At 58.6% G+C, this 45,685-nt stretch carries 27 protein-coding genes and 1 tRNA gene (1 of these 28 running past the window's edge); 12 read left to right on the top strand and 16 right to left on the bottom strand.

Going from position 1 to position 45,685, the window contains the following annotated elements; translation table 11 throughout:
• Positions 1-170 precede the first annotated feature (170 nt).
• Together VG146_17010 and VG146_17005 are read right to left on the bottom strand one after the other, a co-directional pair.
• Positions 171-1,388, bottom strand: coding sequence for an efflux RND transporter periplasmic adaptor subunit (locus VG146_17010; protein ID HEV2394054.1), 1,218 nt, complete (start codon positions 1,386-1,388; stop codon positions 171-173).
• A 24-nt stretch (positions 1,389-1,412) separates the two neighbouring features.
• Positions 1,413-4,676: an efflux RND transporter permease subunit gene (locus VG146_17005; GenBank protein HEV2394053.1), complete on the bottom strand. Its 3,264-nt coding sequence runs from the start codon at positions 4,674-4,676 to the stop codon at positions 1,413-1,415.
• A 116-nt stretch (positions 4,677-4,792) separates the two neighbouring features.
• Between VG146_17005 and VG146_17000 the strand changes: the two genes are divergently transcribed.
• The 5 genes from VG146_17000 (at position 4,793) to VG146_16980 (ending at position 9,999) form a co-directional block, all read left to right on the top strand.
• The gene (locus tag VG146_17000) at positions 4,793-5,689 is read left to right on the top strand and encodes a LysR substrate-binding domain-containing protein (GenBank protein HEV2394052.1); all 897 of its coding nucleotides are present in this window, start codon (positions 4,793-4,795) and stop codon (positions 5,687-5,689) included.
• Between the two features lie 178 nt (positions 5,690-5,867).
• Positions 5,868-6,206, top strand: coding sequence for a hypothetical protein (locus VG146_16995; GenBank protein HEV2394051.1), 339 nt, complete (start codon positions 5,868-5,870; stop codon positions 6,204-6,206).
• A gap of 102 nt (positions 6,207-6,308) precedes the next feature.
• Positions 6,309-6,773, top strand: coding sequence for an aminotransferase class III-fold pyridoxal phosphate-dependent enzyme (locus tag VG146_16990; protein HEV2394050.1), 465 nt, complete (start codon positions 6,309-6,311; stop codon positions 6,771-6,773).
• A 288-nt stretch (positions 6,774-7,061) separates the two neighbouring features.
• The gene (locus tag VG146_16985) at positions 7,062-7,283 is read left to right on the top strand and encodes a hypothetical protein (GenBank protein HEV2394049.1); all 222 of its coding nucleotides are present in this window, start codon (positions 7,062-7,064) and stop codon (positions 7,281-7,283) included.
• Positions 7,237-9,999: a bifunctional YncE family protein/alkaline phosphatase family protein gene (locus VG146_16980; protein ID HEV2394048.1), complete on the top strand. Its 2,763-nt coding sequence runs from the start codon at positions 7,237-7,239 to the stop codon at positions 9,997-9,999. Before VG146_16985 ends, VG146_16980 begins: the two co-directional genes overlap by 47 nt.
• Positions 10,000-10,045: 46 nt before the next feature.
• Here the strand turns inward: VG146_16980 and VG146_16975 are convergent, their stop codons facing one another.
• The 5 genes from VG146_16975 to VG146_16955 form a co-directional block, all read right to left on the bottom strand.
• Positions 10,046-10,699 (bottom strand): hypothetical protein, encoded by a 654-nt coding sequence (locus tag VG146_16975; GenBank protein ID HEV2394047.1) that lies wholly within the window; start codon positions 10,697-10,699, stop codon positions 10,046-10,048.
• A gap of 145 nt (positions 10,700-10,844) precedes the next feature.
• Complete coding sequence (gene pdxA / locus VG146_16970; protein ID HEV2394046.1) at positions 10,845-11,864, bottom strand: 4-hydroxythreonine-4-phosphate dehydrogenase PdxA; 1,020 nt, start codon at positions 11,862-11,864, stop codon at positions 10,845-10,847.
• On the bottom strand, positions 11,861-12,823 hold the full coding sequence (locus tag VG146_16965; GenBank protein HEV2394045.1) for a peptidylprolyl isomerase: 963 nt from the start codon (positions 12,821-12,823) through the stop codon (positions 11,861-11,863). Before VG146_16965 ends, pdxA begins: the two co-directional genes overlap by 4 nt.
• A gap of 214 nt (positions 12,824-13,037) precedes the next feature.
• The gene (gene mnmG / locus VG146_16960; GenBank protein HEV2394044.1) at positions 13,038-14,954 is read right to left on the bottom strand and encodes a tRNA uridine-5-carboxymethylaminomethyl(34) synthesis enzyme MnmG; all 1,917 of its coding nucleotides are present in this window, start codon (positions 14,952-14,954) and stop codon (positions 13,038-13,040) included.
• A gap of 584 nt (positions 14,955-15,538) precedes the next feature.
• On the bottom strand, positions 15,539-17,257 hold the full coding sequence (locus tag VG146_16955; protein HEV2394043.1) for a LamG domain-containing protein: 1,719 nt from the start codon (positions 17,255-17,257) through the stop codon (positions 15,539-15,541).
• A gap of 340 nt (positions 17,258-17,597) precedes the next feature.
• Here VG146_16955 and VG146_16950 point away from each other — a divergent pair, with 340 nt between their 5' ends.
• Positions 17,598-18,770, top strand: coding sequence for an anhydro-N-acetylmuramic acid kinase (locus tag VG146_16950; protein HEV2394042.1), 1,173 nt, complete (start codon positions 17,598-17,600; stop codon positions 18,768-18,770).
• Between the two features lie 154 nt (positions 18,771-18,924).
• Here VG146_16950 and VG146_16945 read toward each other — a convergent pair whose 3' ends face one another.
• Positions 18,925-20,079, bottom strand: a complete 1,155-nt coding sequence (locus tag VG146_16945) for a VCBS repeat-containing protein (GenBank protein HEV2394041.1) — start codon at positions 20,077-20,079, stop codon at positions 18,925-18,927.
• Positions 20,080-20,129: 50 nt separating this feature from the next.
• Positions 20,130-21,656 carry an aminotransferase class III-fold pyridoxal phosphate-dependent enzyme gene (locus tag VG146_16940; protein ID HEV2394040.1) on the bottom strand — a complete coding sequence of 509 codons (1,527 nt, stop codon included), beginning with the start codon at positions 21,654-21,656 and terminating at the stop codon, positions 20,130-20,132.
• 30 nt (positions 21,657-21,686) lie between these two features.
• On the opposite strand from VG146_16940, the gene VG146_16935 reads away from it, so the two are divergent.
• Together VG146_16935 and VG146_16930 are read left to right on the top strand one after the other, a co-directional pair.
• Positions 21,687-21,774 (top strand) — tRNA-Leu (locus tag VG146_16935).
• Positions 21,775-22,093: 319 nt separating this feature from the next.
• Positions 22,094-25,315: a glycoside hydrolase gene (locus VG146_16930; GenBank protein ID HEV2394039.1), complete on the top strand. Its 3,222-nt coding sequence runs from the start codon at positions 22,094-22,096 to the stop codon at positions 25,313-25,315.
• 344 nt (positions 25,316-25,659) lie between these two features.
• Here the strand turns inward: VG146_16930 and VG146_16925 are convergent, their stop codons facing one another.
• The 3 genes from VG146_16925 to VG146_16915 form a co-directional block, all read right to left on the bottom strand.
• Positions 25,660-30,504 (bottom strand): protein kinase, encoded by a 4,845-nt coding sequence (locus VG146_16925; GenBank protein HEV2394038.1) that lies wholly within the window; start codon positions 30,502-30,504, stop codon positions 25,660-25,662.
• Positions 30,505-30,612: 108 nt separating this feature from the next.
• A complete protein-coding gene (locus VG146_16920; protein ID HEV2394037.1) occupies positions 30,613-31,170 on the bottom strand; it encodes an ECF-type sigma factor in 558 nt (185 codons plus the stop codon).
• Between the two features lie 169 nt (positions 31,171-31,339).
• Positions 31,340-34,231 (bottom strand): DUF3472 domain-containing protein, encoded by a 2,892-nt coding sequence (locus VG146_16915; GenBank protein ID HEV2394036.1) that lies wholly within the window; start codon positions 34,229-34,231, stop codon positions 31,340-31,342.
• A gap of 363 nt (positions 34,232-34,594) precedes the next feature.
• Between VG146_16915 and VG146_16910 the strand changes: the two genes are divergently transcribed.
• The 3 genes from VG146_16910 to VG146_16900 all read left to right on the top strand — a co-directional run bounded on the left by VG146_16910 (position 34,595) and on the right by VG146_16900 (position 37,763).
• Positions 34,595-36,067: a transglutaminase-like domain-containing protein gene (locus VG146_16910; GenBank protein ID HEV2394035.1), complete on the top strand. Its 1,473-nt coding sequence runs from the start codon at positions 34,595-34,597 to the stop codon at positions 36,065-36,067.
• Positions 36,068-36,069: 2 nt separating this feature from the next.
• On the top strand, positions 36,070-36,867 hold the full coding sequence (locus tag VG146_16905) for an inositol monophosphatase family protein (protein ID HEV2394034.1): 798 nt from the start codon (positions 36,070-36,072) through the stop codon (positions 36,865-36,867).
• Positions 36,868-36,953: 86 nt separating this feature from the next.
• Positions 36,954-37,763, top strand: coding sequence for a peptidylprolyl isomerase (locus VG146_16900; GenBank protein ID HEV2394033.1), 810 nt, complete (start codon positions 36,954-36,956; stop codon positions 37,761-37,763).
• Between the two features lie 187 nt (positions 37,764-37,950).
• Here the strand turns inward: VG146_16900 and VG146_16895 are convergent, their stop codons facing one another.
• Positions 37,951-38,646, bottom strand: coding sequence for a non-canonical purine NTP pyrophosphatase (locus VG146_16895; GenBank protein ID HEV2394032.1), 696 nt, complete (start codon positions 38,644-38,646; stop codon positions 37,951-37,953).
• A gap of 182 nt (positions 38,647-38,828) precedes the next feature.
• Between VG146_16895 and leuS the strand changes: the two genes are divergently transcribed.
• Complete coding sequence (gene leuS / locus VG146_16890) at positions 38,829-41,612, top strand: leucine--tRNA ligase (protein HEV2394031.1); 2,784 nt, start codon at positions 38,829-38,831, stop codon at positions 41,610-41,612.
• A gap of 172 nt (positions 41,613-41,784) precedes the next feature.
• On the opposite strand, the gene VG146_16885 is transcribed toward leuS, so the two are convergent.
• From VG146_16885 to rpiB, 3 genes are all read right to left on the bottom strand, one after another.
• Positions 41,785-42,117 carry a glycogen-binding domain-containing protein gene (locus tag VG146_16885; GenBank protein ID HEV2394030.1) on the bottom strand — a complete coding sequence of 111 codons (333 nt, stop codon included), beginning with the start codon at positions 42,115-42,117 and terminating at the stop codon, positions 41,785-41,787.
• Between the two features lie 176 nt (positions 42,118-42,293).
• Positions 42,294-43,880, bottom strand: a complete 1,587-nt coding sequence (rho, locus tag VG146_16880) for a transcription termination factor Rho (protein HEV2394029.1) — start codon at positions 43,878-43,880, stop codon at positions 42,294-42,296.
• 166 nt (positions 43,881-44,046) lie between these two features.
• Positions 44,047-45,685, bottom strand: the 3' portion of a protein-coding gene (gene rpiB, locus VG146_16875; GenBank protein ID HEV2394028.1) for a ribose 5-phosphate isomerase B. 527 nt of this gene lie beyond the right edge of the window; 1,639 of the gene's 2,166 nt are visible here — the last part of the coding sequence; its start codon lies off the right edge, out of view; the stop codon is at positions 44,047-44,049.

Here is a 45,685-nt window from a genome sequence, read left to right as displayed (position 1 = left end):
AGCGGCGCCAAACCCCGTAGGGGTGACCTGACACGTCATCAATCGACAGAGACGCGGCAGCTTTCGTGTTGTAGCGCATGTTGCGGACTCCTCTGTAAGCCGGCGGCTCGGATTATTGCTCTTCGGATTCAGTCGGGATTTGGGGTTTCGGCGTTCAGATTTCCCCTGGCTTACTTTTCTGTCAGTGAGTTAGTCGGGGGCTTGGCCACCCGGACTTCAATACCGCTGACGAGAGAATCGGCAGGGTTAAGGATGACACGGTCGGTGGGACCCACCCCGGCGATGATCTCGACGGTAGGGCCGAAATCGCGTCCGAGGGTGACCTTGCGCAACTCGACCTTGCCATCGGGCTGCACGACGCCCACCTGCATGCCCTCTTTGCGGAAGAGCAATGTATTGGAGGGCAGCGTCAGCGTCGCCTCCGGCTTGGCCTCGGTAAAGCGGACCTGGGCGTAACTGCCGACCAGGATTTCTCCGCGGGAATTATCGACCTGCAGTTCGGTCAGCATGGTGCGAGACGCGGCACTCATGGCGCGCGAGGCGCGCACGATTTTGGCCCGAAAGACACGCCCGGGCAGTTCAGGAACACTCAACTCGGCCATCTGCCCGGGAACGACATCGCCGGTCACAACATCGGGCACGCGCACGTACACGCGAAGAATGCCGGTTTGGGCCAGCCTGAACAGTTCCTTGCCGCTGGCGGCCGAGATGAGCTGGCCGACATCAGTTCCGCGCGCGGTAATCGTGCCATCAAAGGGTGCGGTCACCTGCTCGAAATGCTGCAGTTCTTCCAGGCGCACCACGTTGGCTTGCGCAGCCTGCACGGTGGCTTTTTTGAGCTCGAAGTCGGCTTGCTTCTCAATGGCTTCCTGTTCGCTCACGCTGGCCGTTTTCACCAGGTCCGCCCAGCGTGCGGCAGTGACTTTAGCCAGAGTCAGGGAAGCCTGGGCCTGGGCGAGTTGTGCCCTGGCCTGGGCCAATTCCTGGTTCAATTCGGGGGTGTCAATCTCGGCCAGCAAATCACCTGCGCGCACTTGCGAGCCGATATCGACCAGATAGCGTTTGAGATAGCCGCTGGCTCGGGCATAAATCGGGGCTTCGAGGTACGGGGTGACTTCGGCGGGCAAGGCCAATCCAGCGGCGGCTTGGCCAGGGGCAGGCGAAACGACTTTGACGGTTTGGACGGACAGCTCGTGAGCTTCTGCGCGCAAGGCGGCCCGATGTTGCCACCGCGGCAGAAGGCCGGCCAGGGCGCCAATGATGATCAGCGCCGCCGCAACCATGGCCGCATGGCGCAATTTTGTCCCAGCGCGGGCGGCGGCATCCGCTGTCGAGGGCGCCGGTGGTGCTGGTGCTGGCGCAAAGGTTTTGCTGGTCGAGTGATTCATATCTTACAAAAGTTCATTCCTTCCCTATGCGCCCGCTATGGCCGGACCCGCACTGCCCGGAGTCTGCAAAACCGGGGCTTCGCTGGAAACAATCGCGCGCCGATGCAGCAGGCTGAAAACGACGGGCACAAAAAACAAGGTGGCAACCGTAGCGATGACAAGCCCGCCTATCACTGCCCGGCCCAGCGGGGCATTTTGCTCGCCGCCTTCACCCAGGGCAAGCGCCATGGGCACCATGCCAATGACCATGGCCGCTGCGGTCATCAGCACCGGACGCAACCGGCTCACCCCGGCCTCCCAGGCGGCGCTCACCGGGTCCTGGCCTTGCTGGAATGCATTGCGGGCAAAGGTCACGACCAGCACGGAATTGGCGGTGGCAACGCCCAGGCTCATAATGGCGCCCATCAGGGCCGGCACACTCAGTGTCGTGAAGGTGAGGTGCAAGGCCCAAACCACCCCTGCCAGAGCCCCCGGCAGCGCTGTGATAATGATGAACGGGTCCAGCCAACTCTGAAAATTGATCACCAACAGCAAATAAATCAGCACAACCGCCATCGCCAGGCCCATCCCCAGGCCGGCAAAGCTCGAGTGCATCGTTTCGGCCTGCCCGCGCAACATAATGAAACTCCCGCGCGGCAGTTCCCGCTCCGCTTGGGCTATCAGCGGCCTGAGGTCGTGCAGCACCCCGCCCAGGTCCCGCCCGCTGACCCCGCCATAAACGTCAATCACTGGCACGACGTTGTAATGCGAAATGACCGGCGGACCGCTGGTGCGGGTGACTTTGGCCACATTGGCCAGCAACTCAACGTCGCCCTGGCCTGGTTGGCTGGCGTTAATCGGTATCGAATTCAAAGCGGCTAACGAGTCCATACTGCGCTCCGGGACGCGCACGTTAACCAGGTATTGGATGCCCGAATGGGGGTCCAGCCAGTAAACCGGCGAGACCTGCCCGCTGCCGCTCAAGCTCAGCAGCACCGAATTGACAACATCCTTTTCGGCCAGGCCCATTTCCGAGGCCTTGGTGCGGTCAACGGTGAACTCGAATTTGGCCAGGTCGGCCGGCTGTTGCACACGCACATCCACCGCCCCGGGGACCTGGCGAATCCGCTCGGCCAGCCGCCCCGCCACCTCCCGGTTGCGCTCCTGGTCCCGTCCGACGATTTGAACGTCATAGGGGGCCGGCAGACCGAAATTAATCGATTGGCTGACGATGTCCGCCGGCAGGAAATAAAACGTCAAGCCGGGGAACTGGCGGCCCAAATTCCGGCGCAACTGGTCCACGTACTTTTGGGTGGGGGCATGCTCGGCCGCCAGCGAAACGAGGATATCGGCGTCGCCGGTGCCCAGCAGGCCGCTGTCGTTATAGGTCAGGTTAATGCTCGAAGCAGGAATGCCGATGTTGTCGAGCATGCCTCTGAATTGCTCGGCAGGAATCTCCTTGCGCACGGCGCTTTCGACTTCATCGACCAACTTGGCCATCTCTTCGATCCGCGTGCCGCTCCGGGTCCGCACATGCAGCCGGAATTGACCCGCATCAACGGTTGGGAAAAAATCCTGCCCCAGCTCAGGTACCAGCAACATGCTGGCCACACAGAAGCCGATGAAAATTAAGGCGAAGGCGCCGCGATGATGCAGCAGGGCGCCTAGTAAAAGCCGGTAACTCTCGCGAAAGCGATTAAAGAGGTTTTCGAACGCGGTCTGGATTGAGGTCAGGCGCTGCCAGAGGGACAAGCGGGGCAGCGGGACGCGGCCCGAACCCGCAGGCGCGCAGGCCTGCGCTTCGTGCGCCACTCCTTGGGGATAATGCTGGACGTTGCGATAGAACCACATCACCAGCGTTGGCACGAGGGTTCGTGAAAGAACGTAGCTGGCCAGCATGGCGAATACGACCGCCTCGGCCAGCGGCACGAAAAGGTAATGCGCCACGCCTGTCAGGAAGAACATGGGCACAAACACAATACAGATGCACAGCGTCGAGACGAATGCCGGCATCGCTATCTCCTGCGCCCCATCGAGAATCGCATCGTTCAAGGCCTTGCCGGCTGCCATGTGGCGGTGGATGTTTTCAATCGCCACGGTGGCGTCATCGACCAGGATGCCCACCGCCAACGCCAGCCCGCCCAGTGTCATCAGGTTGATGGTTTCACCCAAGGCGCTAAGAATCGCTATGGAAGTCAGCACCGAAAGCGGAATGGACAGCGCAATAATCAACGTGCTGCGCCAGGACCCCAGGAATAGCAGAATCATCAGTGCGGTGAGCGCCGCCGCAATGACGCCTTCTCGTATCACGCCCCCAATGGCCGAACGCACGAAAACAGATTGATCGGCGAATTCCTTGACCTTGAGGTCCGGGGGCAGCCCGCTGAGCACCCGCGGCAGGGCCTTCTTAATGCCCCGGACTACGTCCAAAGTCGAGGCAGCGCCGGTCTTATAGACGGTCAGCAGCGCCCCGCGCACGCCCTCGTTGCGCACGACGTTTTGTTGCGGCAGATAGCCGTCACGCACCTGGGCCACATCGCTGATGTGAATGACGGCCGAGTTGACGGTCTTGATCGGCAGGTCGCCCAACTCCTGCAAGACCTCCGGCGTGGTGTTGAGTTCGACCGGGTATTCGGTGCCGCCGATCTTAGCCGTGCCGCTGGGCATGACCAGGTTCTGCGCATTCAAGGCATTGACGACGTCCACAGGGGCCAGATTGCGCGCCTTGAGCGCCGCCAAATCAAGGTCCACCGACACCAGCCGCGATTTGCCGCCATACGGCCAAGGCATCGACGCCCCGGGAACCGTCGCCAGCCCAACCCGGATTTGATTGGCGCTCACGTCGAAGATTTCCTGCTCGGACATCTTGGGGCTGCTGATGCTGTATTGTAGAATCGGCACCGTCGAGGCGCTGTAGCGGATGATTAAGGGCGGGGTTGTCCCCGGCGGCATCGTCCGAATGACGGTTTGCGCAATGGCGGTGACCTGCGCCACACCGGCATCAACGGAAGTGCCTTCGCGGAAAAAAACCTTGATGATTCCGACGCCGTTATAGGCATTGGATTCGATGTGTTCGATGTCGTTGACGGTCGTAGGCAGCGAGCGCTCGAGCAGGTAATTGAGCCGCTGCTCGATTTCCCGAGGGTCCAGACCCGTGTAGGTCCAGACAATGCTCACCACGGGAATATTGATCGAGGGAAAGATATCCGTCGGCGTGCGCATCAGCACGAACGGGGTAAGCAGTAAAAGCACCAGCGACCCCACCACAAAGGTGTAGGGGCGGCGCAGGGCGAGTCGAACAATCCACATCGCGGCTTACAAATCAGTTTCCAAATTGCACATCAGAACCCCATTAAGCCACAATGGGTCCTGGGGTGCTAATACAAGTTTGACGCACGATTGATACATAATTAGTATCAATTCCTGTGGAATTGCGACATTTAAGGTATTTCATCGCTGTCGCCGAGGAACTCAGCTTCCGCCGGGCCGCCGAGCGGCTGCACATGGCCCAGCCGCCGCTGAGCGCGCAGATAAAAGGGCTCGAAGAGGAGTTGCGGGTGCGCCTGCTGGAACGGACAACACGCTCCGTGCGCTTAACGCCTGCGGGTCGTGTTTTTCTGGATGAAGCCCGCCAGGTGATGGCCGCCTCAGAGCAGGCCGGGAAACGGGCTCGCGAAGCCGAGCACGGCATGGCCGGCGCCTTGCGAGTGGGAATGATTGCGCCTGTAGCGAACCAGGCGATGGCGCGTATTTTGCGCCACTTTCGCCAGCAGTATCCGGGCGTGCAGCTCTCGCTCTTTGTGCTCAGCAGCCCGGAACAGTTGCGCCGCTTGCGGGCGGGCGAGCTGGACGCAGGATTGCTCCGTCCGCCAGTTGGCTATCCCGAGTTGGAGTACAAAGCGGTTGGTGAATCCCGGCAATCACTGGCTGTGCCCGCCGGCCATCGGCTGGCTCGCAAGCGGAAGTTGGAGTGGAAAGATTTTGACGGCGAACAGATGGTCCTCATTGAACCCGGAGGCCAGCATGGTTTCTATGATGCCTTCTTCGCTGAATGCGCCAAGGCGGGCGCAAAGCCTGGCCCGGTTCAATACGCGCACGATATGCAAACCAAGATGTGGCTCATCTCCGCCGGGTTCGGCCTTGCCCCGACCATTGCCAGCCTGGGAGATTTAAAGCCGGCGGGGTTGGTCTTTCGCCCGCTGCCACCCGGGCTGCCGCCGGTCCAAACGGTCCTGGTCTGGCAGCGGGAAGACCACTCCCCTGCTCTCAAGCATTTCTGCCAAAGCTTCCAGCCCTTTACTTTGGGAAAGGGTGAGGGATGAAGGGCACCGGGATGTTGACTTTTCTCGCGAGCAAAACCTAAAAAATTTCTGACACTGCATTGACGGCCTCTGGGGCCCTGGCTACCACCAGCGTCATCCTGGGAACTTTTTACCCAATCGTCACCGAAGCGGCGCCTGCGCGCAGCCGATTTTTGCAAAAAGGTAATTGGGTATTACAATGCAACAGAACACCATGAGCACCGAGTCCAATCCCAGCGGTGTGATCGACCCGCAAGGCCAACCGCCCTCCTTGCCGGCGCCCGCCCTTGGCTACGCCTACCTCGGGCTTTTGGTAGTGTCTTATATCGGCGTTTATCTTTGCCGAAAGAATTTGCCCGTTGCAGTGCCGATCCTCGAGAAGGCCTGGTCCCTGAACAAAGAGCAGGTGGGTATCATTGGCAGCGTCAGCACGGTCGCCTACGCCGCCGGCAAAAACCTGCGCCAGCCTTGTTCGTGGCAGAAAATCCCTTGGACGGTTCCTCCCCCGCCCTCACAGATAATCCATGACCTCTCCTGATATCCAACTGGTCGTTCTGGATGTGGCCGGCACTACCGTCCGCGATGACGACGCCGTCAATACCTCCCTGCGCGAAGCGGGAAAGGCTTGGGTGGCGGTGTGATGCCCTTGGCTGCTTTACTGGCCCGGGAGAATCTGAATGTGGCCGCCGACCGGGCGCTGGGACATTATACCCATGAGAAAAGCCCCATAGCCGCTGCTGCCGCTCTCGCCACGATTGAGTTCATCGAGTCTGAGAATCTCCTGACGCACGTTTGCGCGCTCTCGAAATTCGCGCTCCGTCACCTCCGCGCCATGCAACGGCGCCAGCCCCTTATCGGCGAGGTGCGCGGATTGGGTTTAATCCTGGGGGTCGAACTGGTTAAGGACCGTGCCACGATGGAGCGCGCGACCGATGCTGCCGATCTGGTATTGTATGAAGCCTTGAGCCACGGCCTGGATTTCAAAGTGTCTATGGGAAACATCCTTTTGCTCATGCCTGCATTGACCATCACGAAAGAAGAAATGAAACGCGCTCTCGTCATTCTCGAAGAAGCCATCAACACCGTCTCACGGTTGAAACGATGACGAACCTCGAAGGACCTCTGCTCGAAAACACCTCTACCGTTGGCACCGTTGATATTCAGCCTGCGCGAAGAGGACAGGTGTGTGCCACTTCATGCGCGTTGTCAGTTCGATACTAGAGCAACGGCGCACGGCTCCCAAAAAAAATATTAAAAAACACGAAGCAACTGTGTGTCTTTCTTGCTCCTGGCGCGATGCCTGCTGGCTGTGATGCAAGGTCCTCTTCACTCGGTTGGCAGGTTGGTATTTCTTGGGCTTGCCCGTGCTGCATCCCCGCATTAGGCTGGAATCGTGCAACTTCTGATCCGATTCGCAGGCAAAGAGACCGAACAACGAGCACTGGGCAAACTTATCCCGCGCTTCTCAGGAAAGAGCTGGGCCTCGGGCGAAACGGCGGTGCCCGCTCAAGCCTTGGGTTTCCTGGCCGAGGAGGGAATCAAATTCACCATGATCGGCCCCGCTCCTTATGAGTTCATTACGCCGGTACGAGATCCTGGTGCCATTGCTGTTTAACGATGGCACCATCGTTCCGGAAGCTCTGAACGTGAACTTTAGGCTCCTTTCACTTCTTCTGTTTTTGGCCCAACTGGCCCCCGCGTTTGCCGACGACCCATACGACACCACCCAGCCCGTCGGCCAAATCGGGACGAACAGCTTTACCACGCCGGTGAACCAGTTTCTTACACCCGCAGGCCGGCAAATCGAGTTGCCTGGCCTCCGGCCCCAGGCCATTGCCTCGAGCCCGAACGGACGCTGGCTCGCGATTTCCGGGAAATCCCCCGAGCTGCTCCTGGCCGACGCGCGCACGGGCGAAATCCTGCAACATGTCCGGCTGCCCACCGCTCGGGCCGCCGAACCAACTCCGGGCAACGTGACCGCTCACATCCTCGGTCCCGATAAAGACGCCGAGGTCAGCTATACTGGCCTGGTGTTCTCGCCCGACGGCGCTCACATCTTCCTTTCGAGCGTCAATGGCGCCATCAAGGTTTTCACCATCGATAGCGCCGGCAAAGTCGCCGCCTCGGAAAGTTTTTCACTCCCGCCCGCCACGGCACCCTGGCGCAGTATCGAAATCCCCGCTGGCTTGGCCTTCTCATCCGATGGGAAGCGACTTTATGTGGTTTTCAACCTGTCCAATCGCCTGGCCGAACTCGACCCGCAAACGGGCAAAGTCCTGCGGACCTGGGATGTTGGCGTGGCCCCTTACGACGTAGTGTTGCTGCGGAACAGGGCCTATGTCAGCAATTGGGGCGGAAGGCCACCTGACTCAAACAGCCTTACTGGCCCCGCCGGACGCGGCATGCGTGTTCGAGTCGATTCGGTTCGCTTTATTGCCTCCGAAGGTTCCGTGTCTGTGATCGATCTCGCCCAATCCAAAAACCCTGCACCCGCGACTCCAGCAGTCTCCACTATCCCTGTCGGCCTTCACCCCTCGGCCATGGCCTTGACGCCCAATGGACATTATCTGGTGGTTGCCAATTCCGCCAGCGACACCTTGTCCGTCATCGATACGCGCAAAGATAGAATCATCGAGACCGTCTGCGTCCGCCAAACGCCTGCTGACCTCTTCGGCGCCAGCCCGAACGCCTTGGCCTTTGACCGTTCCGGGCACATGCTCTTTGTGTGTAACGGCACACAGAACGCCGTGGCGGTCGTCGAGTTTCACCCGGGTGAATCCAAATTGCTGGGGCTGATCCCGGTCGGCTGGTTCCCGGGCGCAATCCGATTCGATTCCCCGCGCAACGAGCTGTATGTAGCCAATATCAAAGGAGTCGGCTATAACAGGAGCCTGACCTCGGCTAACGGCGCCTTTAACACTCACCAGTATCATGGAACAATCTCAATTGTCCCTGTCCCATCGAAAAACCGTCTGGCGGCGCAAACCGCCATTGCCTTGGGCAATATGCGCTACCCACTGCTCGAAGCCGCCGCCTTGCCGCCGCGCCCCGGCCAACCTGCCCGTCCGGTTCCCGAGCGAGTTGGCGAGCCAACCGTCTTCAAACATGTTGTTTATATCATTAAGGAAAATCGCACCTACGACCAGGTCCTCGGAGATGTGAAGAGCGGTAATGGCGATCCGTCCCTCTGCACATTCGGCGAGAGAATCACCCCTAACCAGCACCAATTCGTACGCCAATTTGTCCTGCTCGATAACACCTACTGCTCGGGCATCCTCAGCGCCGACGGCCACCAATGGGCTGATACCGCTTTTGCCACCGATTACATGGAAAAATCCTTCTGCGGTTTCCCCAGGAGCTACCCCGACGGTATGGAAGATAGCGACATCGATGCCTTGGCTTACTCGCCGGCGGGTTTTCTGTGGGACAACACCATCGCTCACGGCAAAACGCTGCGCGACTACGGCGAATTCGGCATCACGGTCAAGGCCTGGGCTGATAGCTCTAATCATTCCCCGATCACCTTTCTGGACCACTGGCGCGATTTCACCAACCGCTCCCAGACAATCCAAATCAGCAGCCGGCCGGCAATCGAGTCGTTGCGCTCCTACATCTGCAAAGCGACCGTAGGGTGGGACCTGGACATCCCCGATGTGTTCCGTGCCCGCCAATTCATCGCGGAATTAAAAAACTTCGAGAATTCGGGTGATTTCCCTAACCTGGCAATTATCTGCTTGCCCGATGATCATACCTCCGGGACCCACCCCGGCTCCGCTACTCCCGCCGCTCAAGTCGCGGATAACGACCTGGCCTTCGGCCAAATCGTCGAGGCCATCAGCCATAGCCGTTTTTGGGCCGATACTTGCATCTTTGCCATTGAGGACGACCCCCAGGCCGGTTGGGATCATGTCAGCGGCTATCGCACGACAGCTTATGTCATTAGCCCCTATACCAAACGGCATCAAGTCGTTAGTACCCAATACAACCAAACCAGCCTGGTCCGCACCATCGAACTCATGCTCGGCTTGCCGCCCATGAACCAGTTCGACGCTACTGCAACTCCCCTGAGCGACTGCTTCGTCGATTCTCCGGACCTGACCCCTTTTACAGCCGAAACTAACAACGTACCTCTCGACCAGGTAAACCCCGAGCCGAAGAAAATCACAAATGCCATTTTGAGGCGCGAGGCACAAGTCTCGGCCAGACTTCCGCTCAAATTGCCCGATCAATGCCCGGAGGATGTCCTCAACCGGATTCTCTGGCATGCGATGAAAGGGCCTCTGGCGCCGTACCCGGTTTGGGCTATCACCAAAGTTCAGGATCACGATTGAGGTGGCCGCAGATTCGCAGGGAACAGTTCCCGCGAGTCCCTATTTACTACAGCCACTCTGCCACTCTTTGCACTACCGCAACCGTGCATGCCACCCACCAACTCAAAGCCGTGAATACCTCCACCCGCCGAACAACCAGAGGGATGCCGATTAGTAATACGCTGAGATTCCCTAAGTAAATAACAACGGCCGAGAACAAATAGCCTTGCTCGGTTATATCCGTTTGGCTGCCCTTCAGGATGTGCCATGTCAGCGTCACGTGAAAGGCATACGCCGCCCCGAGCAAAAGATGAAACCAGGATAGGTACGGGTCCCAATGCCATACCAGGCGGCCCGCCGCGAAAAGCCCCACCACCAAAACCGCATACACCGGGAAGAAATACGGCGCCAGCGCAATGAGAAAATTGGTTTTTGTAACGATGACATGCCCCCCTTGCGAAGACGCCCGGAATTTTTTTACCCGCCCGCCAAAAAGCCACGTCCATAAGGCGTGGGTCAGTTCATGTCCGAAGACATAAACCCACATCGGCTTAGGCAGCAGCCAATAAACAACCAGCCAACAGACGCCCCCGGCTAGCGATGCGACCCAGAATGTGTCCGCCCTGCCGCTCTCTCGGAGCACCAGCCAAAATGCCCAACCCCCGCCGGCGCACACCGGCAGCAACAGAATCGCCATGATGCTCTTGCACCATTTGGGCACGGGGAGGAGTATAGCGAATTGAGCCGAACCATACCACCTCAGAGCGTGGTCAATATGGCGCAAATGCCGCGAAGCCTCATGGACTGCGCCAGGCCTCTAAGTCCTTTGGCGCTATTACCTCGGCAAACTCGCCGCCGTCTGTCAGCTATTTGGCCTGCCGCCTGGCGGCCAACCTCTTCGCCAAACGAATCGCCGCCACCATGCTCGATGGATTGGCCTTTCCTTGGCCCGCAATGTCGTAGGCCGTCCCATGGTCGGGTGATGTGCGCACAAAAGGCAGACCCAGCGTCCAGTTCACCCCTTGTTCGAAAGCGACCATTTTCAGCGGCGCCAGACCCTGGTCGTGGTACATCGCCACAACCGCATCGTAATCCCCGCGATAGGCGTAATAAAACAAGGCATCCGCGCTGAGCGGCCCCACGGCGTCTATTCCCTTGGATTGCGCGGCGCGGACCCCCGGGCCGATGATGGTCAACTCTTCCGTTCCTATTGCTCCACCTTCGCCCGCGTGCGGGTTGAGCCCACAAACTCCTATCCGGCTTCGGGCTAAGCCGATGTCTCCACAAGCACGGGCGGCCAACTCGATTACTGATTCAATCTTCTGCGCGGTCAGATGCGCAGAAACATCTTTGAGCGGCAGGTGGGTTGTCGCCAAAGCCACGCGCAGCCACCGGCGCCGCTCGTCCTGGCCAAGCAACATCATCGCCGTCTGCTGGGTCGATGCCAATTGGGACAGCAACTCGGTCTGGCCCACAAATGAAATCCCGGCGCGCACGATGGCTTCCTTGTTCACCGGCGCTGTTACCAATGCATCGAGGTCACCCCGAAGGCAGCGTTGCGCGCCCTCTTTGACCCATTCGAAAGCAGCCCGCGCCGCCACGGGCGAACCAGGGGCCAACTCCGCGGGCAACGGTTGCGCCAGCGGTTGGCAGATGGAGATGTTACCAGCGCTCTGGCGATGAGCAGAGAGGGCGGCTCCCATTTCAACCGGCCGGAGGGGCAGGTTCAGTCCCAGGCGGCGGCTTAGCGCCTGAGCATGCTCAGTGTCGCCAATCAGCAGGTATTGCGCCTCGTCCTTGGGGGCTTCCGTGAGGAGGGCTTTCAGGGTGACTTCCGGTCCTATGCCGGTGACATCACCCAAGGCAATGCCAATGCGCGGCGTCAAAAGTACTGCACAAAAGTCTTCTTCTTAAGATGCCCAATCCACTGCTTCTCGAGCCGGTCGGTTTCCTGGTTGAGCAGGGTGTTCTCAATTTCGTTGCGCACCTCACCCAGAGATTTGAAATGCGCCGCCCGCGTATCCTCGAGAAGAACGAGGTAACAAGCCTCGGGAGTATTCACAATCCCACTGCACTCGCCCGGTTTCAGAGAGGAGATCGCATCCGCCAATTCCTTGCGCAGGCCGGATTTATCTTCCCAAGGCCGCTCGCCTCCAGTGCTGCGATGCTGGCCTTGGGTGTACACGGCCGCCATCTCCCGGAAGGTCGCTCCGCGCTTGATCTGGGCCAGAATCTCTTCCGCCATCTTCTCGGCCGACGGCGCATTCGTATCGGGAGATTTGTCCAATATAATCATCCTGAGTTTGACCTGGTCTTCAACCTTGAACTCATTGCGGTGCGCCAGGTAATACGCCTCCACTTTGTGCGGTGAGACGATGATTTTTTCCGGGGATATATTCTTCAGTCGCAACTGCTCGATAACAAACTGCTCCTTCACACGCTGCCGAAACTGGTCCATTGTCATGCCCTCTTCTTCGAGGCTCTTGGCCAAGGTCGCCCGATCATGATACCGCGCGCGGATGCGTTCTTGGACCAGGTCGTCGATCACGCTTTCAGGCAGGTTGTAGCCGGCTGTCTTGAACTCGTGCAGAATCAATTCCCGCTCCACCATGATGTTCAGGTTTTCCGAGCTGGCTTTCGAAAACATCTGCTCCGCCGTTTGCGGCTCGTTGCCATAGCGCCTCATTATACTGCTGGCCGTCTGCTCGTTCAGCACATCCACCTGGTGCTCGGTGATTACCGAATCATCCACAATTGCCCGGATGGCGTTGACCAGTTCCGCCTTTGACCCAACGGAACTGGCAGCAAAAAACCCCGCAATGATTATTGGGCGTATCCATTTCATTTTCTTGAGCGTGGGGAGATTACATCCCAACCCTCGAATCGGTCAAGCGCTCCATCACAGGGAAGCACAAGGAAAAACGAAAGTTGAGTGCGCAGAGACACTTTGGCTCGAAGTCAATCTCGGCACACAGTAGTACAGCTAACAAATGATATTGTATATATGCGTTGCGCTTATTGTCAGTTCATTCTGAGCTTTTTCGGCAGCTTTAGGGAAATCAGGCCTGGTAATCCGTATCGACTGCATCAGCGTTCGCTTCTCGCGTATTGGTTATTCCTGCCGTTCGCTTGAGCCAAACCAGGAGGATGCTGATATCCGCTGGCGATACCCCGGAAATGCGCGAGGCCTGCCCAATAGTCCCAGGCTGGATGCGCATGAACTTCTGCCGCGCCTCAACACGCAGGCTCGGCACCGAGGTATAATCGAAGCCCGGCGGGATTTGTTTGGCTTCGAGCCCTTTGAACTTGGCGACCTCGCTTTCCTGACGGGCGATATAGCCGGCGTATTTGAGGGTAATCTCGACCTGTTGCACCACGTCTAGAGGCAAATGACTCTTATCCACTAGATTAGTATAATTAAGCTCAGGCCGTCGCAATAACTCTGCCAGGCTTTCTGAACCGCTGCGCGTAGTCTCCAGCCGTGCAATTTCAGTCTGAATCGCTTGTTCTTTCTCCTGCACCCTTCGGTAATAACGCTCCGGCAGCAGGCCGGTCTCGTAACTGATTCGCGAGAGCCGCAAGTCAGCATTGTCCTGGCGCAAGAGCAATCGATATTCAGCGCGCGATGTAAACATTCGATATGGCTCAACTGTTCCTTTCGTGACCAAGTCATCGATTAGGACACCGATGTAGGCCTGGTCACGGCGAAGCACGAGTGGCTCAAGTCCTCGCACGCGGCGTGCGGCATTGATTCCAGCCATGAGACCCTGGGCAGCAGCCTCTTCGTAACCAGATGTTCCATTGATCTGGCCAGCCAGGTAGAGATTGCGGCAAACCTTAGTTTCCATCGAAGGATGAAGCTGAGTCGGGAATGCAAAATCATACTCCACGGCGTAAGCTGGTCGAAGGATTTCCGCATGCTCGCAACCAATGATGGTTCTGACCATATCGATTTGGACTTCAAATGGAAGCGAGGTTGAGAAGCCATTGACGTAGATTTCGTCGGTTGCAATGCCTTCCGGTTCGAGGAATATCTGCTGTCGTTCCTTTTCGGGGAACTTTACAATTTTATCTTCAATTGACGGGCAATACCTCGGTCCGACCCCTTGAATGATGCCGGAGTACAAGGGGGATTTATGTAGATTAGCGTTGATGACGGCGGCTGTGGTCGGGGTAGTGTAGGTGATGTAGCAGGGCAATTGACCATTGATCCGTTCAAGAATGGACCCGGTTGGGTAGCGCCTCGACGAATCCGATTGTTCCACGTGGAACAAATCGTCCTTCCAAAAGCTAAAATAAGGAACAGGTTCGTCGCCCGCTTGGATTTCAGTCTTAGAAAAATCTATCGACCGACGCAGTAATCGTGGAGGGGTGCCCGTTTTGAGTCGTCCCAATTCCAAACCGATCTCAAGTAGCGATGCCGAGACACCCATTGCCGCACTTTCCCCAGCGCGACCACCAGATTGCTGGTTAAGTCCAATGTGCATCAGCCCTTTCAAGAAAGTCCCCGTGGTCACAACCACCGTCTTCGAGTGGTACTGGACCTCCAAGGTAGTCTCAATCCCATGAACCTCTCCACCCTTGTGCAATAGCCTCGCGCATGTGCCTTGGCGAAGGTCGAGGTTCGGCTCGCGTTCGCAAACCCACTTAAGCCGGAACTGATATGCCTTCTTATCACATTGGGTGCGCGGTGCCCAAACGGCAGGCCCTTTCTTTGTGTTGAGCATTCGGAATTGCAACCCGGTCATGTCGGTTGCTCTTCCCATTTCACCGCCCATCGCATCGATCTCCCGTGCTAAATGACCCTTCGCTAGACCACCAATTGCCGGATTGCACGACATCTGCCCCACGGTGTCCGCATTGATTGTCAAAAGCAGCGTCTGACACCCGATCCGAGCAGCGGCCAAGGCAGCTTCGATACCGGCGTGACCAGCGCCGACTACGATGACATCGTAATTCTTTGGATAGATAAACATTAGATCAATTTATTAAACCGCTCTATGATGTGCAACGTTCAAGCACGATCCCCGGGCGAGTGAATCTAAACATTTCTCCAGCGAACTGACAAGTCTTGGACTAGACATAAACCGCGAATGTACACCAATAAACGCGAATTTCTAATCCGCTCTGGCATCGTACGACAGGAATTCAATTCTATTTGTGACATTATATTGTCATAAGCATTATTGCTGTGCCACAAACCCACGGAGCTAAATAAAGATTCGAAGCAACGAACCGCGACGTTAAGAGTCTCCGATCAGCAACTTCCCGGTGAATCAAAGGTGGCCAAGTGACAATCTTGATCACGTGATCGGAGACCTCCTCACGTCGTCTGCTACAAAGGTCTTGGGACTGACCTTGTCATTGGCCCTGCCAAAAACTCGAGCCTAAGGAAACTTTAACTGCGGAATAATCAAGGCGGTTTTCGGTGATGGATAAAGACTATGACAATCCATTGTCGTCTCTATGGCGCTCGACTGCGATACCGTTGCCGTTAAGGCTGACGCCTAATCCCCAGGCTCCATCGCTCTTGATTATCGCCACGAAAAAGTCATAGGCCCTATTGCCTGAGGCGATAGAACGCGGAGGCGGCAGTAGCAGGCAAGACGACGCTATAGGTGCTGTTGGAAAGCGATACGCCATTAGTGACATCCAGCCAGGTCGCTGGGGAGAGACGCGGGGTGCTCTGCAATTGGGCCGTTCCGTCACTGCGCCAGGAGAGAACGAGGTTCCCCCCGAGCTGGGTGAGCAAGAGGGTGGGGCGAAACGCGACAAATTGCTGGTTGGGCCCGGCGGCGTAATGGCTGGCGATGTCCTGGTCGCTCAGGATGCCTTGCCAAATGCGGAACTCATCGTAACTCCCGTTGAAATACGGGTCGCGGTCCCATTGTGAGCGGCCAAGCCAACTACTGTAGTCGGTCAAGCGGCTGGTAGGATTGAAGACGCCCGAGGCTGCTGCAGCCAACACGCCGTTGAAGTAAAGCCGCGCGGAGCCGCCGCCTGGATCATAAGTTATCGCGACATACACCTCTTGGCCGATGGGGAAGGGTTGGCTGGGTGCGAGAACGAGCGCCTCCGGATCGACGTTTGTGCCGAAGGGGTTCACGGTGGTTTCCTCGAAACCGGGCAGATCCGTGCCGCCTTGGGCTGGGGTGAAAATCACGTAATTGGTGCCGAGCCCCATGGCGTTGGTGCCTCGCTCGCTCAGGCCGAAATCAAATACGCGCTGCCAGGCGCTGGTAGCGGCGCCGTTCCAGGTGAGCCAGGCTTCGATGGTGAAATTGGAGAGCACCGAAACAGGCCGCGGTGGCAGCAGCACGCAGCCGTTGGTGCCCTGCAGGTCAAGAATGCCGTTGCCCGAAAAGCCGCTGCCGTCGGGGGTGCCGTTTGTGTATGGGGCGTTCTGGCTGCCAAAGACCAGCACTCCGTTCGCCCCACGGATCGAGTCGGTCACCAGGTGGCTCCCCGGCGGGCCGTCAAAGCTGTAGCGGTGGCGCAACACCAGCCCGGGCTCCGGAGGCGCACATTTGCCGGCACTGCCGGCATTGAACAGAGTGGCAACTTCGATGGGCGTCAAAGCGCGGTTGTAAACGGAGGCCTCATCAATGACCCCGGTGAAAGGGAACCACTGGCCGGTAGTTGCGTCCCAGCCGCCGGTCATCCCGGTCCCCAGTTCATAGTAGTAAGTCGAGGCATAGCCCTCCTGCGTCAGCGGGGTGCTGCCGATGTTCGTGGCATCCAGATACAGGGTTTCCACCGCGCCATCATAGGTGACAACCGCGTGGTGAAATTTACCGTCGTTCACGGTGGCCATGCTGATGAGCTGCGGTGCGGTGGCCCAGAACATCTCGGCGTAGAACAACCCGTTGGTGCCGACATAAAGGGCCGGAACGTAGCCGCCCAGGTCGCTATTGAATGGCGGCTGGTCTTGCTGACCCAAAATGACCCCGCTGGCCGAGGTCTGGAACCAGACCTCAAATGAAAAAGGGGCATTGCTTTCTCCCGAGACGGGCACTGGAAACAGGTTTTGCGGCAGCGCAATGTAATCGTCTCCACTGCCGCTGATCAGAAAACCGCTGCCGACCTCGCCCGCGGTGAATTGCACCCCACCCACCAGGACGCCGTCGCCGAGGGCTACCGTGTCGAAACCATTTCCTTCTGCCCGCCACCAGTGGATCAAACCAGAAGGAGGCGGGTTGCAATTCTGTGCGTGCGCAAAGATGGCCGAAGCAATCCAGACGCTGCCTGCCAGTGTGAGCCAAGACCGTGATTTTTCCATGTGTCAATTAGTTCAAACCCTGACGAAATTGCTTCCTTGCGCCCGCGTGAAGGCGGGCGAGCAGATTCGTGAAACCTGCGCTAATTTCGAGAACCACATCGGCGCGGACAATGAGGTGTATTGCTCAAGATCGGTGATTCGGGACCCGAGGGGCGGCGGGATTGATTTTACTCAGCGCGTGTTCTTGAAAAGGGATGACGCCCTCTCATCCTCGTTCTCGTTCTCAAATTCTTCAGGGCTTTCGAAAGCGAAGATGAGGTCAGCTCCGGTTCCTTGTTGGCGATCCTCTTCGCATTTTCCATCTTTGCGGCGGATATTCCTCTTCTGTACGCTTCCGCACATGCGCCAACCACGAGACCTTTTCATTGGCCTGATGTCCGGCACCTCGGCCGATGGCATCGATGCCGTAGTAGCCCAAATCTCCGGGCATGGCCGCTCCACGCGGGCGCGTGTTCTGGCCCATGCGCATCGGCCCTTTACACGGGGATTGCGCCTGAGAATTCTCGAGGCGAGCTTGCACGGAACAGTCCGTGAGATTTGCGAGTTGAATTTTGCGCTTGGCGAACATTTTGCGCGGGCGGCCCTGGCTGTATTGCGCGTGGCGAAACTCGAGCCAAATCAAATCGTGGCTATCGGTTCGCACGGGCAAACGGTCCACCACTTGCCTGGAGCGAGGAGGCATTCGACCTTGCAGATAGGCGAGGCGGCAGTGATTGCCGAGCGCACCGGCATTACCACTGTAGCCGATTTTCGCGTGGGCGACGTAGCTGCCGGAGGACAGGGCGCGCCGTTGGCGCCCTACGCCGATTGGGCGCTCTTCACCGACCGGGCAGAGCCCCGCATCGTGCAAAACATCGGCGGGATTGCTAACCTGACCTTTCTGCCTGCCGATGCCGGGCTTGAGGAGGTCCTAGCGTTTGACACAGGTCCCGGCAACATGCTCATTGACGGTCTGGTTGCCGTGCTGAGTGCGGGCCGCAAATCCTTTGATCGGGATGGACGCTGGGCCGCTCAAGGGACCGTTTCCTCGAAGTTGCTGGCGCGTCTTATGACCCACCCATTCCTGAGGCGCAAGCCGCCCAAAACAACCGGGCGCGAGGAGTTTGGCGAGCCACTGGTACAGGACATCTTGATGGCGGCGGGGCGGCTACAGTTGGCCGCACCCGATGTTGTTGCCACAGCCACTGCCTTTACCACCTCGAGCATTGTCCAGGCCTATCGCCGGTTCGTTTTTCCGCGCCTCAAATCCGGTCCCTCTTCCGGCTTGCAAATCATTCTCGGCGGTGGCGGCGCCAGAAATCCAACCCTGCGCGGGATGCTGCAAGCGCAGGCCAGCCCCTACACTGTCCTGACTCACGAGGACTTCGGGATTGCCGATTGCGCCAAGGAAGCTTTGGCATTCGCAATCCTGGCCCGTGAAACAATGTCAGGCCGCCCGGGCAACCTCCCCAGCGCTACCGGCGCGCGGCGCCCGGCGATTTTAGGGAAAATTATCCAAGGCAGTCTTCGATGAAGCTCAGGACCTCTTCGATGACTTGAAGCTTAAGCCGGTCGCTCGGTTCCGCTACGGGTTCTTTCAGATCTCCATAGAAGGTCACCCGTCCTCGTCCTCGATTTTACAGGTTTCCAGGACGAAGGGAAAGCCGACTATTTTCAAAAACACGCTTTCATTTGTTGTTCTCGAACCAAACCAGGTTGGCTGTCGCTGAGCCGATGGAAACGATGTCCGGCTTGCCATCGCCATTCAAATCGACCACGGCGCAGGAAGCGGCAGTGATGTGCCCGATGTCAAGGTCGTGTCGGTTCCAGCGAAACCCTGGCGCATCTTCGGCCTTGTAATAAACCATCCCGCCGCCTCGCCCCCGGTAGCCGGCCACGATTTCGTCCCGCCCATCGTGGTCCAGGTCGGCCGTCGCCAGGGCGTGGCCGTCCTTGAAAGAATCGTCGATAACCTGGCGCGTCCAGCGGCCATTTTCGTTGTGGTAAACAACGACCTGGTGACCGTGCCAAGGCTCGATAGTGCAAAGGAAGCGCTGGTTGCCAAGGTGGCCGACGGCGATCTCGCTGGCCCCGCATTGGGGCCATGGGGATGGGTCGCCACGGGTGATTTCCGTGCGTGCCCAGCGCCCATTGTTTTGCAAGGCGTAGCGATGGACACCATCAAAGGAAGCGGTCAATATCTGATCATGGCCGGTGCCATCCCAATCTGTAACGCAGAGGCCATGCTGCACACCCTGATTCTGCTCGCTAATAAGCCGGCGCTGCCACGCGCCCGGTTGGTAGTACACGAGCGGGACGTGGCCGCGGTAATCAGGCGGGGCGGCTTCAAGGCCAGTGAGCGGCGCGTTCACCACGACAGGCTTGCCGCTCCCGTCGATATCCGCCAGACGCAAGCGATGCGACGCAGGCAGGTGGTCGATAATTCGCGTTTTCCAAGGCTGAATTACATCCGCGTCCGGTTCGAGCAGCCAAACCGTTCCAGCGCTTTTGCTTGCCACATTGTCGAATCCGCTGGCCAGCACAATAACCGGGCGCTTGCCTGAACGCAGGACGACGCAATTAATCATTTGCTTGAAATTGGAGGCGATGACGTGCCGTTGCCAACCTGGGTTCTCAAACCACACCAACTCGGACATCCCGCTGGCCAGCGCGATCAGGTCCGGTTTGCCGTCCTGGTTCAGGTCCGCCGGCAACACCTGGTAGCCGCCGGACAGGCCGGTGGCGATCGTATGCTCGGTGAACGATAGCGGTTGCCCGGCGCCGATTGAAGTTAGAGCGAGCAAAACCGCCGGTGCCAAACCCAAGGAGGCAGATTTACGCATAACAAGCGAGGGCCTGTTTGCAGGAATTACAATAGGTCACTGCATTCATTTCAAATGGCAGAAAGCGATTCGTTCAAGACTTCGAGCACAAAATCGGCATCCGCGCGCGTGATGCACATTGGCGGCGCAAAACGGATCGTCTGTCCCCACAGTCCGCCCTTCCCAAGAAGCAAACCCAGTTCACGCGCATTTTCCAGCACTCGCGAGCATTCGGCTGACGCGGGGAGTTTTGACGCCCCGTCCTTCACCAACTCGATTCCGAGCAACAAACCTCTTCCACGAACGTCGCCGATGATTTTGTGCTTTTCTTTCAATTTGTTCAACTCCGTTAAAATGTGATTGCCGAGCGTCCGGGAGTTTTCCTGAAGATGTTCCCTCTCGATGACTTCGAGGACGGCTTTGCCAATCGCGCTGACAACGGGGTTTCCGCCGAAGGTGTTAAAATGGAGCTTGCCGACCAGCGCCCTGGCAATCTGGGGCGTCGTGACGACCGCCCCGAGCGGACAACCATTACCAATGCCTTTGGCCATCGTCACAATGTCTGGAACCGCTCCTTGGGTCTGGAAGCCCCAGAAATGGTCGCCCGTGCGGCCAAAGCCTGTCTGGACCTCGTCTGCAATGCACACGCCTCCAGCGGCGCGGATATGCTCATAAACCCTTTTCAGATAGCCTGGGGGAAACTCGACTACGCCGCCGACCCCTTGAATGGATTCAGCTATAAACGCCGCCACCTTCCCCGGCGTTGCATAATCAATCAGATTCTTCACGTCCTGGGCATACTTTTGTCCCGCATCCGGGTCGTCGTAGCCAAATGGGCCGCGATACGGATACGGCTCGAGCGCGTGATGCACGCCGAAACTGTGCGGCACATTGTGTTTCCAATTGCTATGCGCCGTGGCCGCCATACCGGATGCGTTGCCCCCGTGATAAGCATTGCGCAGAGCAATGACATCGTAGTTGCCGGTCGATGCCCGCGCAATGAGCAACGCCAGGTCGTTGGCCTCCGAGCCGGAGTTCACGAAATAACACAACTTCAAGTCACCCGGCAGTTTCGAGGCGAGCTTCTCCGCATAGAGGGCGACGTTCGGGTGCAGGTAGATCGTTGTGGAATGTTGCAGCCTTTCATTTTGCTTGTTCGCCGCCGCGACGACATGAGGATGACAATGCCCGACGCTGACCGTCACGATTCCGCCAAGGCCGTCCAGGTAACGCTTGCCGGTCTCATCCCAGACGTATTGCAGGGAGCCTTCGACGAGCATGATGGGTTCCTTGTAGAAAAGGAAGATGCCCGGATTCACGAACTGCGCGCGCAACGCCGCGATTTCAGCCGCAGACGGCCCATTATATTTTCCCGGCGAATGGCTGCACGGCGGCAGCGGGATGCTTTTCATAGTCAGGCGAAGATTAGGGCGGGGAACGACAAAAATAAACCACGCAAACGGCGCGGCAAGCGGCACGCCGCGCACGGGTTGCTTGCGTCCGTCGAGGACTTTTGCGAACGTAGGCCCGTGAGAACGAACTTGTGCGCTGGTGTTTGTGCTGCTTTCGCTGCTGCATTGGCTTGCGTTACGTTTCATGGCTCACGAAATGCCTGTAAACATTGGGTTGCCGGTGTGGCGAAATGGCAGACGCACAGGACTTAAAATCCTGGGGCTGTAAAAAGCCGTGTGGGTTCAAGTCCCACCACCGGCACCAAAATATCGTTTATCACTGGAATAACAGCAGGCGCAAATTTCATGCTGCGGAGTTGTCCTGTAGCGAGGCGGCGCCTCAGACCTGTGTTGAGAATCAACCGCGGATGGACGCAAATCAGAGCGCATTTTTGAGACGGGACCCTTTGACTTTCTTATCGTGGCATGGGCGCGAATTCTTCAAGGGAGTTTGATTCTTGCGAGTCGTAGTTTAGCTGCGTGGCGAGGGGGAGACCAGTCTGGTCTCTTCGGCTAGATTGCTTGAGCCCTTTTTGTTCGCAAATTCCGGTTTATCTGGTAAAAACCAATGCCGTTACACCCTTATGAGTCAGTCTCGCCCACATCTTCTTCGAGCACAAACCTTCTGGCTGGCGACCGCCTTACTGGTATTTCAGGCCCGCAGCCAAACGCTCCCGGAGCATCTCGACCGGGACATTCAGTGGCGCATGATCGGTCCTTACCGAGGAGGGCGGACCCGGGCCGCTACGGGCGTGCCGGGCCAGCCCAACGTTTTCTATGTGGGCCAAGTGGACGGCGGCGTGTGGAAAACCGATGATTACGGGCGTACCTGGAAGCCGATTTTCGATTCCGAGCCGGTCCAATCCATCGGCGCCATCGCGGTTGCCCCCTCGGACCCGAATATCCTCTATGTCGCCAGCGGAGAAGGATTGCAGCGTCCCGAACTATCCGTCGGCAACGGCATGTACCGCTCGTCCGACGCGGGTCGGACCTGGAAGCACCTCGGACTCGATGACAGCCAACAGATACCGGCTCTGGCCGTCGATCCCCATGACCCGAATCGCGTTTTTGCCGCCGTCCTCGGTCACCCTTACGGTCCTAACCGTGAGCGGGGCGTTTTCCGAACCACCGATGGCGGCAAGACCTGGATGAATGTCCTGTATAAAGACGAAAACACAGGCGCCTGCGACGTCGAGATGGACTCGTCCAATCCCGAGGTGATTTATGTGACCTTTTGGAGAGCCCGCCAGGGGCCTTGGGAAGACCATAACGGCTATGGCGGCGCCGGGGGTGGAATTTACAGGTCGGCGGACGGCGGCAACACGTGGCGGCAGCTTTCCGGGGGATTGCCCAATGACCTTGTGCAGGCTTATGTCGCTATCGCTCCCAGTAACTCAAAGCGCCTCTATGCAATGGTCGCCACCAGCCGGGACAAAGAGGTCTATGCGTCCGGCAAAGGCATCCTCTTCTGCCGCTCCGACGATGCGGGCACGACCTGGCACGTAGCCACAAGTGACGATCGGCCAAGCGCGCGCATTGGCGGAGGCGACCTTCCCATGCCCAAGGTGGACCCCGCCAATCCGGACATTGTCTATAGCGCCAGCATCGTGACGTGGCGCTCGGTCGATGCCGGTGGAAGCTGGAGGGCTATCCGCGGCGCGCCTGGCGGAGACGATTATCAAAACATCTGGATCAATCCCGATCACCCGGAGATCATCCTGCTGGTTGGAGACCAGGGCGCCATTGTCACCGTCAATGGCGGCGCAACCTGGAGTTCCTGGTACAACCAGCCGACCGCCCAGCTCTATCACGTCATCACGGACAACGAATTCCCCTATCGGGTGTATGGCGGGCAGCAGGAGAGCGGTTCGGTGGGAATCTCCAGCCGGGGGAATGACGGCGAGATCACGGCGCGGGAGTGGCATCCCGTAGGCGCCATCGAATACGGTTACGTGGCCCCCGATCCCCTCCACCCCAACGTCGTTTACGGCGCCGGCAGGACTGAGATTTCCAGGTTTGACTGGGTCACGGGCCAGACCCAGGACGTCTCGCCCGTTCCCGTGAAGCAGGGAGGGATTCGGGCTGACCGCACCGAGCCGATCATGTTTTCTCCGGTTGATCCCCACGTGCTTTATTATGCGGCCAATGTCCTGTTCGAGACCAGGAATGGCGGCAAGTCCTGGCAAACGATCAGCCCGGACCTCAGCCGAAAGCACCCGGGCATCCCTGCCAGCCTCGGTGCGCTCGCCGCCAATGATGCCTATGCTGCCAACGTCCGCGGCGCCATTTACGCCCTGGCGCCCTCGTTCCATACGCTCCATACGCTATGGGCTGGCACCGATGATGGACTCGTTTGGACCACTCGCGACGGTGGAAAACATTGGACCAACATCACGCCCCCTCAGCTCGCTCCATGGAGCAAGGTGACGCAAATGACCGCCTCACATTTCGACGACAACACGGCCTATGCGTCCGTGAGCCGCTTCCGGGTCGATGATTTGCATCCCTACATTTTCCGGACGCATGACGGCGGCAAATCCTGGCAGCCAATCGTTCATGGCCTGCCTGAGGACGCGCCGGTGAATACCGTCCGGGAAGACCCGGTCCGAAAGGGCCTCCTGTTTTGCGGGACGGAAAAAGCGGTCTGGGTCTCTTTCAATGACGGCGCGCTGTGGCAACCCCTCCAACTGAACCTGCCACACACTTCGATGCGCGACCTTTGGATACACAATGACGACCTCGTTGTGGCCACCCATGGGCGCTCGTTCTGGATTCTCGACGACATCACTCCTCTTCGCCAGACCACGGCCGACTTCGCCCAATCGAGGGTCCGGCTTTGCAAGCCCGCGACGGCGTGGCGAATTCAGCGGGACACCAACACCGACACCCCGATGCCTCCAGACGAGCCCGCCGGAAAAAACCCGCCCGAGGGCGCGATCATCGACTACTTTCTAAGGCAGACGGCCCACAGCCCGGTCACACTGGAGATTCTCGACGCGCAAGGGCGTCTGGCGCGCCGCTATTCCAGCGACGATCCTGCCGGCCCCACGCCTGAGGAGCTCGAAAGGTCGGCTTCCATTCCCCTTTACTGGATTCGCCGCCACCAGGTCCTTCCCGCCACAGCCGGAATGCACCGCTGGGTCTGGGACCTGCATTACACGGGCACCGTCGCCATCCAACGGGAGTATCCCATTTCAGCCATCCCCTTTAACACACCGCACCTGCCGGTGGGCCCCACCGCCTTGCCCGGACGCTACATGGTCCGGTTGACCGCCGCGGGCGAAACACACTCCGAGCCCTTGCTGGTCAAGATGGACCCGCGGGTAAAGACGCCCCGGGCCGATCTCAAACGCCAATTCCAGACCGAGCAAGACCTCGCCTCGATGATCGCGCGCAGTTCCGAAGCCGTCGGTCTGGCACGTTTCTTACAGACCCAGACGGCGAAATTGGCGGACGACAAGATAAATCCTATTGCAAGTCAGGCCAAGACTCTCGACAGCAAGGTAAGAAACCTCCTGGAACAACCCGCTCACAAAGAAGGAGAAGAAACCGGCTTGGAGGATATCAACAAACAAGTGTCATCGCTCTACGACCAGACAGCGAGAGCCGATGCCGCGCCGACCCCTTCGCAATTGGCCGCTCTAGGGCATCTCGAGACTGCGCTCATTGATGCCCTGAAGACCTGGACGCGAATCCGAGGGGTTGACCTGCCCGCCTTCAATGCCCAGTTGCGCGCCTCCGGTTTGGGGGAAATTCATCCGGAATGGAATCCGGAGACCCAACCCGACTCGGAGAACGAAGAATAAGAACTCGGCGAAGTTCGAGGCGCGATTCGCGAATGGCAAATCAGCGCGTATTTTACCGCTGACGATGTCACTCCCCTGGCCCTCCCCCTCATAAAAGAACGTGACGCCCAGTTCGAGAAGTTCCAGGCCGACTTCAAAAAACGACTGGGGCATCAGCTTCGCCTCAAACGCCTCTTTGATTTGCTCTGCGACGGCATCCGCGCTCCCGCCGACCTGGCCCGCCGCCTCAAAGTCCGTTTCCAGCCCATCGCCCCGCTCAAAAATCGCCTCCGCCGTTGACCTGCGGATGTCCATGCGGTGGCTGAATTGTGGTGTTGGATAACGACATCAAGCGCAAAAGTGGATTATGGCTTCGCATCGCCGGGCGGACTTAAGAGGGACCTTGCTTCCTTGTAGGCCAGCCACCAAATCAGCACGTCGTGGGAAACGGGGTGGCCGTTCAAAAGCGGTTTGGTTTCGTCTTTTGGCAGTGGAGCCATCTGTGCCTCTTCCTGGTTAAAGAGCCAGCGGGCCTCTTCTGAGCGACCCTGCCGGAAAAGGCTCATGGCGCGAAACAGGCGCGCGATTCCTTGAATGTCGCGATTGCTATCGCCAACAGTCTTCTCCGCGACGGTGAGGGAGCGTTCGGCAGCGGCGTATTGGCCGTTGCGGTATTCAGCCAGCCCGAGGCCCAGTTGATACCACGGCAGCAGCCCGGTGTATTTGCCCAGTTCCACAGCCCGCTGTGCGAGGTTGAGGGCGTTGGTGAGCAAGGCGGTATCGGTGGAGGGCCGAAGGCAAAAGGCCTTGGCAGCCCGCTCTGCTGTCCCGGGCAAATCGGTTCCTTGCGCCTCCTGGACCAGGCGGCGGCGGCTGGCCTCGTAATCGGCGTCCTGGCCGAACCAGGTTTGCCAGGTGGCAAGGGTGAGCGAGGCATCGGTGTCCTGCGGATTCATTGCGCAGACGTTGTCCAGGAGGGTCAGCGCCTCCCCGCGCCGGCCGAGGGAGCAATAGAGATTTGCCAGAGAACGCATCGTGCTGGTCGTGTCGGGGTTTTGCGGGCCGCTGACCTGGCGGATGATTTCCAGCGCCTCGTGATACTTCGGTTCCGCTTCCGCAAACTTGCCTTGGGCCACCAGCGCGTCAGCGTCGCGCTTAAGCGCGAGGGCGTGGGTCGTTTGGTCGAGCCGTCCGCGCGCCTCGGCGATGCGCTTCAACAAGGGAGCGTTGTCGCCCGCCAACCGCTCGGCCTCAGCCAACGATTCCGGCGTCTGCTCGGTGATTCGCTCCTCGATATACTCCGGAACGGTTTCTGAGGAAAAAGGCGAGATGGTGCGTGTGAATGGGTCGGCGAAAAACCAGCGTCCCCAGACGGCCCAATCGTCGTTGTCCGGTTCGCGGCCCACGGTCTTGCGGAGCCGGCCGATAACCTCGGCTGGGTTCAAGTGAGTCGGCTCCAAGAGGCCCTGTGGGTTGAGCGTCTGGCCGGAGATCGCTTCGGCCAATTGCGGCAGCCAGGACGGGGGGGGTGCCGGCGATGGAGCGATGTCCCAAATCCGCACGTTCCCGTCTTGCGCCGCGGTTATGATGCGCTTGCCATCCGGACTGAATTGCACCGAATTGACCGGCCACGTCATGCCAACCACGCGCTCGCCATGGGCGCTCCGCTTGAACTCACCTGGACCAGCCTCCCACCCATGAAACAGTGGCTCCATCAATGGCTGTCCGGTCTGCGCATCCCACACCCGCGCCGTTCCATCCTCCGCTGCGGTAACGATGCGCCTCCCATCCGGACTGAACTGCGCGGAGCTAACCAAACCGGCGTGTTGCAAAGGCTCGGTCAGTGGCAGCCCGCTCCGGACATCCCAGACTTGAGCCGCAGACCCGGATACCGTGAGGAGCCGCTCCCCATCCGAACTGAATTGCGCGGAGTTGACCTCTCCACCCAGTTGCGTCAAGGGTTGGCCGCTTTGTGCATCCCACACCTGCGCAGTGCCGTTTTGCGATACGGTGACGATGCGCTTGCCATCCGGACTGAATTGCACCGAATTGACAGCAACCAAATTCGCGTGTTGCAGCTCGGTCGATGGCTGTCCGCTCTGGGCGCTCCACACCCGCACCGTTCCGTCACCCGAAGCGGTGACGATGCGCTCGCCATCCGGACTGTATTGTGCCGAGCTGACCGGAGCGGTTTGTTTCAACAGCTCCCTTAGTTGCTGGCCGCTCTGAACATCCCACAGCCGCACGGTCCCGTCAGTCGAAGCGGCGACGATTCGGCTGCCATCCGGACTGAATTGAGCCGATTGCACCCACCCGTCATGCTTAAGAGGAGCAGTCAGGGGGTGGCCGTCCTGCGCATCCCACACCCGCACCTGGTCCCCAGCCCTGGTGAGGATGCGCTTGCCATCCGGACTGAACTGCGCGGCGTTGACGAAGCTGTAGTGTTGCAAGCGCTCGGTCAGCGGCTGGTGGCTCTTTGCATCCCAGACGCAAACCCAATTCCCCCATACCGTCAGGATGCGTGTTCCATCCGGACTGAATTGCGCTGACGCGAAGCCGGCTTGTTTCAAGATTTCCGCCAACGGCGGCTGGCCGTTCTGCATCTCCCAGACCCGCACCGTACCATCCCGGGACGCGGTGAGGATGCGTTTGCCGTCTGGACTGAATTGCGCGGAGTTGACGACGCTATTGTGTTGCAGAGGCTCCGTCAGCGGCTGGCCGCTCCGCGCATTCCAGCCCCGGGCCACGGCGCCAGAGGCGGTGACAATTCGCGTTCCATCCGGGCTGAATTGGGCTGAATTGACACGATTATCCTGAATGCCATGTCCCGGAAGCAACTGCCCGCTCTGCGCGTCATAAATCTGCACAGTGCCGCCCCACGTCGTCGTGAGGATGGACTTGCCATCCGGACTGAACTGGGCGGAGGCCACGGGAAGGATGTGTCCGAGGGTCATCAGTTGTTGGCCACTTTGCGCATCCCATACCCGCGCCGACCCGTCGCCAGAAGCCGTAACGATACGCTTGCCGTCCGGACTGAACTGCGCTGACCTCGCGAACGATGAGCCAAGCTGTGGCAGCATCGTCAAAACCCGGCCGTTCTTTGCGTCCCAGACCCGTACTTGGTCCCAGGCCGCCGTGATAATGCTGCTGCCATCTGGACTGAATTGCGCTAAAAGCAGGCTCAACTTGCCGCCGGTTTGCAACTCGGCCAGTTTCCGGCCATCTTGCGCATCCCACACCCAAGCCGAAGCGCCGCACATGGTGACGAGGCGCCTCCCATCCGGACTGAATTGGGCGGAGGCGACCAAGCCGTTGTGTGGCAAAGGCGGTGTCAGCGGTTGGCCGCTCGACGCATCCCAAACCCGCGCTTGATCCCATGTCGCCGTGACAACGCGCGTTCCGTCCGGGCTGAATTGCGCCGCGCCCACCTGTCCGCCCAGTCCCAGTCGCGTCAAGGGTTGGCCGCTTTGTGCATCCCACACCTGCGCAGTCCAATCCTCCGAAACGGTGAGGATGCGCTTGCCGTCCGGACTGAATTGAGCTGAGTTGGCTGATTTGGCTGGTTTCAACAAAACCGTGGGAGCCATCCAGGAATGAGACGCCAACAAGGTCGCCATGCTGGTTAACGCGGCCTCGTTGGCCGGATCGTCAGCGAAGCTGCGCGCCAGATAAGCCAGGGCATCGCCCGGGTGCTTTTCGGTGATGGCGCGCGAACCTTGCAAAAACTCGGATGTGGACAAGGCTGTTTTCGCCTCGACTTCCTTCTGCCGGGCATTCTGTTCCGCCGACTTCGCTTGCCGGGACGCCGCTACCGCCCGAGCGGCTTGCGCCTGGGCCTGCTGGTTGGCCGCCTCGGCTTTCTGACGCATCGCGGCTTCGCTGGCGCGGGCTTGCTTCTCGCGGATAAAAAGGAACGAGCAAATCACCAACCCCAGGGCCAACGACGTAACGACGGCGGCTGCCGCCCCAAAGGCCAGTTTGTTACGCCGGGCCATTTTCTGAAAGCGATACAACTTGCCCGGCGGGCGGGCGAGGACCGGCTCATTGTTCAGATGCCGCTGAATATCCATCGCGAGGCCGTTGGCTGTTTCGTAGCGCCGCCCCCGGTCTTTCTCCAAGGCCTTCATCACGATCCAATCCAGGTCGCCGCTGAGCAGATGGCGCAGTTTGGGAGGATCGGCCTGGCGGTGCCTAGCCACCGTCGTCTGCTCCACCGCGTCCAGCGTATGCAGTCTGGTGGAGGGCCGTACGGGTTCCTCTTCCCGGATGATTCGGCGAATTTCATCCAAACCAGCTTTCAATAGCCTTTCGCCCTCGAACGGAGTTCTGCCCGTCAGCAACTCATAAAGCAATACTCCCAACGAATAGATGTCGCTGCGCGTATCAATGTCCAACCCGCTCAGCCTGGCCTGCTCCGGGCTCATATAGGCCGGCGTCCCAATGAACTGCTCGAAGGCCGTGAACAATGTCTTATCCGTCAGCCGCTGGTCGGTCGTCGCCTTGGCGATGCCAAAATCAATGATCTTGGGCACCGGCACGCCGTCATGGTCCGCCACCAGGATGTTGGAAGGTTTGATGTCGCGATGAATGATGCCCTTCTGGTGAGCATGTTGAATGGCCTGACACACTTGCACGAACAGGCTCAGCCGGGTTGCTGTGCTCAGATTGTTTTCGTCGCAATAGCGCGTGATGGGGATGCCTTTGACCAACTCCATCACAAAATAAGGCCGGCCCGTCTCGGTCGCGCCGGCGTCCAGCACCTTGGCGATGTTCGGATGGTCCATCAGCGCCAGCGCCTGGCGCTCGGCCTCGAAGCGGGCGATGACTTGCTTGGTATCCATGCCCAACTTGATGACCTTCAGCGCTACTCGCCGCCTCACGGGCTCCTGCTGTTCGGCCATATACACCACTCCGCAGCCGCCCTCCCCGATGCATTGCAGCAATTTGTAGCGTCCGATGACGGTTCCGGCAGCTTCCTCGATGGGGGATATTTTGATGGTGGGTCGCTCAGCGTACGCGGCAGGTTTCTTCATGAAGGTATCCTGCTCAAAATGCTCGGCCAGCAAGGCCTCCATCCGAGCGCGTAGCGCCAGGTCCTTGCCGCAGGCGCCGTCCAAAAACGCGGTCCGTTCCTCGGGTGTGTTCTTTTCCAGCGCCTCAAAGAAAATCTCTTTCTCCGAACGGTTTTGGAATTTGTCTGGGTCGTTCATATCATGTCCTATTACCAGGAAATGGCGTAATCGGGTATCAAAACACGCCAACCGGTTTCAATTTTTCTGTGAATTCCCATACATAAGCCAACCCTGCTCCTGGAACGCTTACCATTGGCCACGGATCGCTCCTTTGAGCCAGGCCCTGGCAAACACCCAGTGCCGGTCGGCGCTACGCGGGGATATTTCCAGGGCCTCAGCGATTTCTGGAACGGTCATGCCCACGAAATAACGCAACTTGACTACATCAGCAGCCAGTTCGTCCTCGGCGGCCAGGGCATCGAGGGCTTCATGCACGGCGAGAATCTCATCCGAGGGAGCGGCCAACTCGATTTTGGATTCGTGAAGCTCCTCGAGTGGATGAGCGAGGCCGCATTTCAAGCTGGCCTTGTGCCGGGCCTTATCAATGAGGATGCGCCGCATCGCCTCGGCGGCCGCTGCGAAGAAATGGGAACGTCCGCGCCATTGCTGATGTTCTGAACCGGCCAATCTCAACCAGGCTTCGTGGACCAGGGCGGTCGCCTGCAGGGTCTGCCCGGGTTTTTCTTGGGCCATCTTCCAGGCCGCCAGCCTGCGCAATTCGTCATAGACCAGCGGGAGCAAACGGGCGGCGGCCTTGGGATCACCCGCATCAATGGCGCTGAGCAGTTGGGTGACATCGGGCATGTCAAAAACTATCGACCGCGGCCCGCTAAAATCAAGTGTGCATGCGAGTTCGACGGATTAAAAGTATATAGCATTTTTTGGTGCCTGCTTCCCCGACGCCATTGCGAGCGAATGGATGATGCCTTAGCGATCATCAGCGCAGATTAGCGGTTCAATTGAATGGCCACGGCTAAGGGCTGGTGGGCATGGAGTACGCGTTTTCGACTTTGAACGAACCCATCATGCAGGTCCAGGCATAGACCCGTCCGGGCACACCGCCATAGACGAAGCCATTCACGTAGGCCGGTGCGCCGCAAGGCTGGAATGAACTCCAGGTCTGCCCGCCGTCAAGGCTGCGAAGGATTCCCCCGGCGCCGCCCTTGATGTTGTGGGCGCCGGCCAGCATGACCTGGGGTCGTACGGGGTCAATGTACACGGCCCATGCGCAGATGTCCCGGCCTTGCCAGTCCTTTTTCGCCGTCCAGGTGGCGCCACCGTCGGTGGAGAGCATGAGCTTGCCGCCCAGGAAATCGGCGACAAGGATGACCTTCTCGTTGGTTGAATCCACGGCGACATCCGTGGCGCCCTTGGGGTAGAGGGCCGTCCCTTGACGAGTCATTTTGGAATACTCATAAATGGGGCCGCCCCAGATGCCATCCACGCCATAGAGGTTACCGCTGCGTGCCCGGCTCATTTGATGCAACTCCCCAGGCGATCCCGGCATGCGGTGGAAGGTGTTGCCGCCGTCGGTGGATTCCAGCACAGCCCGCAGCGAATCGGGAAGGGGAGGGTTGCGGTGGGAGTTCTGGGTGGAAGAAAAATAAATGTGCCGCGGGTTGGTGGGGTCCACAATGAGGCTGCCCATTTCCCGGTAGCGCGAGCCCACGTTTGCGGTGGGGGTCTGGCTCCACGAAAGTCCGCGGTCGATGGACTTGTAGAGATAACAGGGAGCCTCGGGGCTGTTGATGGGGCTCCAAACGCGGTAAAGGACGTCGGAGTCAGTCGGGTCCTGGGCCAGAGCGGCTGCCTGGCACCACGTTGCGTCGATGCCTCCACTGATTTTCCAAGACTTTCCCAGATCGGTCGTGTAATAGAAGCCCACGTCGCCGGCAAGAAAATAGACGCGATTGGGGTCGGCTGCATCCACGACGGGCGGGGCTTCCAGGCAAAGCACGTCGATGCCGGTGACGCGCGGTTCCCAGGTCTCCCCATTATCAATGCTCCGCCAGACCGTGCCGCTGGCGGTCTTGTAGAACCGGTCGCCGCAAGGTGAGGCAGCAAAAGAGGTGACGTCCCGGAGGCCATTGGCGAAGAACAGGTAATCCCCGGGCAAAGGCGGACGGACTTTTGCATCGGAGAAGGTCTGGCCATTGTCATCGCTGAGGATGGGTTTGGACATGCCCTGGGCCCAAGCGACGACGCGGCCACTGTTGCTGATGCCAACTCCAACGCTGCGCTTGGAGTCCACTCGACGAGGGGCGAGTTTTCCGGCGCAGGGCTCGAAGGTCTTTCCGTCCAATGCCCGATAGATGGCGCCCTCGGCCGTTACAGCGAAGACCAGGTTCGGGTCTGAGGGTGAACAGGAGATGGCCCCTACCCTTTTGTCGGCCAGAGCGGCCACCGATTGCCAGTGGTCGCCCTTGTCGTCTGTGTAGTATAGGCCGGTGGCGGGCCGGAGGGGACTGGCTGCATACAGCCGTCCCGACTTGGAACCGAACAAGTGGATGCCGGACTGATAATCCTTCACGTTGGCGGCAGTGAAGGGCAGGGTTTCCTTGATCGCGAACGTCTTCCCCTGATCGGTGGAGACGTGGATTTTGTGACTGTCCTTTTGCGCGCAGTATAAGGTCTCATCCGCACCCACAGCCAAGGAAGCGCCCAGCAAGGCCTCGGTGCCGGGGATGTACGACCAGGTTTCACCTTCATCGATGGATTTCCACAAACCGTTTTCGTGGACGCCGCGCCCCAAAGTGTGGACGGCATAATAGCAAATGCTGGGGGAAGCCGGGTCCACGGCAAATTGGGAGTAGTTACCACAGACGACGGAGCCGCCGCCGGTGGCGAGGTGGATCGCTCCCGAGACAAGCTTGTAGGTGGTTCCACCGTCGGTGGACTTGAAGAGCCCGGAAATGTCGGTGTTCATCCAGATAACGTTGGGGTTTGTGGCGTGCGGATAAATGCCCATGCACCAGCCCCCGCCGCCCGGACAGAGAGGCACCCACTCCGCCGCTGCGTTGCTGGCCTCGGAAGGAAATGCGGGCAGAAAGCCGGGAGAATCTGGTGTGGCAGCGACAGGCAAATCAATAAAACTCCTGAGTTCTCGCGTCCTTTTGACCTCGCCACCGGTTGCCAGGAAAAAGAATCCATCCTCCGATCCTGCGTCAATGTTCTCTTTGGATTCCCACTCCGCGCCGGAAGCGGTGAATCGCGCTTTGGCGAGCCGTACCCACTGGCCTTGGGGTGTTTTGATCCAGCCGTTGCCAAACCGGGCTTTGCGCACTTGGCCTGCACTTTTGCCGTCACGGCGAAAATCTTCGATGAAAGAATAATAGCCGCTGAGAGGCAGGCCGCCGGTCCGGGTCCGAAAGCAGGCGAGCTTCTTCCACCCGTCACTCGCGCGGAACCAGGCGGCGTAGGTGGTCTTTTCTCCCTCGATTCGAGCGCCGACAAGGAAGTGGTTGGTTTCGTCGAGGCGCCAATCATAACGCCACAGGCACTGCGCGCCTGTGCCTTCGCCGCCGAAGCGTTTGATTTGCACCCCTTCACCTTGGTACAGCACCTCGACGCGGTCTTCGGCTTTGACCCCATTAGGATTATCCCCTTTGGTTGGGTCCCAAACCGAGAAGAGCACCAGCTTGTCGTGCGTCCCGCCGAGTTGCTGAATGCCGAAGTATCCGGTATTCCACCCGCAAGCCATGAAATAGGAGCCGTTGACGGATTTTTCAACGACAACCTCATTGTAAAACAGGGCGCCTCCCGGAGCGGGATAGACCAAGTGGACGGAACGGGCGGCACGAAACTCGCCGCCCTGGGCAATTGTTAGCACAAAAGCGGCAAAGGCGACGAAGGAATGCCTTTTCATAGTTCGCGGTTCAGCACAGGACGACTGACAAAGTCGCAGGTTTCCAAACTCGCTGCTACTGCTATTCTGTTCCCATCGCGAGGACGCCAAAGGCGTCCCTCATACCAGCCCACGGCAACGCTGTGGGAAAGGGGCGCAGGTGGATGGTTGCAGGCCAACGGCCTGCTTTATAGATGGCTCTATGAAGCAGGCCGTTGGCCTGCAGACGGAGCCTTGCCAGCAATTCACATTTTAAGATTTTGAATCGCCGCTGCCGCATAAATGCGGCAGCGGCTCCAAGATGAGAATTGCTCTGCATTGCTATGCGGCGGACGATACTCCAAGGTTGCTTCCCCTTGCTGTTCAGGCATCTTCGTTTGAGCGATGAAGCAAGCCCTTTTAGTCCTTTCATTGGTCCTGGCGATGGCCGGAGGGCTTTGCTTTGCGCAGGAGGATGTTATTAAAAAGGCAGGCCGGCTTGAGCTGCAAGGGCACTTCAGCGCGGCGGCCGAAATCTTGAAAGCGAGCCTGGCAGACGCTGCGCTGGGCGCCGCCGAGCAAAAGCAGTTGGAGTTCGAATTGGATCGATTAGCGCGTATCAAAAAGGATTTCCCCTACACAAAAGACCAGTTATTTGCGGTGCTGAAGAAATCTGTCCGGGACCTCACCCTGAAGGAATTCGATGACTGGATTAGGGAGGGCCGCTTCGACAGCCGGCAAATTGATGGGCAGGTTTATTTCATGGGGTCGAGCGTGAAGAATCTCTTTTTTCGGTATCCGGAGCTGGAAAGCCGGCGGGTTCCGCCAAAGGACACCACGGTGTCACAGAAAGCGCGCCTGGAGACTTGCCTGGCAATCCAACGAGCGGCCATCGCCGAGAAGAAGCCCTATGTGCTGCCCAAACGCTTCCACATTACGTTGAACGTTACGGCCAAGGCAAATGCGGCGCCAGCAGGCCAAATCATCCGCGCCTGGCTGCCGATTCCACGGGAGTACCCTTTCCAACGGGATTTCGATTTACTGTCAGCATCCCCCAAACCCGCGCGGATTGACGCCAGAGAGAGCGCCATCCGCTCGATATTCATGGGGCAGCCGGCGCGCAAGGATCGGCCAACCGAGTTCAGGATTGAATATGATTATACCTGTTACGGGGTGTCATTCGCGCCTAAGCCGGAGCTGGTGAAGGCGTCCAATCCAAACGATCCGTTGCTGAGCCCGTTTACGCGCGAGGGGCCGCACCTGGTGTTTACGCCGGAGCTTCGGAAGCTCTCGACGCAGATCGTGGGGGGTGAAACCAACCCGTGCCTCGTAGCCAAGCGGTGTTACGACTGGATTGCGACCCACATCCAATATAGCCTGGCGATTGAATACTCGACCATCAGGAACATCAGTGATTATTGCCGCACCAAAGGCTATGGGGACTGTGGGCAGGAGGCGATGCTCTTCATTGCTCTTTGCCGGCTCAATGGCATCCCCGCCCGCTGGCAATCCGGCTGGAATACATTCCCTGGCAACGAAGACATCCATGATTGGAGCGAGATTTACCTGGCGCCTTATGGGTGGGTGCCGGTCGATCCGTATATGGGGATTTTCGCCATGCAATATGCCACGGCGCTTTCAGCCGTCCAGCGACGCGAGATTCGCGATTTCTACTTCGGGGGTCTCGACCAGTACCGGATGGCAGCCAACAGCGATCATTGCCAGACGCTCGTGCCCCCCAAGCAATCGATGCGGTCGGATAATGTTGATTTTCAACGAGGCGAACTGGAGTGGGGGTCTCATAACATCTATTTCGACCAATACTCCTACGAGTTTGATGTAAAGGAATTGCCGTTACCCAAGGGAACCGTGGATTAACAATGAACCTGAATCGAGCACTCACTGCCGCGGTGGATGCCGCCCAGACTGTTGGCGGCCTCATGAGCCGTCAACTTCATTCGGTCAAGCGCGCCAATGAGGTGAGCCAGCACGATATCAAACTCGAGCTGGATGTCCGGTCGCAAAAGCTGATTCAAAAGATGCTCTATGCGGCCTTTCCGGATGCGGCATTGCTGGGCGAGGAGGGGGTTGCCGGCGATGCAAGCTCGGAATATCGGTGGGTGGTCGATCCCATCGATGGCACCGTGAATTTCGCCTATACAATTCCGCACGCGTGCGTCTCTATCGCGCTCCAGAGGCAAGGCACGGCGCGCGCGGCCGGCGCATACGAGGACGGCTTTCAGACCCTGCTGGGTGTGGTGTATGATCCCTTCTGCGATGAACTATGGACGGCTGTGAGTGGCCAGGCAGCCCGGCTGAATAGCAAAATCATCCGGGTGAGCCGCCGGCGCAAATTGGATGAAGCCATCGTTTCAATCGGCTTTGCCAAAAGCCGTGAAAATCTCGAGGCCACCCTGCCCTATTTCATCGAGCTGGTCCACCGGGTGCGGAAGATTCGCATTATGGGCTCAGCGGCGCTGGCGTTGACTTACGTGGCCAGCGGGCGGTTCGATGCCTATATCGAGCGCGGTATTCGACTTTGGGATGTTGCTGCCGGCGGCCTTATCCTGGAATGCGCCGGAGGCGAGTTCTGGCATCGCGCCGTGCCCGGCGAGCATGCCTATCGCATGATAGCAACCAACGGACTTGTCCGGAAACAGCTCCGGATTCCAGAGTGAGAGAGGAATTGCATAACTTGGCCCAGTGTGCCACCCCCTGGAAATTTGTCCTTTTCTTTGGCTTTTTATTTCTCGCGAGCGCCGGCATGGCTCACGCTGGCACGTTGGCCCAATTCCGCACTCCTTTCGGCGACATCGAAGTCGAGCTTTATGACCAGGACAAACCGGTTACAGTCAGCAATTTCGTTCACTATGTCCAAAGCGGCGCTTATGAGAACGAGTTCGCCCACCGGCTTGTGCCTGGATTCGTGGTGCAGGGCGGTGGTTTCAGTGTCACCAACCGCGGCACGACCAATGCCACCATTGTGCCAGCGCCCACCTACTCTCCCATCACCAACGAATTCGGAGTGGGCCGGCGTTTCAGCAATGTCTTCGGCACAATCGCCATGGCCAAGCTCGGTGGCGATACCAACTCCGCAACATCGCAATGGTTTTTTAACCTGGCCAACAACACCTTCCTCGACGCGGCCGACACCAACGATTTCTTTGTCGTATTCGGTCATGTGGTCCGCGGGACGAATATCCTGAACGAGCTCAACCGTTTTGTGGATTGGAGCGGGCTGGTTGCCCCACAGCAGAACACGAATCTGATTTTGCACCAATACTACACGCCGCCTTTTGACGATCTGCCTCTGCTCCATCCCTACGTGGATGCTACGAATTTCCTCTTTATGGACATTACGCTTCTCCAAGTCGCGGTGAACCCGGTCGCCGGCACGGGGAACCAGATTTCATGGAATAGCCCGTCAGGGATGACCAATGTTGTTGAGTTTACGACCAATTTCCCCGCAGTTTGGCACACCCTGGTGCAAACCAATGGCACTGGCACTCGGATAACGGTCTCGGACGCCACTGGCTCTTCGAGGCGCTTCTATCGGGTGAGGGTTGCGTATTGAGAGGTTTTTGAGAATTCACCAGGACATCTTAAAGGCCGCTAAAAAGCCACTCGAGGAAATCAAGGCGATTGCGCAAGAGGCTGAGGCTGACTCCCTTCATGGAATCGGCTCTGGTTAAGGCGCGATGATTCGAAATTCGGGCTTGCGGACGCGTTTCTCGCGGGCCAACAGGTTCACGGAACCAGCCTCAGATGCGACGAAGAATGCGATCCCTCAGCTTTGCGAGGGCCTTGGCGCGATGGCTGATCTGGTTCTTTATCGCCTCGCTTAATTCGCCAAAGGTCTTTTGGCAGCCATCCGGTATAAATAGCGGGTCGTAGCCGAATCCTCCGGCCCCTTGGGCTTCCAGGGCGATTCGTCCCTCGCAAACCCCCTCGAACAGTTCCGTGGCGAGTTCGAATTCGTTCTCATAGCACACCGGTGAAGCGGGCTCGCGCCGGCTCTTCAGCACCGGCGTGAGCGCCAGAACACAACGAAAACGAGCCGTCCGTTTGCTGTCCGGCACGTCCTTCAGCAATTTCAGCAGCTTGGCATTGTTCGCAGCCGGCGCTGAATTCCCCGCAACGCCGCCGTCCAGGGCTGCGAAGCGGGCCGAATGGACTCCCGGGGCGCCATTCAACGCATCCACTTCCAACCCGGAATCATCCGATAGAACAAATGCGGGGCCGGATGCAGCCCACAGTTCCGTAGATTCGGTCGAGAGCCATTTGGCCAAGGCTAGGGATTTCTTGACTGCGTTTCCGGCAAAAGTGCCGGCATCCTCGCTCACCTCCGGAGCGAGCGGGAAATCGGCCAGTGTCAGAAACCGAAAACCGTCATCCAGGATCAATCGGATTTCGCCGACCTTATGCAAGTTACGCGTGGCAATGAGGAGGAGGGTCATGGCTTTTTTTGCGGTTGAGTATTTCCTATTTGTTTCTCGCAATGAAAAATGGAAAATGATCAATGCACAATGCTCAATTCGATTCATTGAACACCGCTCATTGAGCATTTGCCATCTGCCAATGATTTGGAGATGTAATTCCCATTGTCTGCCCCGCGGCTTTGGGCAATAGTGGCGGGCTTATGGCGGCAGGACGCAGACAATACCCGTTCCACCTGATCGAACCCAAATGGCAGCAGCATTGGGAACGGGAGGCAACTTTTCGCGCATGGAACCCAGGCGAGAAAGTGCCGGCGCAGCATCCTTTTGGCAAGCGCCACCCCGGGACCCCGCCGGAGCAACTCCCCAAGTTCTATATCCTGGACATGTTTCCCTACCCTTCCGGGGCCGGGCTGCATGTGGGCCATCCGGAAGGTTACACCGCAACAGATATCCTTGCCCGTTACAAGCGCGCGCAGGGGTTCCACGTCCTCCATCCAATGGGTTGGGACGCCTTTGGCCTGCCGGCCGAGCAATACGCCATTAAAACCGGGCGGCATCCGCGCAAGACCACGGAGGAGAATATCGCCACTTTCAAGCGGCAGATTCAATCGCTTGGCTTCAGCTACGATTGGAGCCGCGAGATCAACACGACTGACCCGGAGTACTTCAAGTGGACCCAGTGGATTTTCCTCAAGATTTATAATTCCTGGTTTAACCCTCAAACTAACAAGGCTGAGCCGATTGAAAGCCTCCCCTACCCGGCGGAGTTGGAAGGAGAGACCGCGGGGTCTTCCGGCTCTGGGGACGCCTCCAGCCTGGAGGCCAGGCGCCGGGCCTACCGCGATTCCAAACGCCTGGCTTACGTCAGCGAAGCCCCTGTTTGGTGGTGCGAACAGCTTGGCACCGTCCTGGCCAATGAAGAGGTGGTGGACGGGAAGAGCGAGGTGGGCGGGTTTCCGGTCATTCGGAAGCCGATGCGCCAATGGATGCTGCGCATCACTGCGTATGCGGAACGGCTCCTGCGCGACCTCGACGCGATTGACTGGAGCGACTCGCTCAAAGAGATGCAACGAAACTGGATTGGGCGTTCCGAAGGCGCGGAGGTCGATTTCCAGATAGCGGGCATGGAGGAAAAGATACGCGTCTTCACGACTCGCCAGGACACTCTGTTTGGCGCCACGTATATGGTCCTTGCGCCGGAGCATCCGTTACTCGAGACGCTCAGAACCCCGGCTCAGCGTCCTGCTGTAAAAGCTTACCAGGCGGAAGTGGCGAAGAAATCCGACCTGGAGCGCACCGAATTGGCGAAGGAAAAGACCGGTGTTTTTACGGGGGGTTATGCCATCAACCCGGTGAACGGGCTCAAGATTCCTGTCTGGATTGCCGATTACGTCCTGAGCAGCTATGGCACCGGGGCCATTATGGCCGTGCCGGGTCATGACACACGGGATTACGAGTTCGCCACCAAATTCAATCTGCCCATTGTCCAGGTGGTCCAGCCACCCGAGGGAACGGATTGGCACGGTTACGTCGAAGATGGGATTGCGGTCAATTCTGCCAATCCGCAAATCGAGCTCGATGGCCTGCGCACGCTCGAAGCCAAGCGGAAAATTACCGATTGGTTGGAATCCAGACATCTCGGCAAGAAGACCGTTAATTTCAAATTGCGCGACTGGCTTTTCAGCCGCCAGCGCTACTGGGGTGAGCCGTTCCCCATTGTGTGGAAAACGGGGCCGAGCGGTCAGGCTTATCACGAGGCGCTACCCGAATCGGCTTTGCCCGTGCTGCCTCCGGCGCTGGACGATTACAAACCCACGCCTGACGGCCAGCCGCCGTTGGCCCGCGCCAAAGAATGGCTGACCTTGCCGGACGGCTCGAAACGCGAGACCAACACGATGCCCCAATGGGCCGGCAGTTGCTGGTATTACCTGCGCTACCTCGATGCGCATAACGCACGGTGCTTTTGCGGCGGGGAATCTGAAAAGTACTGGATGGCGCCAAAAACCGGTGCCGGGGATTGCAAGAAACAGCCGAATCTTGGTGTCGATTTGTATGTTGGCGGCACCGAACATGCCGTCCTTCATTTGCTCTACGCGCGTTTCTGGCACAAAGTCCTTTTTGACTTGGGGTACGTTTCGACACCCGAGCCGTTTCATAAGCTGGTAAATCAAGGTCTCGTTCTAGGCGAAGATGGACAGAAAATGTCCAAGTCCCGCGGCAACGTGATTAACCCTGATGAAATTCTTGCCGATTACGGCGCGGATGCCTTTCGGCTTTACGAAATGTTTATGGGGCCACTCGATATGACCAAGCCCTGGAACACCAAAGGGGTGGAAGGCGTTTACCGCTTTCTGGGCCGAGTCTGGCGCTTATTCGCGGATGAAAAGAGCGAGACGGAGTTCGAGCAGGCCTCGACGGTCGAGACCGGAAACCCTGCGATGTTGCTCAAGAAAATCAAGCTGAACGGCGCCATTAAAGAAGCCCAGCCGCTCCCGGCTCAGCTTAAGGCGCTGCATGCCTGTATCAAGAAGGTGACTGAAGACCTCGATGGGCTACGGTTCAATACAGCGATTTCTGCGCTGATGGTCTTTATCAATGAGGCCATGACTTGGGAGACGAGGCCCGCGTCGGTCTTGCGCGACTTTTTGATTCTGCTCCAGCCATTGGCGCCTCACCTGGCCGAAGAACTTTGGGCCAAGCTGCACACCACCCCCTTTTTCTCAGGCGCAACGCCGGTTCTCCCGCTGGCTTATGCCCCCTGGCCCAAATTCAATCCGGCCTTATTGGTGGAGGATACGCTCCAGATTCCGGTGCAGGTCAATGGCAAGTTGCGCGATGTCATCACCGTCCCCGCCAATGCTTCCAAGGCTGACCTGGAGAGGGCGGCAAAGGCCTCAGCCAAGGTCCTGCCTTTCATCGCTGGCAAAACTGTGCGAAAAATCATTATCGTTCCCGGGAAACTTGTGAACCTGGTGATGGGGTGAGGCGGAGCTTCAGCTCACGCTCCGGTTGGGGCTGGCCCAAAGCGCCAGAGGACTGCCACAGTCCACAACGCATCGCGCAGACCGCGCGAGAGGGGCGCGTCAGCGTCTTGGACCGCGGTGGTCCTCACAAAGAGCCCCTTTCTTCGGTTGTTCCGGCCGATGAAGGCGGTCTCTAAACCACGACAACCGAGTTAGTGCTGCCAAAGCCGTTGGCGACCGACTGGCGGGCATTGGGATCGCTGAGCCATTCGCCATCCACCACAAATCGATATTCATAGCGCCCTGGTGGCAACCAGACAGTGGTTTTCCAACCACCATCGGAGTCCTTGCGCAAAGGGGTGCGTTTGGAATCCCAACTATTAAAAGTGCCAGCAACCGACGCCGAGGTCGCACGAGGCATGTCCAAGGTGAACTCGACAGGTTTTTCGGCGGGGCGTTCGCTGGCGCGACCGGCTGGCGCGACCGGGCGGGCAACAGTGCTGGAGCGTGCGTGTCTGGGCTGCATAATTAAAGTTGGCTATGATAAAACCGAACCGGTTTCATTCAGTGATAAACTCAGTCAAAAATTACTTTATCACAGGATGCCGTTTCGCTCGAATGGGGTGTTTGGCCCGTTTGGTGGCGGGACGGAAACGGGCCGTCTCGGCGCCTTTGCTCCTCTGTTCGCTGCTGTGAATTAACCTAACCCACGGCCATGGACAGCAGGAACTCGATATTGCTGCCAGTTTTCTTGAGCTTGTTCAGCACCAGCTCCATAGCCTCGACCGGTGGCACGCCAGTCAAAGCCCGGCGCAGGATGACCACCTTGTTGTACTCATCCGGGTGGTAGAGCAACTCTTCTTTGCGCGTGCCTGAGCGCTCGATGTTGATCGAGGGGAAGATGCGCCGATCGACCAATGCCCGGTCCAGATGCACCTCCATGTTGCCGGTGCCCTTGAACTCTTCGAAAATCACCTCGTCCATGCGCGAGCCGGTATCTACCAGGGCCGTGGCGATAATCGTCAGCGACCCCCCCTCCTCGATATTACGCGCGGCGCCGAAGAAGCGCTTGGGTTTGTGCAGCGCATTGGCGTCCACGCCGCCGGAGAGGATTTTGCCCGAGTGGGGCTGGACGGTGTTGTAGGCGCGGGCCAGGCGGGTGATGGAATCGAGCAGAATGACCACATCCCGTTTGTGCTCGATCATGCGTTTGGCCTTTTCGCTGACCATCTCGGCCACCTGCACGTGCCGCTCAGGGGGTTCGTCAAACGTGGAACTGATAACCTCGGCCCCGCGGCAGCTCCGTTCCATATCGGTGACTTCTTCGGGCCGCTCATCAATCAGCAGGATGAACAGGTAGGCCTCGGGATTGTTCTTGAGTATCGCATTGGCCAACTTCTGCATCAGAACAGTCTTGCCAGTCCTCGGCGGGGCGACAATCAACCCGCGCGTGCCCTTGCCGATGGGGCAGACCAAGTCCAAAACACGGGTCGAGAGTTCATCCGAGGCGGTCTCGAGGATGAACCGTTTGTTAGGAAACAACGGGGTCAGATTATCGAAATGCGTCTTGTCTTTGGCCTTGTCGGGGTCCTCCTGGTCCACCGCTTCGACCTTGAGCAGCGCAAAAAACCGCTCCTTCTCCTTGGGGGGCCGAATCTGGCCGGCGATGAGATTGCCGGTTTGCAAATCAAACCGCCGGATTTGGGACGGGGATACGTAAATATCCTCCGGGCAGGGCAAATAATTAAAGCTTTGTGAGCGCAGGAAGCCGAAGCCCTCCGGCAGCACCTCGAGAACGCCCTCCGAAAAGAGGACTCCGGCGCGTTCGGCATTTTTTTGCAGGATATGGAAAATGACCTCATGCTTGCGCATTGTGCCGAAGTTCTCGACAGACAAGTCGCGGGCCATCTGGTTCAATTCCGGCATGGACATGGACTGCAGCTTGGCGATGTTCAGCGAAGTCGCCGCGATATGGTCCCGGTCGTCTAGCGAGCGGTGTTCGCCGCCCGGCTGGCGGCCAGCTTCTTCTGGGCTGCGGGCGGGCGCGGGCCCCGCGTCTTGGGAAGGCTCTGAGGGCCGCTCGCGTCTTCTGGGCGGCTCGGGCCTGGGCCGTTGGATGTTTTCTTCGCGGCTCATCTCGACGGGCGCGGTCGGGGGCTGCAACTCTTCGGAAGCCGGGGGTTCGGCAACGGCCATGGCCGTAGGCGCCGGTTCGGTTGGGCCGTTGGGCCCGCCAACCAGAGGTTCCTTTGGCCCTTTCATTTTGGGCTTCTTCGTGGCTCTTGGCATAAAAATCAATATAAACTCAATTTCAGATTTTGTTGCAGCGTGAGACCCGGACAGATCGTCACGAGGCTGGTTGTTCCTGCTCCTGATTGGACGTTGTAATGCGGAATCAGTTCAAATCGGGATTGAATCGACTACCGGGAGCAAACCACAGGGTAGTTGCAATCAGTCAGTAAGGCAAGGGAAACCTTGCGGTCAGTTCACCAACACGTTGGCGCACCTTGGCCGTTGTGTCAATGTTCATAATGTCCAAAAGCACCTCGCTAATCATATCGGCAATTGCGGCCATCTCCGTCTCCTTCATCCCGCGAGCAGCCACGGCGGGGGTGCCCAAGCGGATGCCGCTGGCCTGGAAAGGCGAGCGGGTCTCGAAGGGAATGGTATTTTTGTTGATCGTAATGCCGGCCAGGTCCAGCGCGGCCTGGCAATCCTTGCCGGTCAACCCGCGGACCCCCACATCGATCAGCATCAAATGGTTATCCGTGCCGCCACTCACCAGCCGGAAGCCGTTGTGTTTCATCCCTTCGGCCAGCGCCCTGGCGTTACGAACGATTTGCTCCTGGTATGCCTTAAAGGAGGGTTGCAATGCCTCATGAAAGCAGACGGCTTTGGCGGCGATCACGTGCATCAATGGGCCGCCCTGAATTCCGGGGAAAATCTGCGAATCAATTTCTTTGGCGTATTTTTCTTTGCAGAGCACCAAACCGCCTCGGGGGCCGCGCAAGGTTTTGTGTGTGGTGGTCGTGACGAAATCGGCGTGGGCGACCGGGCTGGGATGAAGGCCCGTGGCAACCAGCCCGGCGATATGGGCAATATCGGCCAGCAAATAGGCCCCCACATCACGGGCGATTTGTCCCAATCTGGCAAAATCGATCAGGCGCGGGTAGGCGCTGGCCCCGACGGTAATCATCCTGGGCTTCTGCTCCCGTGCCATTTGGGCCAACTGATCGTAATCAATGCGTTCGTCATCCTTGCGCACGCCGTAGTGGATAATCTCGAAAAACTTGCCGGAAAAATTTGCCTTGTTGCCATGCGTCAGATGCCCGCCGTGTGTCAGGTCCATCGTCAGCATCCTGTCGCCCGGCTTGAGCATGGCAAAATAGACCGCCATGTTGGCGCCGCTGCCCGAATGGGGCTGCACGTTGCCGTGCTCGGCCCCGAAAAGCGCCTTGACCCGGTCCAGCGCGAGTTGCTCGACCACATCGACGTTTTCGCAGCCTCCGTACCAGCGTTTGTGGGGATAGCCTTCGGCGTACTTATTGGTTAGGACCGAACCCTGGGCTTCCATGACGGCCGGGCTGGTGAAGTTTTCGCTGGCAATCAGCTCAATATTCTCCTGCTGGCGCTGGCGCTCCTGATTGATTGCAGCCGCAATTTCCGGGTCAATGGCCTGCAAACGTAAATCAACGGGAATGATTCTGGTTTCCATTTTACTTAAACGGCGTTCGTGGCGGCCGCCTTCGAATTTTGCGTTGAGAAAGGCATCCATAATGCGCGCCGCCTGTTGGGGACCGGTGCTTTTGCCGGCCAGGCACAGGATATTGGCATCGTTGTGACGCCTGGCCTGCGCCGCAGTTTGCTCATCCGAGACCAGGGCGGCGCGGACGCCGGGGATTTTATTGGCGGCCATGCTCATGCCGATACCGGTGGTGCAGATGAGCACACCGAACTCGGCCTGGCGTTGCAGAATGCTTTGGGCGACGGCTCGTGCGAAATCCGTGTAGTCGCACGATTCCTTGGAGTTTGCTCCAAAATCCACCACGCTCAAGCCCTGTATCTGGAGGTGCTCCTTAAGCGCCTCCTTCAAC

This window comes from Verrucomicrobiia bacterium (genome assembly GCA_035946615.1).
Lineage (GTDB): Bacteria > Verrucomicrobiota > Verrucomicrobiia > Limisphaerales > UBA8199 > DASYZB01.
Note: the sequence above shows the minus strand (reverse complement) of the source record. Positions and strands in the feature narration are given on the sequence as shown.

What these genes read in the sequence shown, in the direction of transcription:
- VG146_16965 (HEV2394045.1), bottom strand. Translation starts at nt 12,823, where the DNA reads ATGAAATGGATACGCCCAATAATCATTGCGGGGTTTTTTGCTGCCAGT.
- VG146_16945 (HEV2394041.1), bottom strand. Translation starts at nt 20,079, where the DNA reads ATGCGTAAATCTGCCTCCTTGGGTTTGGCACCGGCGGTTTTGCTCGCT.
- VG146_16930 (HEV2394039.1), top strand. Translation starts at nt 22,094, where the DNA reads ATGAGTCAGTCTCGCCCACATCTTCTTCGAGCACAAACCTTCTGGCTG.
- VG146_16905 (HEV2394034.1), top strand. Translation starts at nt 36,070, where the DNA reads ATGAACCTGAATCGAGCACTCACTGCCGCGGTGGATGCCGCCCAGACT.
- rho (HEV2394029.1), bottom strand. Translation starts at nt 43,880, where the DNA reads ATGCCAAGAGCCACGAAGAAGCCCAAAATGAAAGGGCCAAAGGAACCT.
- VG146_16895 (HEV2394032.1), bottom strand. Translation starts at nt 38,646, where the DNA reads ATGACCCTCCTCCTCATTGCCACGCGTAACTTGCATAAGGTCGGCGAA.
- VG146_16995 (HEV2394051.1), top strand. Translation starts at nt 5,868, where the DNA reads ATGCAACAGAACACCATGAGCACCGAGTCCAATCCCAGCGGTGTGATC.
- VG146_17010 (HEV2394054.1), bottom strand. Translation starts at nt 1,388, where the DNA reads ATGAATCACTCGACCAGCAAAACCTTTGCGCCAGCACCAGCACCACCG.
- VG146_16910 (HEV2394035.1), top strand. Translation starts at nt 34,595, where the DNA reads ATGAAGCAAGCCCTTTTAGTCCTTTCATTGGTCCTGGCGATGGCCGGA.
- VG146_16990 (HEV2394050.1), top strand. Translation starts at nt 6,309, where the DNA reads ATGCCCTTGGCTGCTTTACTGGCCCGGGAGAATCTGAATGTGGCCGCC.
- VG146_16955 (HEV2394043.1), bottom strand. Translation starts at nt 17,257, where the DNA reads ATGGAAAAATCACGGTCTTGGCTCACACTGGCAGGCAGCGTCTGGATT.
- mnmG (HEV2394044.1), bottom strand. Translation starts at nt 14,954, where the DNA reads ATGTTTATCTATCCAAAGAATTACGATGTCATCGTAGTCGGCGCTGGT.
- VG146_16980 (HEV2394048.1), top strand. Translation starts at nt 7,237, where the DNA reads ATGAGTTCATTACGCCGGTACGAGATCCTGGTGCCATTGCTGTTTAAC.
- VG146_16940 (HEV2394040.1), bottom strand. Translation starts at nt 21,656, where the DNA reads ATGAAACGTAACGCAAGCCAATGCAGCAGCGAAAGCAGCACAAACACC.
- VG146_16915 (HEV2394036.1), bottom strand. Translation starts at nt 34,231, where the DNA reads ATGAAAAGGCATTCCTTCGTCGCCTTTGCCGCTTTTGTGCTAACAATT.
- VG146_16950 (HEV2394042.1), top strand. Translation starts at nt 17,598, where the DNA reads ATGCGCCAACCACGAGACCTTTTCATTGGCCTGATGTCCGGCACCTCG.
- VG146_16900 (HEV2394033.1), top strand. Translation starts at nt 36,954, where the DNA reads ATGGCTCACGCTGGCACGTTGGCCCAATTCCGCACTCCTTTCGGCGAC.
- VG146_16925 (HEV2394038.1), bottom strand. Translation starts at nt 30,504, where the DNA reads ATGAACGACCCAGACAAATTCCAAAACCGTTCGGAGAAAGAGATTTTC.
- VG146_16885 (HEV2394030.1), bottom strand. Translation starts at nt 42,117, where the DNA reads ATGCAGCCCAGACACGCACGCTCCAGCACTGTTGCCCGCCCGGTCGCG.
- leuS (HEV2394031.1), top strand. Translation starts at nt 38,829, where the DNA reads ATGGCGGCAGGACGCAGACAATACCCGTTCCACCTGATCGAACCCAAA.
- VG146_17005 (HEV2394053.1), bottom strand. Translation starts at nt 4,676, where the DNA reads ATGTGGATTGTTCGACTCGCCCTGCGCCGCCCCTACACCTTTGTGGTG.
- VG146_16920 (HEV2394037.1), bottom strand. Translation starts at nt 31,170, where the DNA reads ATGCCCGATGTCACCCAACTGCTCAGCGCCATTGATGCGGGTGATCCC.